This is a genomic window from Cupriavidus sp. F041 (assembly GCF_057814235.1).
In genome coordinates, this window is the sequence record NZ_JBVASY010000001.1 from 2,320,747 (window position 1) to 2,378,101 (window position 57,355).

General features: G+C 64.1%; 50 protein-coding genes, 1 pseudogene and 1 riboswitch (1 of these 52 cut by a window edge). Of the genes and pseudogenes, 28 read left to right on the forward strand and 23 right to left on the reverse strand.

Features of this window, described 5'->3' with window-relative positions; genetic code table 11:
* From ACZY0R_RS10620 to ACZY0R_RS10630, 3 genes are all read right to left on the reverse strand, one after another.
* A protein-coding gene (locus ACZY0R_RS10620) for a GcvT family protein (protein ID WP_488858308.1) crosses the window boundary here: on the reverse strand, nt 1–1,497 show its 5' portion. It extends 1,011 nt beyond the left edge of the window; only the first 1,497 of its 2,508 coding nucleotides appear in the window; it begins with the start codon at nt 1,495–1,497; its stop codon lies beyond the left edge, outside the window.
* A gap of 210 nt (nt 1,498–1,707) precedes the next feature.
* The gene (locus ACZY0R_RS10625) at nt 1,708–2,139 is read right to left on the reverse strand and encodes a VOC family protein (protein ID WP_488858309.1); all 432 of its coding nucleotides are present in this window, start codon (nt 2,137–2,139) and stop codon (nt 1,708–1,710) included.
* Nucleotides 2,140–2,160: 21 nt separating this feature from the next.
* Nucleotides 2,161–2,595, reverse strand: coding sequence for a YybH family protein (locus ACZY0R_RS10630; protein WP_488858311.1), 435 nt, complete (start codon nt 2,593–2,595; stop codon nt 2,161–2,163).
* A 134-nt stretch (nt 2,596–2,729) separates the two neighbouring features.
* On the opposite strand from ACZY0R_RS10630, the gene ACZY0R_RS10635 reads away from it, so the two are divergent.
* Nucleotides 2,730–3,434: a TetR/AcrR family transcriptional regulator gene (locus ACZY0R_RS10635; protein WP_488858312.1), complete on the forward strand. Its 705-nt coding sequence runs from the start codon at nt 2,730–2,732 to the stop codon at nt 3,432–3,434.
* Nucleotides 3,435–3,502: 68 nt separating this feature from the next.
* The gene (locus ACZY0R_RS10640) at nt 3,503–4,531 is read left to right on the forward strand and encodes a DUF3616 domain-containing protein (protein ID WP_488858313.1); all 1,029 of its coding nucleotides are present in this window, start codon (nt 3,503–3,505) and stop codon (nt 4,529–4,531) included.
* Nucleotides 4,532–4,618: 87 nt separating this feature from the next.
* Here ACZY0R_RS10640 and ACZY0R_RS10645 read toward each other — a convergent pair whose 3' ends face one another.
* Nucleotides 4,619–5,539, reverse strand: coding sequence for a LysR family transcriptional regulator (locus tag ACZY0R_RS10645; RefSeq protein ID WP_488858314.1), 921 nt, complete (start codon nt 5,537–5,539; stop codon nt 4,619–4,621).
* A 151-nt stretch (nt 5,540–5,690) separates the two neighbouring features.
* On the opposite strand from ACZY0R_RS10645, the gene ACZY0R_RS10650 reads away from it, so the two are divergent.
* The 3 genes from ACZY0R_RS10650 (at nt 5,691) to ACZY0R_RS10660 (ending at nt 7,973) form a co-directional block, all read left to right on the forward strand.
* Complete coding sequence (locus ACZY0R_RS10650; protein ID WP_488858315.1) at nt 5,691–6,893, forward strand: MFS transporter; 1,203 nt, start codon at nt 5,691–5,693, stop codon at nt 6,891–6,893.
* Nucleotides 6,894–7,045: 152 nt separating this feature from the next.
* On the forward strand, nt 7,046–7,585 hold the full coding sequence (locus ACZY0R_RS10655; protein WP_488858316.1) for a cysteine hydrolase family protein: 540 nt from the start codon (nt 7,046–7,048) through the stop codon (nt 7,583–7,585).
* A gap of 82 nt (nt 7,586–7,667) precedes the next feature.
* Nucleotides 7,668–7,973, forward strand: a complete 306-nt coding sequence (locus ACZY0R_RS10660; protein WP_488858318.1) for an NIPSNAP family protein — start codon at nt 7,668–7,670, stop codon at nt 7,971–7,973.
* Between the two features lie 87 nt (nt 7,974–8,060).
* Here ACZY0R_RS10660 and pdxR read toward each other — a convergent pair whose 3' ends face one another.
* From pdxR to xsc, 8 genes are all read right to left on the reverse strand, one after another.
* Nucleotides 8,061–9,575 (reverse strand): MocR-like pyridoxine biosynthesis transcription factor PdxR, encoded by a 1,515-nt coding sequence (gene pdxR / locus ACZY0R_RS10665; protein WP_488858319.1) that lies wholly within the window; start codon nt 9,573–9,575, stop codon nt 8,061–8,063.
* Between the two features lie 153 nt (nt 9,576–9,728).
* Nucleotides 9,729–10,388 carry a SorB family sulfite dehydrogenase c-type cytochrome subunit gene (gene sorB / locus ACZY0R_RS10670; RefSeq protein WP_488858320.1) on the reverse strand — a complete coding sequence of 220 codons (660 nt, stop codon included), beginning with the start codon at nt 10,386–10,388 and terminating at the stop codon, nt 9,729–9,731.
* Nucleotides 10,389–10,399: 11 nt separating this feature from the next.
* On the reverse strand, nt 10,400–11,653 hold the full coding sequence (gene sorA / locus ACZY0R_RS10675; RefSeq protein ID WP_488858321.1) for a SorA family sulfite dehydrogenase catalytic subunit: 1,254 nt from the start codon (nt 11,651–11,653) through the stop codon (nt 10,400–10,402).
* A gap of 67 nt (nt 11,654–11,720) precedes the next feature.
* Nucleotides 11,721–13,160: an NAD(P)/FAD-dependent oxidoreductase gene (locus ACZY0R_RS10680; protein ID WP_488858322.1), complete on the reverse strand. Its 1,440-nt coding sequence runs from the start codon at nt 13,158–13,160 to the stop codon at nt 11,721–11,723.
* 41 nt (nt 13,161–13,201) lie between these two features.
* Nucleotides 13,202–13,606 (reverse strand): nuclear transport factor 2 family protein, encoded by a 405-nt coding sequence (locus ACZY0R_RS10685; protein WP_045243053.1) that lies wholly within the window; start codon nt 13,604–13,606, stop codon nt 13,202–13,204.
* Nucleotides 13,607–13,739: 133 nt separating this feature from the next.
* Nucleotides 13,740–14,780, reverse strand: a complete 1,041-nt coding sequence (locus ACZY0R_RS10690; RefSeq protein WP_488858323.1) for a YeiH family protein — start codon at nt 14,778–14,780, stop codon at nt 13,740–13,742.
* A 162-nt stretch (nt 14,781–14,942) separates the two neighbouring features.
* Entirely contained in the window at nt 14,943–16,307 is a 1,365-nt protein-coding gene (locus ACZY0R_RS10695) for an amino acid permease (RefSeq protein ID WP_488859632.1), read from the reverse strand.
* A 272-nt stretch (nt 16,308–16,579) separates the two neighbouring features.
* Nucleotides 16,580–18,412 (reverse strand): sulfoacetaldehyde acetyltransferase, encoded by a 1,833-nt coding sequence (gene xsc, locus ACZY0R_RS10700; protein WP_488858324.1) that lies wholly within the window; start codon nt 18,410–18,412, stop codon nt 16,580–16,582.
* Between the two features lie 215 nt (nt 18,413–18,627).
* Here xsc and ACZY0R_RS10705 point away from each other — a divergent pair, with 215 nt between their 5' ends.
* The 4 genes from ACZY0R_RS10705 to ACZY0R_RS10720 all read left to right on the forward strand — a co-directional run bounded on the left by ACZY0R_RS10705 (nt 18,628) and on the right by ACZY0R_RS10720 (nt 22,690).
* Entirely contained in the window at nt 18,628–19,644 is a 1,017-nt protein-coding gene (locus ACZY0R_RS10705; RefSeq protein ID WP_488858326.1) for an AAA family ATPase, read from the forward strand.
* Nucleotides 19,644–21,362 (forward strand): cobaltochelatase CobT-related protein, encoded by a 1,719-nt coding sequence (locus ACZY0R_RS10710; protein ID WP_488858327.1) that lies wholly within the window; start codon nt 19,644–19,646, stop codon nt 21,360–21,362. Before ACZY0R_RS10705 ends, ACZY0R_RS10710 begins: the two co-directional genes overlap by 1 nt.
* 76 nt (nt 21,363–21,438) lie before the next feature.
* Nucleotides 21,439–21,732: a hypothetical protein gene (locus ACZY0R_RS10715; protein ID WP_488858328.1), complete on the forward strand. Its 294-nt coding sequence runs from the start codon at nt 21,439–21,441 to the stop codon at nt 21,730–21,732.
* Between the two features lie 4 nt (nt 21,733–21,736).
* Nucleotides 21,737–22,690 carry a serine hydrolase domain-containing protein gene (locus tag ACZY0R_RS10720; protein WP_488858329.1) on the forward strand — a complete coding sequence of 318 codons (954 nt, stop codon included), beginning with the start codon at nt 21,737–21,739 and terminating at the stop codon, nt 22,688–22,690.
* A 167-nt stretch (nt 22,691–22,857) separates the two neighbouring features.
* On the opposite strand, the gene ACZY0R_RS10725 is transcribed toward ACZY0R_RS10720, so the two are convergent.
* From ACZY0R_RS10725 to speB, 4 genes are all read right to left on the reverse strand, one after another.
* Nucleotides 22,858–24,111, reverse strand: coding sequence for a D-amino acid dehydrogenase (locus tag ACZY0R_RS10725; protein WP_488858330.1), 1,254 nt, complete (start codon nt 24,109–24,111; stop codon nt 22,858–22,860).
* A gap of 149 nt (nt 24,112–24,260) precedes the next feature.
* Nucleotides 24,261–24,361: riboswitch (glycine riboswitch) on the reverse strand.
* A gap of 71 nt (nt 24,362–24,432) precedes the next feature.
* Nucleotides 24,433–25,806 (reverse strand): MFS transporter, encoded by a 1,374-nt coding sequence (locus ACZY0R_RS10730; protein ID WP_488858331.1) that lies wholly within the window; start codon nt 25,804–25,806, stop codon nt 24,433–24,435.
* Between the two features lie 263 nt (nt 25,807–26,069).
* On the reverse strand, nt 26,070–27,218 hold the full coding sequence (locus ACZY0R_RS10735) for a branched-chain amino acid ABC transporter substrate-binding protein (RefSeq protein WP_488858332.1): 1,149 nt from the start codon (nt 27,216–27,218) through the stop codon (nt 26,070–26,072).
* A gap of 105 nt (nt 27,219–27,323) precedes the next feature.
* Nucleotides 27,324–28,301, reverse strand: a complete 978-nt coding sequence (gene speB / locus ACZY0R_RS10740) for an agmatinase (RefSeq protein ID WP_488858333.1) — start codon at nt 28,299–28,301, stop codon at nt 27,324–27,326.
* 125 nt (nt 28,302–28,426) lie between these two features.
* Here speB and ACZY0R_RS10745 point away from each other — a divergent pair, with 125 nt between their 5' ends.
* A complete protein-coding gene (locus ACZY0R_RS10745; RefSeq protein ID WP_488858335.1) occupies nt 28,427–29,335 on the forward strand; it encodes a LysR family transcriptional regulator in 909 nt (302 codons plus the stop codon).
* A gap of 64 nt (nt 29,336–29,399) precedes the next feature.
* On the opposite strand, the gene ACZY0R_RS10750 is transcribed toward ACZY0R_RS10745, so the two are convergent.
* A complete protein-coding gene (locus ACZY0R_RS10750; protein ID WP_488858336.1) occupies nt 29,400–29,927 on the reverse strand; it encodes a DUF1214 domain-containing protein in 528 nt (175 codons plus the stop codon).
* A gap of 29 nt (nt 29,928–29,956) precedes the next feature.
* Nucleotides 29,957–30,364, reverse strand: a pseudogene (locus tag ACZY0R_RS10755) (DUF1254 domain-containing protein); the annotation flags it as partial.
* Between the two features lie 285 nt (nt 30,365–30,649).
* Between ACZY0R_RS10755 and nthA the strand changes: the two are divergent.
* From nthA to ACZY0R_RS10775, 4 genes are all read left to right on the forward strand, one after another.
* Nucleotides 30,650–31,267 carry a nitrile hydratase subunit alpha gene (nthA, locus tag ACZY0R_RS10760; protein WP_488858337.1) on the forward strand — a complete coding sequence of 206 codons (618 nt, stop codon included), beginning with the start codon at nt 30,650–30,652 and terminating at the stop codon, nt 31,265–31,267.
* Nucleotides 31,264–31,920: a nitrile hydratase subunit beta gene (gene nthB / locus ACZY0R_RS10765; protein WP_488858338.1), complete on the forward strand. Its 657-nt coding sequence runs from the start codon at nt 31,264–31,266 to the stop codon at nt 31,918–31,920. Before nthA ends, nthB begins: the two co-directional genes overlap by 4 nt.
* Nucleotide 31,921: 1 nt before the next feature.
* Nucleotides 31,922–32,320, forward strand: a complete 399-nt coding sequence (locus ACZY0R_RS10770) for a nitrile hydratase accessory protein (RefSeq protein ID WP_441630482.1) — start codon at nt 31,922–31,924, stop codon at nt 32,318–32,320.
* Nucleotides 32,321–32,667: 347 nt separating this feature from the next.
* Entirely contained in the window at nt 32,668–33,462 is a 795-nt protein-coding gene (locus tag ACZY0R_RS10775) for an alpha/beta fold hydrolase (RefSeq protein ID WP_488858340.1), read from the forward strand.
* 288 nt (nt 33,463–33,750) lie between these two features.
* On the opposite strand, the gene ACZY0R_RS10780 is transcribed toward ACZY0R_RS10775, so the two are convergent.
* Nucleotides 33,751–34,665, reverse strand: coding sequence for a LysR family transcriptional regulator (locus ACZY0R_RS10780; RefSeq protein WP_488858341.1), 915 nt, complete (start codon nt 34,663–34,665; stop codon nt 33,751–33,753).
* Nucleotides 34,666–34,779: 114 nt separating this feature from the next.
* On the opposite strand from ACZY0R_RS10780, the gene ACZY0R_RS10785 reads away from it, so the two are divergent.
* The 8 genes from ACZY0R_RS10785 (at nt 34,780) to ACZY0R_RS10820 (ending at nt 43,753) form a co-directional block, all read left to right on the forward strand.
* The gene (locus tag ACZY0R_RS10785; protein WP_488858342.1) at nt 34,780–35,946 is read left to right on the forward strand and encodes a mandelate racemase/muconate lactonizing enzyme family protein; all 1,167 of its coding nucleotides are present in this window, start codon (nt 34,780–34,782) and stop codon (nt 35,944–35,946) included.
* Nucleotides 35,947–35,996: 50 nt separating this feature from the next.
* Complete coding sequence (locus ACZY0R_RS10790; RefSeq protein ID WP_488858343.1) at nt 35,997–36,992, forward strand: tripartite tricarboxylate transporter substrate-binding protein; 996 nt, start codon at nt 35,997–35,999, stop codon at nt 36,990–36,992.
* 408 nt (nt 36,993–37,400) lie between these two features.
* The gene (locus tag ACZY0R_RS10795; RefSeq protein WP_488858344.1) at nt 37,401–37,823 is read left to right on the forward strand and encodes a type IV pilin protein; all 423 of its coding nucleotides are present in this window, start codon (nt 37,401–37,403) and stop codon (nt 37,821–37,823) included.
* 3 nt (nt 37,824–37,826) lie between these two features.
* The gene (locus ACZY0R_RS10800; RefSeq protein ID WP_488858346.1) at nt 37,827–38,315 is read left to right on the forward strand and encodes a GspH/FimT family pseudopilin; all 489 of its coding nucleotides are present in this window, start codon (nt 37,827–37,829) and stop codon (nt 38,313–38,315) included.
* The gene (pilV, locus tag ACZY0R_RS10805) at nt 38,306–38,902 is read left to right on the forward strand and encodes a type IV pilus modification protein PilV (RefSeq protein ID WP_488858348.1); all 597 of its coding nucleotides are present in this window, start codon (nt 38,306–38,308) and stop codon (nt 38,900–38,902) included. Before ACZY0R_RS10800 ends, pilV begins: the two co-directional genes overlap by 10 nt.
* Before the next feature lie 38 nt (nt 38,903–38,940).
* Complete coding sequence (locus tag ACZY0R_RS10810; RefSeq protein ID WP_488859634.1) at nt 38,941–39,930, forward strand: PilW family protein; 990 nt, start codon at nt 38,941–38,943, stop codon at nt 39,928–39,930.
* Between the two features lie 3 nt (nt 39,931–39,933).
* Nucleotides 39,934–40,479, forward strand: a complete 546-nt coding sequence (locus ACZY0R_RS10815; protein ID WP_488858349.1) for a pilus assembly PilX family protein — start codon at nt 39,934–39,936, stop codon at nt 40,477–40,479.
* Between the two features lie 55 nt (nt 40,480–40,534).
* Nucleotides 40,535–43,753 carry a pilus assembly protein gene (locus ACZY0R_RS10820; RefSeq protein ID WP_488858350.1) on the forward strand — a complete coding sequence of 1,073 codons (3,219 nt, stop codon included), beginning with the start codon at nt 40,535–40,537 and terminating at the stop codon, nt 43,751–43,753.
* A gap of 197 nt (nt 43,754–43,950) precedes the next feature.
* Here the strand turns inward: ACZY0R_RS10820 and ACZY0R_RS10825 are convergent, their stop codons facing one another.
* The 4 genes from ACZY0R_RS10825 to ACZY0R_RS10840 all read right to left on the reverse strand — a co-directional run bounded on the left by ACZY0R_RS10825 (nt 43,951) and on the right by ACZY0R_RS10840 (nt 48,934).
* Nucleotides 43,951–44,448, reverse strand: a complete 498-nt coding sequence (locus ACZY0R_RS10825; RefSeq protein ID WP_488858351.1) for a VOC family protein — start codon at nt 44,446–44,448, stop codon at nt 43,951–43,953.
* Nucleotides 44,449–44,823: 375 nt separating this feature from the next.
* Nucleotides 44,824–45,747, reverse strand: a complete 924-nt coding sequence (locus tag ACZY0R_RS10830; protein ID WP_488858352.1) for a lysozyme inhibitor LprI family protein — start codon at nt 45,745–45,747, stop codon at nt 44,824–44,826.
* Between the two features lie 593 nt (nt 45,748–46,340).
* Nucleotides 46,341–47,902, reverse strand: a protein-coding gene (locus tag ACZY0R_RS10835; RefSeq protein WP_488859636.1) for an IS3 family transposase whose coding sequence is annotated in 2 segments (ribosomal slippage) — nt 46,341–47,464 and nt 47,464–47,902 — 1,563 coding nt in all. Because the reading frame shifts where the segments join, the coding sequence is not laid out codon by codon here.
* 312 nt (nt 47,903–48,214) lie between these two features.
* Complete coding sequence (locus tag ACZY0R_RS10840; RefSeq protein WP_488858353.1) at nt 48,215–48,934, reverse strand: GntR family transcriptional regulator; 720 nt, start codon at nt 48,932–48,934, stop codon at nt 48,215–48,217.
* Between the two features lie 177 nt (nt 48,935–49,111).
* On the opposite strand from ACZY0R_RS10840, the gene ACZY0R_RS10845 reads away from it, so the two are divergent.
* From ACZY0R_RS10845 to ACZY0R_RS10870, 6 genes are all read left to right on the forward strand, one after another.
* Nucleotides 49,112–50,332, forward strand: a complete 1,221-nt coding sequence (locus tag ACZY0R_RS10845; protein ID WP_488858355.1) for a pyridoxal-phosphate-dependent aminotransferase family protein — start codon at nt 49,112–49,114, stop codon at nt 50,330–50,332.
* Nucleotides 50,333–50,555: 223 nt separating this feature from the next.
* Nucleotides 50,556–51,860: an MFS transporter gene (locus ACZY0R_RS10850; protein WP_045240300.1), complete on the forward strand. Its 1,305-nt coding sequence runs from the start codon at nt 50,556–50,558 to the stop codon at nt 51,858–51,860.
* An 86-nt stretch (nt 51,861–51,946) separates the two neighbouring features.
* A complete protein-coding gene (locus ACZY0R_RS10855; protein ID WP_488858356.1) occupies nt 51,947–53,473 on the forward strand; it encodes an amidase family protein in 1,527 nt (508 codons plus the stop codon).
* Nucleotides 53,474–53,581: 108 nt separating this feature from the next.
* Entirely contained in the window at nt 53,582–55,030 is a 1,449-nt protein-coding gene (locus ACZY0R_RS10860; RefSeq protein ID WP_447431828.1) for an MFS transporter, read from the forward strand.
* 13 nt (nt 55,031–55,043) lie between these two features.
* Nucleotides 55,044–55,757, forward strand: coding sequence for an aspartate/glutamate racemase family protein (locus tag ACZY0R_RS10865; RefSeq protein ID WP_488858357.1), 714 nt, complete (start codon nt 55,044–55,046; stop codon nt 55,755–55,757).
* Nucleotides 55,754–56,518: a fumarylacetoacetate hydrolase family protein gene (locus ACZY0R_RS10870; protein ID WP_488858358.1), complete on the forward strand. Its 765-nt coding sequence runs from the start codon at nt 55,754–55,756 to the stop codon at nt 56,516–56,518. The genes ACZY0R_RS10865 and ACZY0R_RS10870 overlap by 4 nt, the downstream gene beginning before the upstream one ends.
* Nucleotides 56,519–57,355: the final 837 nt, after the last annotated feature.

A 57,355-nucleotide genomic window follows, 5' to 3' on the forward strand; every position in this document is an offset into this window, starting at 1 on the left:
GAAGGAGCTCATGTCGAACAGCGCCACGCCCTCGCGGCAGGCGCGATGCTCGGCGCCGCTCCATGGCAGCCAGTTTTGCTGGCCGAACGCGTACCGGATCTCCGGCGTCTCCCCGGCGGGCGCAAAGAAGTTCGGCCGCTCCCAGCCCACCTTGCTGCCGAAACTGGCGCCGGCTTCGCGCAGGTGGGCGTACAGCGGCGAGCGGCGGAAAGGCCGCGCGGTATCGAGTTCGCGATTGGGCCAGGGCATGGCGTAATGCAGGCCCAGGGTTTCCTTGACGCGGTCGTGCAGCCAGCTTTCGTTGCCGTTGAAGCCGGCAAAGCGGCGGATGTCGACCGGCCACAGGTCCATGGTGGGCTCGCCCGCCACGATCCATTCCGCCAGCGCCATGCCGGCGCCGCCGGCCGAAGCGATACCCATCGAGTTGAAGCCCGCGCCCACGTAGAAGTTACGCAGCTCGGGTGCTTCGCCCAGGATGAAGTTGTTGTCTGGCGTGAAGGACTCGGGGCCGTTGTAGAACTGCTTCACCTGCGCCGTTTCCAGCGCCGGCACGCGCTGCAGCGCGTTCTGCATCAGGATCTCGAACTGGTCCCAGTCGTCGGGCAGGAGCTGGAACTCGAACGGCTCGGGAATGCCTTGCATGCCCCAGGGTTTGGCGTTGGGTTCGAAGCCGCCCATCACCAGCCCGCCCACTTCCTCCTTGAAGTAGATAAACCCGTCCGGGTCGCGCATCACCGGCAGGTCCGGGTGCACGCGGGCAATGCGCTCGGTGACGATGTAGTAATGCTCGGCCGAATGCAGCGGCACCGTCACGCCGCACAGGCGGCCTACCTGCCTGGCCCACTGGCCCGCGCAGTTCACCACGATTTCCGCCTCGATACGGCCGCTCGCGCCCTGCTTGTCCTGCCAGCTCACGCCGCCGGCGCGGCCGTCACGCGTATGGATCGCCGTGACCTTGGTGTCCTGCACGATGACCGCGCCGCGGCTGCGGGCACCGCGCGCCAGCGCCTGGGTGAGATCGGTGGGATTCGCCTTGCCATCGCCAGGCAGCCACACCGCGCCGTGCAGGTCGTCGGTGCGCATCACTGGCCACAGCTCGCCGGCCTGGCGGGGGGAGATCACCTCGCAATCCACGCCGTAAGCGCGCGCCACCGCCGCCGTGCGCTTGAGCTGGGTCATGCGCTCGGCGGTGCGCGCCACCGAGAGCGAGCCGCACTGCTTCCAGCCGGTGCCCAGCCCGGTCTCCGCTTCCAGCTCGCTATAGAGGCGCGTCGAGTAGCGGATCAGTTTGGTCATGCTCTCCTGTGCGCGCAACTGCCCGACCAGGCCGGCCGCGTGCCAGGTGGTGCCGCAGGAGAGCTGGCCCTGTTCGAGCAGCACCACGTCTTTCCAGCCCAGCTTGGTGAGGTGATAGGCCACGCTGCAGCCAATGATGCCGCCGCCGATGATGACGACGCGGGCGTGCTCGGGAACGGGGCGGCGATAAGACGCGGACATAGGGGCACCTGTGGAGAAAGCGCGCCGGGAGGCGCTGTATCTGTTTGCCGTAGTTTGCCAATAAAAAACACAAAATGCAACAAAATGGCGCGTGCGCCGACAGGCCACTGAGTTGGCGCGGCGCAGGGGAGGAACAGATGGGAAGCCCGCCCGGCGGCGTCGGATGCCGTCAGGCGGGAAGCGGTGCAGCTACCGCTCGGTGAGTTGGACTCAGGACTCCAGGACGATGACCATCCACGACATGCCGAAGCGGTCCTTCGTCATGCCGAAGCGCGGCGAGTAGAACGTCTTGCCAAGCGGCATCAGTACCTCGCCGCCCTCGGCCAGGGCGTTGAACACGCGGTCCGCGGTGGCGATATCCGGCACGGTCACCGACAGCGAGAACCCCTGGAAGTCGGGCTTGCCCGTGCAGCGGCCATCGGACAGCATCACCGTGGTCTCGCCGATGCGCATGGACATGTGCATGATCTTTTCTTCGCTGCCGGCCGCGGGGCCGCAGGCGCCTTCTGGCGGGGGCGATTCCGGCGGGGGCGCTTCCTTGAAGCGCATCATCATGATCACTTCGGCGCCCAGCGTGCGCTTGTAGAACTCAGCCGCTTCCTCGCAGCGGCCTTCAAAGAACAGGTAGGGTTGGACTAGCATCTTGTCTCCTTTTTTGCGCTTTCACGCTGAGGGGTTGAAACTGATCGGCACCGATGCGTGCTCATGCACGACCAGCCATTGACCGCCGATCTTGCGAAAACAGACAGTGGCGCGCACCCACGCTTCCTGGGGAGCGCCGCCCCTGGGGGTGCTGCTTACCCGGCTGACGCTGTAGCAACAGGCCAGGTCTTCGCCGGCTATCAGGTGCATCCCGGTCATCTCGAAGCCCAGGGGGCCCTCCAGGCTGTCGAACCACTGCTGCCAGCGCTGGCGGTATGGCGCCACGCCGCGGGACTGCACCGGCGGCACGACGTCGAAGATGACCACGTCTTCAGCATAGTTGCGCATCATGGCAACCGCGTCCTTTGCGCGCACGGCGCTCACCCAGGCATCGACCAGGGCGCGGACTTCCGCTTCACTGCCCGGGTGAGATGCGAGCGGGGATGCGTTCACCATCGTGTGCTCCTTTGGGCCATTAGTCGATAGTATTGCCCACGCATGCGTGGCTGTGATCGCCTGAATCCGTTGTGTACACTGTCCACTAACACCAAGGTAGTCAAGAAAATGGACGATGTCCACATGGAGAAGAAATGACGGGCCCAAAGCGCACTTCGCGCATCCTGGATCCGGCGGATTTCGAAGCCCTTGCCAGCCCTGCCGATGGCCCTCCGGCCCGCAGCACCTATCGCCACGGCGACCTGCGGCGCGCATTGCTGGAAGCCGGCATGGAACTGGCGCGCGACGGCGGGCCGGACGCGGTGGTGCTGCGCGAGGCCACCCGGCGCGCCGGGGTTGTGCCCAATGCCGCGTACCGGCACTTCGCCAGCCGCCAGGACCTGCTGCAAGCCGTGCGCTCCGCCTCGCTGGCGTTGCTGGCAGTGGCGATGGAAACCGAACTTGCCGCGCTGGACACGGCGGCGCCGCCAGCGGATTACGCGCGCGCCAGCCTGCGCGCGGTGGGCACCGGCTATCTGCGGTTCGCCTTGTCCGAACCGGGCCTGTTCCGTACGGCATTCTCGGTGCCGGATGAGCAGGAAGGCGTGCCGGTTCCCGCCAAGGCGGGCGAGAGCGGCCTGAATCCGTTCCAGTTGCTGGGCGCGGCGCTGGACCGCATGACGGCTGCCGGCGTGCTGCCTGCCGCACGCCGCGCCGGTGCCGAATACCTGGCCTGGTCCGCCGTGCATGGCTTGTCCATGCTGGTCATCGACGGGCCGCTGCGCATGGTGGCGATGGTGCCGGGACAGGCGGACGCGATCGGGCAGCGTTTGCTGGAAATGGTGGAAAAGGGGTTGTAGCGATGCCGCTATAAACTGGCACGGCTTACCCATGTCCGCGCACCGGCGCGGACCGACGGAGAAATGGAATGCGGCTAGTCCTGCCAGTCAAAGTGCCCTGCCTGATCGCGTTGCTGCTAGCGCAATCCATCCCGGCCGCGCTCGCGCAGCAGCCGATGGTCTATCGCGGCATTTGCGACGCGTCGGCGGCGGTCGCGCTGGGCCAGAACCACTTTGTCGTTGCCGACGACGAGGCCGACGTACTCACCATCTACCGCCGTGGCATTGCCGAAAGCGTGGGCCGGGTCGACCTGACGCAGTATCTCGGCGGGCGCAAGCCAAACGGCAAGGCGATGGAAACGGACATCGAAGGCGCGGCGCGCATCGGCAACCGGATCTACTGGATTGCTTCACACAGCAGGGATAGCAAAGGCAGGATTGCGCCCGAGCGCTTCAGGTTGTTCGTGACCGATGTCATCGAGACCGGCGCGGTGCCCGGCGTCAGGGCATCCGCGTCGGCGCCCTACGCCGGACTGTTGAGCGCGATCGTGGCGGACAAGCGATTCGACATCCTGGCGCAGGCGTCGCAGTTCGCCGCGGAGGACCCACGCGGCTTGAATATCGAGGGGCTGGCGGCCTCGCCGGATGGCGGGCTGGTGATCGGATTTCGAAACCCGCGGCGGGCGGGCATGGCGCTGACGCTGAAGCTGCGCAATCCGGTCGACGTGCTGGAGCGCGGTTCGGCCCCGGAATTTGACGACCTGGTTGCGCTGGATCTTGGCGGGCGGGGAATACGCAGCCTGGAACAGGTGGGCAACGGCTACACCATCGTAGCCGGGCCATTCGATGACGGAAAGGGCGGCCCGGACGATTTCGCCTTGTACACCTGGTCCGGCAAGACGGCGAGTGCGCCCGCTCCCGTAGCAGACGTCAGTCTGGGAACGCTGCATCCGGAAGCCCTGTTCGAGGATCCGGGACTGGACCAGATGATCATCCTGAGCGACGACGGAGGCGAACTCGTCGATGGCGCGAAGTGCAAGAAGAAGTCGGTGCCAGGCTGGAAGAAGCGGTTTCGAGAGATCGGAATTCGGGTGCCCGCAGCTCTGGCACGCCCGTGAGTCTTCATCGCGGCTGGGGCAAGGGCGGCGTCGATTCCACGGAGCACGTTCCACAGAGCACGGCCGCCGCATTGCGGACATGTGCCACTACGCGCTGCTGGAATTCTTCATCTGCACGCGTTCCGCCAGAAAATCCAGCAGCGCGCGCACCCGTGCCGGCAGATGGCGGCCCTGGCCAAGGTACACCGCGTGCACCGCTTCCGTGTCGCCCGGATTGAACGCCTCGAGCAGCGGCACCAGACGCCCGGCGGCGATGTCTTCGCGTGCCTGGAATTCAGCCATCCTGGCCAGCCCCAGGCCGCCCACGACGATCCGCCGCAGTGCGTCGCCATTGCTCGTCATGGCATTGCCGATGGGCGCAACCATCCTGAGTTGCCCGTTCTCCAGCACAGGCCAGCCTTCGATCGCCCGCGCGTAGCCCAGTTTCAGGCAGTTGTGCCCGGCCAGGTCGGCGGGTGTGGCGGGGGTGCCCCGCCGCGCCAGGTAGGCCGGTGCGCCCACGATCAACATGCGGGTCTCGCCCAGCTTGCGGGCCACCAGTTGCGAGCTCTTCAGCTCGCCCGCGCGGATTGCCACATCGGTGCGCTCTTCCAGCAAGTCGATGACCTGGTCGGTCAGCACGATATCGAGCTGGATCTCCGGATACAGCGCCAGGAATTCCGGTACCAGCGGCAGCAGGAAATGGTCGCCGAAGGGCACGTTGGCGTTGATGCGCACGCGGCCATGGGGCGCGGCGCTGGCGGCGGCGCCGCGCTCTGCGTCGTCCAGGTCGGCGAGCACGCGCACGGCGCGTTCGTAGAAGGCGCTGCCTTCCGCCGTCAGCTCGATGCGGCGCGTGGAGCGGTTGACCAGCCGCGCGCCGAGCCGCGCTTCCAGCCGCGCCACCAGCTTGCTGACGGCCGACGGCGTCATGCGCAAGGCTCGCGCTGCAGCCGAGAAGCCACCCAGCTCCACCACCCGCACGAACACTTCCATCTCGCCGGAGCGATTGACATCAAGCCGCGACATTGTGAATTGAATTCATAAATGTTGTTCGTTCGGGCAGTCTACCGCACCAATGGCCGGATCCCCATACTCCGCTCCATGCATCGTCCGGACTTCGCCGGTCCGGCGGCAGCCGGACCGCGGGATCGCACCTAACCTGTTTCACACACTTCCAATGCCATTAGCTCTCTATGCCCTGACCGCCGGCGCCTTCGGCATCGGCGTCACCGAATTCATCATCATGGGTTTGCTGCTCGAGGTCGGGACCGACCTCGGCGTCTCCATCGCGGCGGCGGGCCTGCTGATCTCCGGCTACGCGCTCGGCGTGGTGGCCGGCGCGCCGGTCATGACGGCCCTCACCGCCCGCTGGCCGCGCAAGACCGCGCTGCTGGGCCTGATGGTGATCTTCACCATCGGCAACGCCGCCTGCGCGCTGGCGCCGAACTACGAGACGCTGATGGCCGCGCGCGTACTGACCGCGCTGGCGCATGGCACCTTCTTCGGCGTAGGCTCGGTGGTCGCCACCGGGCTGGTAGCGCCGCAGCGGCGCGCTTCGGCCATTGCCGTGATGTTCACCGGGCTGACCGTGGCCAGCGTGCTGGGTGTGCCGTTTGGTACCTGGCTCGGGCAGGCGTACGGCTGGCGTGCCAGCTTCTGGGCGGTGGCCGCCGTCGGCTTGCTGGCGGTGCTGGTGATCGCACTGCTGGTGCCGGCCGAACGCGACAAGCCGGAAGCCCCCGACCTGCGCCGCGACCTGCGCGCGCTGATGCGCCGGCCAGTGCTGCTGGGGCTGCTGACGACGGTGCTGGGCTATGCCGGCGTATTTGCAGTGTTCACCTATATCGCGCCGATCCTGACGCAGATCACCGGCTTTGCCGACAGCGCCGTCTCGCCCATCCTGCTGGTCTTCGGCGTCGGGCTGGTGGCGGGCAACCTGCTCGGCGGCAAGCTGGCCGACCGGTACCTGCAGGCCACGGTGCTCGGCAGCATGCTGGCGCTGGCCGTGGTGCTTGGCCTGATGAGTTTCGCCTTGCACAGCAAGGTGCTGAGCGTGGTCTTCGTCGGCCTGCTGGGCGTGGCCGCCTTTTCCACCGTGGCGCCGCTGCAGATGTGGGTGCTGGAACGCGCCAGCGGGGCCGGGCAGAGCCTGGCGGCGAGCTTCAATATCGCCGCTTTCAACCTGGGCAATGCGATTGGCGCGTGGCTGGGCGGGGTGGTCATCACCCGTGGCCCGGGACTTGGCGCCGTGACCTGGGTCGCCGCGCTGGTGCCGGTGGCCGCGGTGGCGGTGGCGCTGCTGGCCATCCGCCTGGAGCGCGATGCAGGCGGCAGGCAGCCGGGCGGGAGCGGCAAGCTGTCTTCGCAGCCGCTGCACTGATCGGGAGGTTGCTGTGGCAGGCCGCTGTGCCGCATTGCCGTGGCGCGGACAGTGGCTTATGCTGGCGGCTGCCTGCCGGCGCCACGGGATATGCTTTCATCAGGACCGATGCACGCCGGATACATCCAACCGACCGGACGCCATCCGCACCGATGCAAACCGCACTGATCGTCATCGACGTACAACGTGGGCTGTTCGACGACACACCCCGGCCAGCCGAAGCCGATGCCGTCCTCGGCCGCATCAATCGCCTGATCTCATGCGCGCGCGCCGCCGGGGCACCCGTGGTGTTCGTCCAGCATGAGCAGGCCGCCGGCGCGATGCCGTTCGGCTCGGCCGCGTGGGCGCTGGAGCGGAGCCTGTCCGCGCAGGCGGACGACCATCGCATACGCAAGAGCACGCCGGATTCCTTCCTGGATACCGGGCTTGCCGCGCTGCTGGATCGGCTGCAGGCGAATCAACTGGTGATCTGCGGCTATGCCACCGAATTCTGCGTGGACACCACCACGCGGCGCGCCGCCGGGCTGGGCTACGCGATCACGCTCGCCGCGGACGCGCACACCACGCACGACAAGCCGCACGCCAGCGCCGAGCTGATCCGTCGCCACCATAATGCGACGCTGTCGGCGATTACGAGCTTCGGGCGGCCTGTCCTGGCGCTGGCAACGGAAGACATCGTATTTGACGTTTGACGCCGGGCGGCGGACAAGGCCGGATCGTCAAGACAAGACCACAGCAAGCCACAGCAAGACCACCACGAGACCATTATCAAGAATGATCACCTGCTACCTGCGCTATATCATCGACCCGGCCAAGCTGAAGGAATTCGAACACTACGGGAAGCTGTGGATTCCGCTTGTGGAGAGGTTCGGCGGCCAGCATCACGGCTATTTCCTGCCGTCGGAAGGCGCCAGCAACGTGGCCCTCGCCCTGTTCTCCTTCCCCAGCCTGGCCTTGTATGAGGCGTATCGCAACAAGTCCTTCGACGATCCCGAGTGCCAGGCGGCCTTCCGCTACGCGCAGGAGACGCAATGCATCGTCAGCTACGAGCGCAGCTTCTTCCGGCCGGTGTTCGAGTAGGCGCTACGGTTCCTCTCGGTACCCTCAGGCAGCTGGGCGGGGTACCCGAAGCGCTCGACGAAGCCGCCCGGGTGCGAACACGCGCTTTCACTGCCTCATCGCCTGCCCGATCAACTGCCCCAGCAGCTTGACGCCTTCCTCGATCCGCTCATCCGCAATCGCCGTATAGCCCATGCGGAAATGCGGCGATGGCGCGTCGGTGGAAAAGAACACATCCCCCGGCTCGATGATGACCCCGTGCGCCAGCGCGATCCCGGCCAGCTTGCGCGCATCGAGCCCCGGTGGCCCTTCCACCCAGAACGAAGAGGCCCCCGGCGAGTTTTGCGCCCGGGCCTGCGGCAAGTGCCGCGCCAGCATATCGCGCAGGATTTCCGCGCGGCGCTGGAAGATCGGCGCCACGCGCCGCAGCAGCGCGTCGTGGTGGCCCAGCGAGATAAACAGCGCGGTAGCCCGCTGGTTGTTGGCCGGCGGATGGCGCAGCATGAAGCGGCGCAGCGCGCGCGCCTGCCGGATGACGGCCTTGGGCGCCACGATATAGCCAAGCCGGATGCCCGGCACGAAGGATTTGGACAGGCTGCCCACATAGATCACGCGGCCGTCGCGGTCCAGGCTCTTGAGCGCGGGGATCGGCTGGGTCAGCGCCGGGTTCTCCGTATCGTAATCGTCTTCGATCAGCACGACGTCATGGCGCCGCGCTTCGCGCAGCAGCGTCTCGCGCCGCTCCAGCGGCATGGTGACGGTGGTGGGGCACTGGTAGCTCGGCGTGATGAAGGCGTAGTCGCATTGCGCCAGCCCGTCGTCCGGGCACAAGCCGGACTCGTCCACCGCCAGCGGCACCACCTCGCGGGCGCGCATGCCGAAGATATGGCGGGCATCGTTATAGCCCGGTTCTTCCAGGCCCACGCGCGTACCCTGCATCAGCAGGTCGGCCAGCAGGTAGAGCGCATTCTGCGCGCCCATCGTGACCATGATCTCGTCCGGGTTGGCCCAGACGCCCCGGCGTGGCAGGATGTGCTTCTGCAACTGCTCGATCAGCAGCGGATCGTCCCGGTCGATCAGGTCGGAGGCCCAGCCGCGGATCTCCAGCACGGCCAGCGCCATGCGCGAGCATTCGCGCCAGTCGGCGGTGGGAAACAGGGCGGGATCGAACTGGCCGTAGATAAACGGGTAGGGATAGTTCTGCCACTCGGTGGGTTTGACGATGGCACGCTTGCCAGTCATGTCGGGCAGGCGCGCCTCCCAGTCCGGACCGCTTTGCGCGGCCTCTTCGGGGGCGGGGGCACCCACCGTGCGTGGCGGCGCCGAGCCCGGCCTGACCGCGCTGGGCAACTGCTCAACCACGAAGTAGCCGCGCCGCGGCCGGGTTTCCAGGAAGTGTTCCTCGACCAGTTGCTGGAAGGCCAGGATCACCGTATTGCGGGCGATGCCCAGCGTGGCCGCCAGCTCGCGGCTGGAGGGCAGGGCGCTGCCTTCGGGCAACTGCCGCGCCAGAATGGCTGACACCAGTTGCTGGCGCAGCTGCGCCTGCAGGCTGACGCCGGAATCGGAGGATAGCTGTAGCAGCCGGTTCCAGAAAGTGTTCGCCTTGCCCATGCTCGCCATGCCGCTCCCCGTGCTATGGCCGCTGTGGCGGCCGTGGTCTTGTGCGGCGGATTATGGGCGAAGTCCCGCACCGATGGAATGGGGATGCCAGCAGACCCGCGCGACGCCTCCGGCAAGGCGAAGGCGATGAGGCCGCGGGCGCTCCCCTTGCGGCTAGCGGCCGAGAATCCACCCCGCCAGGCTTTGCAGGTCTTCCGTCGTCATTGTTGCGTAGGCTGGCATCGGCACCTGGCCCCACTTGCCCGCGCCGCCGGCACGGATGTTCTGCGCTACCAGCGCCGCGGCGCCAGGCTGGTTCGCGTACTTTGCCGCCACGTCCTTGAACGCCGGCCCCACCACCTTCTTGTCGACGGCATGGCAGGCGGTGCAGCCATTGGCCGTGAGCAGGGCCTGCGGATCGTGGCCGCCCGCGGCCGGCGCGGCAGCCGGTGCGGGCGCGTTGGCTTGCGCCGCGGCCTTTCCTGCGTAGGCCGTGCGCTCCGCGCCGTAGGTCTTCGTCAGGTAGTCGACCATGGCCGGGATGTCTTCGTCCGGAAAGGGCGCGCCGAAGGGCTTCTTCATCTTCCTGACCGTGGCGTCCCAGTAGCCGCGTGGCGACGACGGCGGCTGCGTCAGCACGTACTGCGCCGAGTGGCAGGTCATGCAGTTCTGCTGCACCAGGCGATAGCCGGGCAGCTCGCTCGGCGTGTAGCGCGCGGTTTCCGGCGGGAGCGTGATTTCCAGCGCGCGCGCGGCGGGTGCGCCGCCGATGGCGGCAAGGGCTGCGAGAGCAAGGACGGCAGCGTGGGGGCGGGTCGGTTTGACGGGTTGCATGGCTGTCTCCTTCATGCCGCGACCACGCGCGTGGTTTCCACCACGTTGCGCATATAGCCGGCCGGGTTCCACAGCGCGGTGAGGGGCTGGCTCTGGCCGATGCGGTTGCCGGCACGCACCTTCAGTTCATACTCGCCCTTCTTCGGCGGGGTGAACGCCGCCGTCCACTCGCGGAAGGAGTAGCGGCCCAGGTCCTTGCCCAGTTGCGCCGCGCGCCAGGTGCGGCCGCCATCGGTCGACACGGCCACTTCGTCGACGCCATACCCCCCGTCGAAGGCGATGCCGCGCAGTACGGTCTGGTGTCCGGCACGCACCTTTGCGCCATCCGCCAGGCTGGTGATGAAGGAGCGCACGTTGAAGCGATTGATCGGCACCGTGCGCGCGGGCGCCGTGCCGGGCGCCACGCAGGCGCAGGGATTGTCCGGGATGCGGTAGGCCGCGTTCATCCAGAATCCGTCGAACGGCTTGTCCAGCACCTGGATGTCGGACAGGTGCTTGACCCAGTAGGTGCCGTAGTAGCCAGGCACGATCAGGCGCAGCGGAAAGCCGTTGAGCATGGGCAGGTCCGCGCCGTTCATGGCCCAGGCGAGCATGACCTCGCCATCGAGCGCATGGTCGATGGCCAGCGCCTTGACGAAGTCAGGGCCGCCTTCCAGCGGCGGGCGGTCCATGCCGTCGAAGCTCACCTGCAGCGCGCCGGCCTGCACGCCAGCCTTCTCCAGCAGCGCCTTCAGGGGCACGCCGGTCCAGCGCGCGTTGCCCATGGCGCCGTTGCCGAGCTGGCCGCCGTTGGCGCGCGGCGAAAAAAAGCCCCGGCTGTTGCCCGAGCACTGGTTGACCGCTACGAGGTCCACCGGGGGGGCCAGCCGCTTGATCTCGTCGAGCGAGAGCTCCAGCGGCGCATTGACCTTGCCGCCCACGCGCAGCCGGTAGGTTTGCGGGTCGATGCGGGTGGGAATCCCGCTCCAGTGGTAGCGCACGAAGAACGCATCGTTGGGCGTGATCGGGCCATCGTTGAACACGCCGAACGGGGTCTCCAGCTGCGGCGGCCGGCTGGTCAGCAGGATCAGCGGACGCTTCTGGGGAAAGGCCACCAGCTCGCGCTCGCCGTTCTCGAAGGGAAGTTCAATGCGCGCGTCGGCGGTGGCTGCCAGCGCCTGCAGCGCGGGGTGGGCCAGCGCCGCGCCGGCGCCTAGCGCACCGAGAGAGCGCAGCACGCCACGGCGGCCCGGCTGCGGTGGTACGGAATGATGGCCTCGGTCCATGCCTGGCTCCTCGTCTTTTGGTGGGATAGCGGTCTTGGACGGTGCCGCTTCGGTCGCACTTCCGGTTTCAGATGACTTCGTCCTTCATGTGATACCAGCGATACAGGAACCACTGCCCGAACCGGCGGAACGGCGCGAAAGCCTGCGCCTCGACCATCTCCCGCACATTCGGGAACGGCAGCGCCGAGCGGAAGATCGGCAGTTCCGGCCCGGCGCTCTTGCCCGCGATCAGCGCGGCCATGCGCTTGCCGGCCTGCGCGGAGTACATCACGCCGTTGCCGCCGTAGCCCATCGCGTAGTAAATGGTCTGGGCCGGGTCCGGCTGGAAGATGCGCGGCATCATGTCATGGCTCACATCGACCCAACCCCACCAAGAATAGTCGATCTGGATGCCTTGGAGCGCCGGGAACTTGCGGTGCAGGTCGCTGACCAGCTTGTCCTTGTATTTATGCTGCGGCGCATCGTTGCCGGTGATGGCGCTGCGGCTGCCGATCTGCAGGCGGCCATCCGGCATCAGGCGGTAGTAGTGCCGCAGGATGCGGGTATCGGTGATGACCTGCGTCGTGCGGAAATTGCACGCTTCCCGCTCGGCGGGCGTCAGCGGCCGGGTGACGATGGAGTTCGACAGGATGGGGAACAGGCGGTTCTTCAGTTGCGCATGGAGGTGCGGCGAGGTGTAGCCGCCGGTGGCCACGGCGACCGCGCGGGCGCGCACGATGCCGCCGGGCGTCTTCAGGTAATGCACGCCGCCACGCGTCTCCCAGCCCATCACGGGGCTGGATGGGTGGACCTTGGCGCCCAGCGCGCGCGCCTTGCGCAAGTAGCCGAAGGCCAGCTTGCCGGCATGGATGCCGATGCCTTCGGGTTCGTGCATGGCTCCGGCGGCTTCCTTGTCGTCGACGTACGCGCGCTTCACGGTATCGGCGTCGAGGATGCGCGCGTCGTACTTGAAGACGTCGCGCAGGATCCTGGCTTCCTTTTCCAGCGCGGGCATGACCTTGTCCCGGTGCGCGATGTACAGGTGGCCGCCCGGCTGCGGTTCGCAGTCGATGTCCTTGATCAGCCCCTTGAAGGTCTCCATGCCGTCGCACACTTCCTCATGCAGGCGCAGCGCGGTATCCAGGCCGTAGCGCTGGATCCACTGCGAACGCTTGAGCCGGCCCGAGGCGCACTGTGCCTGGCCGCCGTTGCGCGTGCTGCAACCCCAGCTCACGCGGTTGGCTTCCAGCACGGTGGCCTTGATGCCGTACTCCTGCGCGAGGAAGATCGCGCAGGTCAGGCCGGTGAAGCCCGAGCCGATGATGGCCACGTCCACGTCGATATCGTGGGTGATCGGGCCGTCGTCCGGCGGCGGCTCGCCGGCGGTGCCGATCCAGTAGGTGGGGGCGTACTCGCGGCCCTGCCCGGGCGTGGGCGCGACCAGCGGGTCGTAGGCCGGGTCGTATGGCTTCGAAGGCGCGGTGGCGTGGCCTTCGGGCAGGATCAGTCTTGCGGCGGTGGCATCCATGTCTGTCTTCCTCGTGTGCCCTCTGTGGGGGGGGGCTGGATTCAGTTGCCTGCGCCGTTGGCTACGACGGGCGGACGGTCCTTGCGGTACGCGTTCTTCACCGCGATCTTGCCGTCGCGGAAGGTGAACACGTCCACCATGCGCGCCTCGATGCGGGTGCCGTCCGCCTTGGTGCCGCGGAAAGTGGATTCGCTCACGCCGCGCTCGCCGGCCACGAAATGCTCGCCGTCGAGCCATGCCGCGTCGGGGAAAGCCTGCCATGCCAGCTGGAAGCCCTCGCGCACCGCCTCGCGGCCTGCGAAGCTGCGGCCGAACAGCTCGCTGCCGGCCACGGCGTGGAACACGCAGTCCTCGGCCATGAAGCTCATCAGCGCTTCGATATCGTGCCGGTTCCAGGCATCGCTGAACGCTTGCAGTGTGGCTTCGGTGACGGGGGTATTTGCCATTTGGGTCTCCTTGATGTTGTGTGTGATTCGCGCGTTGCGCGGACCTGTGCGCCTTATGACGTCAGCATAGTGAGGTGGCGCGCAATGCTGTAGGGCCAGATCCCGTAAATCGTTTGGGCCAGTGGCCACCGGCTCACCCGAAGCTGCGCATCAGGTACACCACGCCCAGCATGTACAGCGCCACGAACGCCGTCTCGGCGGACATCAGCACGATCGGCTTCCAGCCGAGTTCGGCCAGCTTCTGGAACGAGGTCTTCACCCCCAGCGCGGCGATCGAGATCACCAGGCACCAGCGCGAGACTTCGGAGCAGCCCGCCGCGACGGCCGGCGGAATGCCGCCCAGGCTGTTGACCAGCACCAGCGCGGCAAACACCTGCAGGAACACCGGTATCAGCGGCGCCCGCGCGCCGCCGGCCACGGCGCTCTTCTTGCGGCGCGCGTGGAAGACCAGCGCCAGCATCATCACCACCGGCATCAGCATGGCCACGCGGAACATCTTGGCCAGCGTGGCGGCATCCGCCACCTGTGGCGAGATGATGTAGCCCGCACCGACCACCTGCGACACATCGTGGATCGAGCCGCCGAGAAACAGGCCCGCCTCGTGCCGGCCGAGGCCAAGGTGGGTGACGATGAGCGGATACAGCACCATGGCCAGCGTGGAGAAAGCGGCGATGCCGATGGCGGTGAGCAGCGTGTAGCGCTCGTTCTCGGCGGTTTGCGGCAGCGTGGACGAGATCGCCAGCGTGGCGGAGATGCCGCAGATGCCGGTGCCGCCGCCGGAGAGCAGCCCGAGCATGGGCGGCAGCTTGAGCGCGCGGGCAAGCAGCACGCCGAAGGAAATGGTCAGCACCACCGCCCCGATCAGCGCGGCGACGCCGGACAGGCCAAGGTCGCCCACATCGCTGGCGGCAATGCGCACGCCCAGCAGCGCCACGCCGACCCGCACCAGCTTCTTGGCCGAGACCTCGATGCCGGGCAGGCATCTGGCGTTCTCGGTCAGGAAGTGGAAAGCGATGCCGATCAGCAGCGCATACAGGAACTGCGGGCCGCCGTAGTGCTCGGAGACAAAGGTGGCGGCCAGCCCGATCACGCCGCACAGCATGAAGCCGGGCAGCAGGGCGCGGGTCCGCGCGAAGGCGGACTGGGGAATGGCAGGTAGGGTGTTTGCGGTCATGGCGGCAGCCAGGTAATTTGAAAGCGGCCGGGCAGGCGCGGGCCTGCCGCTGCGGCAAAACGCGGCGGCAGGCAATGCGGACTTGCCGGGACTGAATCCGCGATGGCGCGCATCGCGGAAGCCGGATCAGGTGGATCGGGCGGATATCAGGCGATGGGCGTGTCAGTCAGCCCGCCGCACCTCGCCCATCGGTGCGGCGGCGGTCGCGTGCTTGCGGCACAACTGGCGCACGGCATAAGCGATCAGCAGGATGCCCAGGCTGGCCACGCCGAGCAGCAGCGGGGTGCGCTGGTCGGGGATAAAGGCCATGGCGACCACGATCCCGACCATGCCTGCGATAGCGACCCAGGTCAGGTAGGGGAAGGCCCACATCCGCACCTTGAGCCGCTCCGGCGCTTCGCGCTCAAGGCGGGCGCGCAGGCGCAGCTGCGAGAAGGCGATCAGGATGTAGACGAAGATGGCGACCGTGCCGTAGGAGTTGACCAGGAAGGCGAACACCTTGTCCGGCGACACATAGGACATCACCACCGCGCCGTAGCCGAACAGCGTGGCGAACAGGATGGCCCGGACCGGCACGCCGTTGCGGCTCAGCTTGGCCAGCCCCTTGGGCGCATCGCCACGCTTGGTCAGCGCGAACAGCATGCGCGACGAGGCGTACAGTCCGGAGTTCAGCGCCGAGAGCACCGCGGTCAGTACCACGGCGTTCATGATCTGCGCCGCCGCCGGGATGCCCATGGCCTTGAGTGCGCTGACGTACGGAGTGGCGATGCCGACGGAGTTCCACGGCACCAGGCATACCACCAGCAGTACCGAACCCACGTAGAACACCAGCACGCGGGTGATGACGGAGCTGGTGGCCTTGGCTACCGCTTTTTGCGGCTCGGAGGTTTCCGCCGCGGCGATGGTGACGATCTCGGCGCCGAAGTAGAACCCCGTGGCCGCTACCGCGCCGGTCAGCACCGGCATGATCCCGTTCGGTGCAAAGCCCCCGTGCACGGTGAGGTTGGCGACGCTGGCGGTGGTGGCGGGCCACATGCCGAGCACGAACAGGCCGGCCAGGAACAGGAACACCACGATGGCAGCCACCTTGATCGAGGCAAACCAGAACTCGAACTCGCCGAAGGACTTCACCGAGATCAGGTTGGTCAGCGTGAGCATCACCAGCAGCACCAGGCTGATGGTCCAGGCGGGCACGTCCGGTAGCCAGAACTGCACCAGGGTGGCCCCGGCCACGGCCTCCAGCGCAACCACGATCACCCAGAAATACCAGTACATCCAGCCGGTGAGGAAGCCGGCGAGTTCACCCATGGCCGGGCGGTCGCGCCAGGCTTCGCGGGCGTATTCGTAGAAGGAGCCCACGGTGGGCAGCGCGCACGCCATTTCGCCCAGCATGCGCATGACCAGCACCACCAGCAGGCCGGTGATGAGGAAGGAAATGACGGCGGCGGGGCCGGCGGACTTGATGACCACGCCGCTGCCGACGAAAAGGCCGGCGCCGATGACGCCGCCCAGCGCGATCATGGTCATGTGGCGCTGCTTCAGCCCGTGCTTCAGGCCGCTTGATTGCTGCTGTTCGGTAATCACTGTGTTGTCTCCTGCACTGCACAGGGTCGCGCGCCACGGTTTCTATAGTAGGTCGGCGATTGGCTCGCCGCCGGGTCCATGGTCGCGCCGGATGACGCCGGTGCGGGTTGCGGCAGGCGTTGCGTATCGCATGCGGCGCCTGCCGCGGGGGGGCGGAAACATCCGTTGCCCGGAAGGCCGGGCGACGGATGTTCACGCGCTTACAGACTTGGCGCTCAAACGTAGTCCTTGTACTTGTCGAGCATGCGCACGGGCTTGGCCAGCGCATCGCGGCGGAACGGGTCGCCCAGCTCGCGGGTGCACATGATCTCGATGATGGTGGTCTTGCCGTGGTTCATCTGCAGGTCGATGGCGCGCTTGAGCGCCGGGCCCACATCCTCCAGCTTGTCCACCACGATGCCTTCGGCGCCCATGGCGCGCGCGATCTCGGCAAAGCTCTGGTTGTCCAGTTCGCCGGCGACGAAGCGGCGGTTGTAGAAGTCCACCTGGTTCTTCTTCTCCGCGCCCCACTGGCGGTTGTGGAACACCACGGCCGTCACCGGGATGTTGTGGCGCACGCAGGTCATGGTCTCCATCAGGCTCATGCCCCAGGCGCCGTCGCCGGCATAGGACACGGCCGGGCGGTGGGGTGCCGCCACCTTGGCGCCGATGATGGTGGGGAAGGCATAGCCGCAGTTGCCCCAGCTCATGGCGGCGAAGAAGCTGCGCGGCTTGTTGAAGCGCAGGTAGCTGTTGGCCACCGAGTTGATGTTGCCGATGTCGGTGGAGACCATCACGTCTTCCGGCATGGCCTTCTCCAGTTCGCGCAGGACCTGGCGCGGATGCAGGTAGTGGCCGCCGCCGGGCGTGCGTTCCTGCTTCTGCTCCTCGATCATGTCCAGGCTGTAGGGGTCACGCTCGTGGGTCCACTCGTCGAGCTCCTTCTCCCACGCAGCCTTCTCGGCGGCGATCTGGCCGGCGCGGTCTTCGCGGGAGGCGTCGCACACCAGCGTGCGTCCGGCGAGACGCTCGGTCAGCGCCACGGCGGCGGCCTTGGCGTCGCCGCAGATGCCCACCGAGATCTTCTTCACCAGGCCAAGCATCTTATGGTCGGCATCGATCTGGATGATCTTGGCGTTCTTGGGCCAGTAGTCCATGCCGTGCTGGGGCAGGGTGCCGAACGGTCCGAGGCGCGAGCCGAGGGCGATGACGACGTCGGCGCGGGCGAGCAGCTTCATGGCCGCCTTGGAGCCCTGGTAGCCCAGCGGGCCGCACCACAGCGGGTGGCTGGCGGGGAAGGAGTCGTTGTGCAGGTAGCTGTTGACCACCGGCGCGCCCAGCCGCTCGGCCAGCGCCTGGCACTCCGCGATGGCATCGGCCATGACCACGCCGCCGCCGGAGATGATGACGGGGAATCTGGCCTGCGCGAGCAGTTCGGCGGCTTCGTTCAGGCGCTGGTCGCCGCCGGGGCCGCGGTCCAGGCGCTGGGGCTGGGGGATATCGGCCTTGATCTGTCCGTAGAAGTAGTCGCGGGGGATATTGAGCTGGGTGGGGCCCATCTCGGCCATGGCGCGGTCGAAGCAGCGGCCGGTGAATTCGGCCATGCGGGCCGGGTGGGTGACGTGGCCCTGGTACTTGGTGAATTCCTGGAACATCGGCAGCTGCTTGGCCTCCTGGAAGCCGCCCAGGCCGATGCCCATGGTGCCGGCCTCGGGGGTGACGATGACCACGGGGCTGTGGGCCCAGTAAGCGGCGGCGATGGCGGTGACGCAGTTGCTGATGCCGGGGCCGTTCTGGCCGATGACGACGCCGTGGCGGCCGGAGACGCGGGCATAGCCGTCGGCCATATGGCCGGCGCCCTGCTCGTGCACGACGGGGATCAGGCGGATGCCGGCGGGGGCGAAGATGTCCATGGCGTCCATGAAGGCCGACCCCATGATGCCGAACATGTCGGTCACGCCGTTGGCGGCGAGGGTCTCGACGAAGGCTTCCGAGGGGGTCATGGCCTGCGGGCCGGTGGCGGCGGGCGCAGCGCTCGCGTTGAGGGCTTCAGGAAGGTGTTCGCTCATGGTGTGTCTCCGGTCTAGGTATAAAAACGGAACTATTTGTCCCGAAAAGGTCTTGTTGGCTGAAATGTAGGGCGTGGTTCGTCGGAGGTCAATAGGTAATTACAATAAACGGGATGATTTGTACCTAAAAGCGAAACTGCTCTATGATGACTCAAAGGCAGCACCGCGCATGCGCATGCGCGGTGCTGCCGTGACATGGCGCAGAGGAGACAGATGTGACGGATTTCGCGACGGACCTGGTGACGGATAGACCGACGGATTTAGCGGTGGGCAAGCCGGACAGGATGGTCTCGGTACGCAGCCTGTTTGGCATCGATTCCGGCCTGATGGTGCCGGCCTTCAGCGAGCGCGACGATCACGTCCCGGAAATCGACCAGGCCTACCGCTTCAACCCGGAAGTGACGCTGGCGATCCTGGCGGGATTCACCCGCGACCGCCGCGTGATGGTGCAGGGCATGCACGGCACCGGCAAGTCGACCCATATCGAACAGGTGGCGGCCCGGCTCAACTGGCCGTGCGTGCGGGTGAATCTCGACGGCCACATCAGCCGGCTCGACCTGGTCGGCAAGGATGCCATCGTGGTGCGCGATGGCCGCCAGGTCACGGAATTCCAGGAAGGCATCGTGCCTTGGGCGCTGCAGCGTCCGGTGGCGCTGATCTTTGACGAATACGATGCGGGGCGCCCGGATGTGATGTTCGTGATCCAGCGCATGCTGGAACGCGACGGCAAGTTCACACTGCTGGACCAGAACCGCGTGATCCACCCCCATCCCGCCTTCCGCCTGTTCGCCACCACCAACACCGTGGGACTGGGCAACCTGAACGGCCTGTATCACGGTACCCAGATGCTGAACCATGCGCAGATGGACCGCTGGAACGTGGTGGCCACGCTCAACTACCTGCCGCGCGCGGAAGAGGCCGGCATCGTACTCGCCCGCGTGCCGGAACTGGCCGGCGATGCCGGGCGCGCGCTGATCGAATCGATGGTCAGCGTGGCCGAACTCACGCGCAAGGGCTTTGCCACCGGCGACCTGTCCACGCTGATGTCGCCGCGCACGGTGATCAGTTGGGCGGAGAACTGCCAGATCTTCCGCGACCCGGCGCTGGCCTTCCGGCTGAGTTTCCTGAACAAATGCGATGACGCCGAACGCCCCATCGTGGCCGAGTACTTCCAGCGCTGCTTTGGCCGGGAGCTGGAGGCGGCGCCTGACGGTGCGCCGGAGCCGCGCTGATGATCACGGACCGGCGGGCTGCCCGCCGCAGCCAGCAGCGCGAGGCGCTATGCGCGGCGGCTGTGCGCGCCCTCACCGGCGATGCCGCGCTGCATTATCGCGACGGCCGCCTGTGCCGCCACCTGCGGCCGCTGCCGCTGCATGCGCCGCATCTGCGCACCCGGCCGGAGGACGATTTCATCTCCCAGCGCGGTGCGGCGGACGGCGCTGCCTTGCGCATCGCGCACTCCGATACCGATCTGCACCGGCATTCATGTCCCGCCGATCCCATCGAGCGGCTGGTGTTCGAGCTGCTGGAACAGTTGCGCTGCGAATCGCTGGTGCCCGCCGGTATGCCCGGCCTGGCGCAGAACCTGCGCCACGGTTTCGAGGACTGGTCCCGCGCTTTCTACCGCGCGGGCCTGGCCGAAAGCCATCTGGGCATCCTGCTATACACGGTGGCGCAGATCGCGTGGTCGCGCCTGTCCGGCTGGCCCGTGCTGGAAGACACCGAGGACCTGATCGAAGCCACGCGCGCGGCCATCGTGCCGGTGCTGGGGGTGTCGCTTGCCGGTTTGCGCCGGCATCGCGCGGAGCAGGGCGCATTCGCCGAGCATGCGCTGGAAATGGCGCGGCTGGTTGGCGAGATGCTGCAGGCAGAGCGCGCCGCGCGGGCACGGGACGATGCCGGCGATCAGGAGGACGAGGAAGCCGCGCGCGTGGCGTTCTCGCTGGCGCTCGGTTTCGAGGACGACGAGTATGAGGCAATGGCGGTCGCGGCCACCGGCAACAGCCGCGTGCTGCATGGTTCGGAGCAGGGCTACCGCGCCTACACCACGCGTTATGACCGCGAGATATCGCCGGGATCGCTGGTCCGCAAGGCGCTGCTGGCCGAGTACCGCGAACGCCTCGACCGGCGCATCGCCGAACAGGGTATCAACGTGGCGCGGCTGGCGCGCGCGCTGGCGGCATCGCTTGCCGTGCCGCAGCGCGACGGCTGGTCCTTCGGCGAAGAGGAAGGCCGCATCGACGGCCGCCGGCTCGCGCAACTGGTCAGTTCGCCGGCCGAGCGCCGGCTGTTCCGGCAGGAGCGGCACAAGCTGCAGGCGGACTGCGCGGTGAGCTTCCTGATCGATTGCTCGGGCTCGATGAAAGCGCACATCGAACGGGTCGCGATGATGGTCGACATTCTCGCGCGCGCGCTCGACCAGGCCGGCGTGGCCAGCGAGGTGCTGGGCTTCACCACCGGGGCGTGGAACGGCGGCCGCGCCCGGCTCGACTGGCTGGCCCGAGGCCGGCCCGCGCATCCCGGCCGGCTGAACGAAACCTGCCATATGGTGTTCAAGGATGCCGCCACAAACTGGCGGCGCGCACGCACCGATATCGCCGCGCTGCTCAAGGCGGATCTGTTCCGCGAAGGCGTGGACGGCGAGGCCGTCGACTGGGCCTGCGCGCGGCTGCTCGCCCGGGCGGAGTCCCGGCGGATACTGATCGTGATATCCGACGGCAGCCCGATGGACACGGCCACGGGGCAGGCCAACGATGCCTATTACCTGGACAACCACCTGAAGGAAGTGGTGGCGCGGCATGAGACGCTGCGGGATGTGGAAGTACTGGGGCTCGGGGTGGGGCTGGACCTGAGTCCTTACTACCGGCGCTGCCTGGCGCTGGACTTGTCGGCGCCGCCGGATATGCCGGTGTTCGCGGAGATTGTGCGGTGGATCGGGGGGAGGCGGTGAGCAGCCCTCTCACCGCCGCCGGACCATTGTATTCATCGCATATGAGAATATGCAGCCATCGCAATGACATCTTGCAATGATGACACTCGCTCGCCGGCTCTTCTTTCCTCTGATTGCCTTGCTCGCCGCCAGCGCAAACGCTGCCGCCCCCGATGAAGAATCCCTGGGCAGAGCCGAGGGTTATCCAGCGGCTCGCAGCCTGAAGCAAGCCTACACGGAACCCTATCTCGTCGGTTCGTTCAGCGCTATGGACAGCTTCAATCCGTCCTGTGCGCTCGCCCCGGCAGACGATCCGCTGGTGCTGAAGAAGGCTGCCATCGAGACGCCGTTCAATTACCGCTTTCATGGCCGCCAGCTGACCCCTGGATGACTAAATGCAGCGACAGCGTGCAACCGGACTTCTGGTCGTGAAGGACGGCGAGATTGTCGCGGAACGCTACAACTACATGCGCAGCGCTGACATGCGGATGCTCTCCAACTCGATGGCCAAGACGATTACCGCGCTGGCCATCGTCAAGGCGCAGGAAGAAGGCTTCATCCGCTCCCTTGATGACACCGCCGAGACCTACGTACCCCAACTCAAGGACACGCTGTACGGACAGACCCGGATCGTGAATCTGATGCGCATGTCCTCAGGCGCCCGGTATATCGAGGACTACTCGGGGCAGGACGATCGGGCCAGGTTCAACGAAGCCGTGCGCCGGGTCGGTGTTGCCCAGGCCGCTCGACTGATCACGGCACGCAGCGAACCCGAAGGGCAGCGCTTCAACTATGCCGGGGCCCAGACCCAAATCCTGGGGCTGGTGGTGCGCGGTGCCACGAACCGCACGCTCTGCGACTACGTCGATGAGAAGCTATGGAAGCCGATAGGGGCCCAAGCGCTGGCGACCTGGCTGGTGAACCCGGTCGACCAGGAGGAATTCGCGCAAGGCGCCTTCAATGCCACGCTGCACGACTACGCTCGCCTGGGCCTGATGATGGCGACGGATGGCCTGGTGAGGGGCACCGCCGTGGTATCACGCGACCACCTGCTCGCGATGACGGATGCGGCACGGCAACCCGAAGCATTTCGGCCAGGGAACATGCGGTACCACGGCAGCACCTACTACGGTTATGGCCTGCAAACCTGGATCCTGCCCGGCAGTCACCGCCGGTTTGCCCTCTTGGGTGTCTACGGGCAGGCCATCTTCGTAGATCCCGCATTGAACCTGGTGGTGGTGCATACCGCCGTCGGCAAGGATGCCTCGGGCGACGCGAGCGGCGCCCACCTTGGTGCGGAACGCGACGCGCTGCCGCGTGGCATCGTATCGACCTATGGCGACTGGTAGGAGCATGTAGCTCACTCACGGATCCGGGGAACAGGCGGCGGCGCCAGGGCGGGATACCTGCCTTGGCGCGACCCTACTCAGGGCGTTCCCGATCCCGCGCGCCAGGTCTGCGCGATATTCAGAGGGCCTACGAACGCGCGCGTCACTTGTCTTGCAGTACCGGCCTCCTACCCAACGGGATAGCTCTCGAAGATGGTCGTGCCGATCGCCGCCGCCGTTGCAGCAGACAACGTCCATCCAAGATGGCCGTGGCCCGTGTTGTAGAACACCCGTGGCGCCCGCCCCTTTGCCACGCGCGGCATCATGTCCGGCATCATCGGGCGAAGTCCCGCCCACGGCACTACGCGGGAGGTATCGATGCGGAAATTGCGCCGCGTCCATGACACGAGAGGCTCGATGCGATCGGCTCGGATGTCGCGATTTTGGCCATTGAATTCCGCGGTGCCTGCCACGCGGAACCTGTCCTTGCCGAGCCGGCTCGTCACGATCTTTGCGCTTTCGTCGAGCAGGCTGACCCACGGTGCGTTCGCCACGCTGTCGGCATCGTCCAGATGCACCGTGATGGAGTAGCCCTTGACCGGATAGACATTGATCCTGTCACCCAGCATGCCGGCAATATGCCGGCTGCCCACGCCGGCACAAACCACCAGCGCATCGCCGGCGATATCGAACGCTGCGCTCGCGTTTGCCGATGGCGACGCCGCGCCGTCCACCGCCTGCAGGCCGATACGCACGCCGCTGGCGGATAAGTCGATAGTTCGCACGTCCGTGCCTTGCAGGAAGCGCACGCCGCGCCGCTCGCAAGCGAGCGCCAGGCCGCGCGTGAACTTATGGATATCTCCGGTCGAATCGGATGGCGTGAAGAATCCGCCGAAGTAATCGCCTTGCAACGTTGGCTCGATTGCCCTGATCTCCTGCGGTGACACTGCAAAGCGTTCCAGTCCGCCTGCCACGAGTAGCGCGTTCGTCCTGCCCGCGGCCTCGAAAGCGGCCTTGTCGTGATAGAAGTGCAGGATGCCGCGGCGCTCCAGGTCGAACTGGATATTCTCCTGCTCGGCCATGGCAAAGAGATGCTGGCGGGCGGCAATGGCCAGCTTCGCCGTTTCGATGGTGTTCTCCCGATAATGCGCGATGTTCGATGCAAACTCGCCCATCCACGAGTATTTGTGCCACGACGGCTTCGGGTTCACCAGCAGCGGCGCGTTGCGTTTCAGCATCCACTTCAGGCCTTTGAGAATCGTTCCCGCGCTGTTCCAGACTTCCGCGTTGCAGGCGGAGAGCTGGCCGCCGTTGGCGAACGACGTCTCCATGGCGGGATAGAGATGGCGGTCGGCGACGGTCACCTCGTAACCGAGTTTCGACAGTGTGTAGGCGGTGGTGACGCCGGTAATGCCGGCGCCGATGACAATGATCTGAGACATGGCAGGGTCCTCTGTCAGGCAAAGCGATGGCCGAATCCTCGGCTTCCTACCCCATCTGTCCCGGTACCTGAGAGCTTTGGCATCGGCCGGTGACCGGTGCCGTCCCCTTCGGTGGGCATTCCTTGGAACGCCACTCTCCAGATTTTTAAATCGACGCCACAGTCCTTTTGCCTGAGAGTTTCCGGGGTGGTTGCTCCGTCGGCGCCGGTGATGGCACGCAGCCACCGCCGGTCTCTCCTGCGTCGTCTTGCAGCCGGCTTGCGTCCGCGCTGCCCGGGATCTCCGCTTATGCTTCAAGCTGCGATCCCTTGGCTTGCTTGCTCAGTCCGGTAACGCACCGCCCGAGGGCGTGCGGCTGGCCAGGATGGCAATCAGCGACACCACCGCGGCCCCGACCAGGTACCAGGCTGGCGCGAGCTTATTGCCCGTGGCGCTGATCAGCCAGGTCGCAACCAGGGGGGCGGTGCCGCCGAACAGGGCGTTCGCGCTGTTAAAACAGAGTGCAAATCCGCTATATCGCACACGGGTCGGGAAACTCTCCGACAGGAAGCACGGCAGCGTGCCGTCGTTGATGGTGAGAAAGGCGCCCAGCGCCACCTGGATCAGCAAGATGCCGACAATGCCGGCGCTCGACAATGAATGGAACAGCGGCACCGTGAAGAGCGCAAACAGGATACAGGCGGAAACCAGCATCGTCTTCCGCCCGAACCGGTCGGAAAGCAAGCCCATCACGAAAATCATCAGCACATAGCTGGCCAGCGATACGGTAGACACCAGGAAGGAAACCGAGTCGCTCATGCCGAGTTCCTTTGACAGGTACACAGGCATATAGCTGAGCAACAGGTAAAAGCCGACGGCGTTAAGGCAGGTCACGCCGAAGCCGACCAGCATGGTGCGGCGATGCGAGGTGAGCAGCTCGCGCAGCGGCGCCTGCGGTGCGTGATTGGCTTGCTCCATCGCGACGAACTTCGGCGTGTCCTCTAGTTGAAGACGGATGTAACGGCCAACCAGCCCAAAGGGGGCGGCCAGCAGGAACGGCACGCGCCAGCCCCATTCGAGCAACTGCCCGGAGGTCAGCACCGTATGCAGCCCGGCGACGAACAGCGATGCGAAGAGCAGGCCGGCGGCTTCAGCGGCGGGAATGACACTGGTGTAGAGCCCGCGCTTGCGGTTTGGGGCATATTCGGCAAGAAACGCCGAGGCGCCGGCGTATTCGCCAGAAGCCGAGAAACCCTGGACGAGCCGGATGACAAGCAGCAGTACCGGCGCCCACAGGCCCACCTGCCCATAAGTCGGCAGGAAGGCGATCAGGAAGGTAGAGCAGGACATGATCATGATCGACAGCGACAGCGTATTGCGCCGGCCGAACTTGTCGCCGAAATGCCCCCAGATCACCCCTCCGATCGGACGCACGACGAAGGACAGCGCGAATACGGCATAGGTAGCCATCAGGCTGGTGGTCGGGTCGCTCTTGGGAAAGAACACTACCGCGATGACCGTTGCAAGAAAGCCGTAGGCGGCGTAGTCGAACCATTCGATGAAGGTGCCGATAAAGCCCGCCGCGGTAGCGCGGCGCAGTACCTGCCTGGTGTCGGCATCCACAGGGCCGCTGCGGGCCTGGCTCGCTGGGTGTCCCGGGCGGTGCCTGCCGCTTGGTAACGGCTCCATGCCGCGCAAGGATTTTGTGTTGCTCATACGCTGTCTCCGAATTTTTTTGTCCTGGTCGCGCTACGTCTGTCCGGGCATGGGCCTTTGCCGCGTGCAACGGGGAAACCAGTCTTGTGATGTGTCTTGTGGTGTGTTTTGTGGGTCTGCTCTGTGAGTAATACAGGGGTGTTGAACTCCTTATGCAGGGCAAGAAGGCGCAGCGGTACGGCGGATCGCCGATCCTTCGACAAAAAAAGAATCCCGAGGCGGCTATGTCGTGCCTGCCAACGAGGCAGGCTAGCCAACTGGCGCTACCTGTCCTGCGGCAGTGGCACCTGGGCGCCGTTGCGGTAGGTGTAGATGGTGATCGGCGAATCCCGCAGGTCACGGCTGGGGTCGAAGCGATATCGGCCGGCCACTCCCTGCATATCGATGCCCGCCAGCGCGGCACGGTATTGCGCCGGCTCGACCGAGTTGGCTGCCTTCATCGCCTGGGCTACCAGCCTGAGGCCGTCATAGAGGGAGGCGCTGTAGGTGAGCGGATCTGTGTTGTAGCGCTTCCTGTAGTCGGTCTTGAATTGACGCCCCGGGCCGGTGTTCTCGAGCACGGGGCCACCCTGCGGGCAGTACACATGCTCGTCCACGGCATCGCCCCCCAGCCTGGCCAGTTCGATATTGCACATCGCATCGCCACCGAGCAGATAGGCGTTGGTCATGGCGAGCCGTTTCATCTGGCTGCGCAGCGGTCCGGCCTGCGAGTAGTAGCCACCATAGAAGATGCCGTCCACCTTCATGCCGCGTATCCGGGTCAGGATCGGGACGAAGTCCACGGCCTTGTCCGAGGTGAATTCGCGCGCAACGATCTCGATGCCTTCCGCCCTGGCCGCCTTGACGAACTCGTCCGCCACGCCCTGGCCATAGGCTGTCCGGTCGTCGATGACCGCGAAACGCCTGGCGCGCAGTTTGGCTGAAGCAAACTCGCCCATGCGCTTGCCAAGCTGGCTGTCATTGGCCGAGATCCGGAAGATATAGGTGTACCCGGACTGGGTGATTGCGGGGTTCGAAGCCACCGTCGCCATCACTATCCCGGCCTGGTCCAGCAAGCGGGAGATCGGGATGGCGACGCCCGAATTGAACGGCCCGAACACCACCTTCACTTCCCCGTCCACCAGGCGCTGGGCAACCGACATGCCGGTGCGCGGATCTGCCGCGTCGTCCTCGGAGACCAGGCTAAAGCGCACGGCTTTGCCGTTGACGACAACGCCTTGTGCATTCAGTTGATCGATGGCCATGCGCAGGCCGTTTTCATTGTCCTTGCCAATTGCGGCTTGCGGGCCGGACAGTGGGCCGGTCAGGCCGACCTTGACGACCTGCTGCTCCGCAGCCATGACGAAGGACGGCAACTGGCACGCCAGCACGCCGGCGGCCAGGCCAGTCCAGAAACGAGATTGACGAAACATTGCGGCTCCCCATTTTTGCCATTTCGCGCGACGCCGGTGAACAGCGCGCTGCGTGGCCATGTAACGACGACGGCATGCTTGATGATGGCGCGGCCCGTTTCGCGCTCAGCGCGCAGCGGCGCGCTTGACCTTGCGCTGATGCATCACCCGGCCGATCGTGTTAAGCAAAAGCTGCGCGGCGAGGATGGCGGTGGATCCCGTATGGTCGTAGTCGGGAGCGACTTCTACCAGGTCAATACCCACCACGTCGCCCTGCTCGGCCAGGCCAGCGAACAATTCAAGACCCTCGTAGTAAGTCAGCCCGCCATGGCTCGGGGTACCCGTGCCCGGCGCGATGGAGACGTCGAACCCGTCGATGTCGATAGTCAGGTAATAGCGTACGCCCTTCGGGATGCGGTCCAGCACACCCTGGATACCGAGCTTGCGAAGCTGGCGCACCGAGATGATGTCCGACCCCATCTCGCGCGCCTGGGCATATCCCTCGCGTGCGGTAGAGGACACATTGCGGATGCCGATCTGGGTCATGCCGCTGACCACGCTCTTCTCCGCGGCGCGGCGCAAGGGGTTGCCGTGACCGTGACGCACGCCATGCCGCTCGTCGACAAAGTCCAGATGGGCGTCGATATGGACCACGTGGAACGGCTCCTGGCCTTCGAAGGCCGCGATGCACGGGATATTGATCGAATGATCGCCGCCCAGCACCACGGGCAGCGCGCCGGCCTTCAGGATCTTGCGCACCCCGTATTCGATGTTGGCATGGCACTTCTCGGTATTGGTGTGCACCATATCGGCGTCGCCAATGTCGACCATCCTGACCTCGTTGGCCGGCATATACACGACATCGTCCTCGAAGTCATAGGCGCCGCTGTGGCCAAAAGAGAACAGCGTGGATGCCTCGCGGATCGAGCGCGGCCCAAAGCGCGCGCCGGCACGCCACTGGGTGCCGCAGTCGAACGGCGCGCCGATGACGGCCACGTCGGCGTCGATGGCGTCCCAGTCGAGGCAGAGCGGCGATTTGCCGAACGTGCAGATGCCGACGAACGGGAGGTCGAGCCGGCCCTTCTCATATTGATTTTCAGACATTGTGTTCACCAATCCTTTCTTCGTTGATGCGGTAGGGACGAGTCCATTCTGGACAACGGAATGGTCCGGTACAATCAGAATGTTAAGAACTTCATTTCGGATAAATCCGAAGTAAAGGCCGAAGCGTGAAACTCCGGGATGTGGACCTCAAGCTACTGAGAATCTTCGAAACCATCGTGGGATGTGGCGGATTTGCCGCGGCGCAATCGCTGCTGGGGATTGGCGCGTCCAGCATCAGCGAGCACATGACGCAACTCGAGGCACGACTGGGCGTGCGCTTGTGCGAGCGCGGGCGCAGCGGGTTTCGCCTGACGGAGGAGGGGCAGCAAATGCACGCCGCGGCACAACGGCTGCTCGCGGCGGTGGATACCTTCCAGATGGAAGCCGGGACCATCCGCAAGGAACTCCACGGCGTGCTTCGCCTGGGGCTGATCGAGGCCACGCTGACCGACCGCGGGGCGCCTCAACTGGCGGCGATCCGCAGCTTCGGCCAGGCCGCGCCGAAAGTGCAGTTACATATCGAGATCGACTCGCCCAACCGCCTCGAACAGCGGGTGCTGGATGGCAGCCTCCACCTGGCGGTCGGGCCGTTTCCGGACCCGGTAGCCGGCTTGGACTACCGCCTGCTCTATCGGGAGGAGCAAGGACTTTACTGCGCATCGCCGCATCCGCTCTTTTCCCATATCGGTCAGAAGGGCCTGGCGGAGCAGGTTGCCGGTGCGAACCTGGCGACGCGCGGCTACCTCGGGCGGCAGGAGCTTGACCTGCTCGGCATGCAGGAGGCTGCAGCGATGGTGGACAACGTGGAAGGGCGCGCTATGCTCATCCTGTCCGGGAACTACATTGGCTTTCTGCCGCCGCACTATGCGGATGCATGGGTGGCGCCCGGCCTGTTGCGCCGTCTCGCGCCAGAGCGCTACAGCACGCATCTCGATTTCAAGATCATCACGCGGCGGGGCGCGCGCGAAACGCGGACCGTGCTGGCGCTGATCGATCACCTTGCAGAGGCGGCAAAGAAAGGAGGTAACGGGTAACGTCTGGGCTCGCATCGATAGCCAAGCCCGGCTCTGTACTCTGTACGCTGGCGGGAGGGTCCCCTCAGTTCGATTTCACAGCTGGCGGCGGCGTCCATTTGCCGTTCAGCGCGGCCGCCTCCGGCCAATAGGCCCGCACGTACAACGAAAAATCCTCGCTTTTCGGTGCCGGCAACCAGTTGCTCTGCTTGTCGGCGCCCGGCGAATCAGCCTGGACATAGAGCGTCAGAGAGCCGTCGGCGTTGTACTTCAGGTTCTTGTTCTTCGTACCGATGGAGTAGCGCTTCAGTGCATTCTCGGAGAAGAAATGATGCTGATTGTAGAGGGTGAGCGACCAGAAGCCCTTTACCGGTGGCTCGGCACCTTTGGCGAAGGTAACGGTGTACTTGTTGGCACCGTTCAGGCGACCGCCGGCGGCATCGAGATCCTGATAGAAGTACTTGGTCTCGTTCTGCTTATTGACGAAGATATTGGACTTGGCCGCCGCGATGCGGCTGAAATAGTCCGTACCGAAGCCTGCGCCATTGCTGATGGTGCTCCAGTGATCGGGCAGTTGCAGGCTGTAGTTGCGGAACTGGAAGAGCGGATCCACGATCTCGCTGTCCGCCTGTGCTCGTTGATATTGGCAATGACTTCGCCCCATCCGTCGAGTAATTCGGCCGTGTAATAGCGCCCCTTGACCTGTGGCACGTTCAGGATGACGGCATGATCCTTGTCCGCGGCGAGCCAGGCCTCCAGATAGGCTACATCCATGTTTGGATTCACAAATGCGGCGGAGCCGAGGGGGTTGTACTTAATCTTGTTGTAGCCAACCTTCTCGACGTTGATATCGTAGTTCTCCTGCTGCAGCACCAGATAGCGCCCGTACAAGTAGGTCCATGCCGCAACGATCTGGTCACCGGAGGGGGCTGATACGCTCGCCGTCGTGCTGTTCGCGGCAGCGCTCTTGCCAGGCGAACTGCAGGCCGTCATGCCCAGGCTTATGAAGCCTGCTGCGATTGAGGTAAAAATCCAATTGGGAGCGCGCATGGTGTTTGTTCTTCCGTTCCGGTTCTTTTGAGTTGCTTTGTGGCATATCCGCAGCGAAGACGCGGGCCTCCCACTATGGCCGCGGACGGAGGCGGGGAGAACTAAGATTTTTCGCGGGCGATTTAAGTCTTTTCGTTTGCGGGTCGGTCACCCCATCCGCTGCACGCTTGCGCGCGCTCGTGATATTTCCAGCTTTCTATAGCCGGAGATGGAAGTTCAAGGTTCACGATCCCAAACCAGCGGGTCTACACTACAAAAAACAGTTAGCCTGATGCGGGTACATCCATGAGCGCCGACGCGCATGACCACTCCGAGCTGTCGCCGATCCAACTGCGGGTGCGCGCGCTCGAGACGATTCTGACCGAGAAGGGCTACGTCGACCCTGCTGTCCTCGACCTTATCGTCGAGCGATACCAGACCAAGATTGGCCCTCACATCGGAGCTCGAGTGATCGCCCGGGCCTGGCTCGATCCAGAGTTCAAGGCCGTGCTGCTGGCGGATGCGACAAGAGCGATCGCCGCGCTCGGCGTCGTCAGCCAAGTGGGCGACCATCTGATCGCGGTGGAGAACACGCCCGGGCATCACAACATGGTCGTCTGCACGCTGTGCTCGTGCTACCCATGGGACGTGCTCGGGCTGCCTCCGGTCTGGTACAAGTCGGCCGCCTATCGCTCGCGGGCTGTGTCAGATCCGCGCGGCGTGCTGGCCGACTTCGGTGTCATACTGCCGGAAGACACGCAGATCCGTGTCTGGGACTCGACCGCGGAGACCCGCTTCCTCGTGGTACCACCCCGCCCCGCCGGCACCGAAGGCTGGCCCGAGGAGCGCCTGATGCGGCTCATCACTCGTGACTGCATGATAGGCACCGGCCTGCCCCTGCGCCCCGAGGAGATATCGCCATGAACGGCATTCACGACATGGGCGGCATGCACGGCTTCGGCAAAGTGCATCCCGAGGCTGACGAACCTCCGTTCCACGCACAGTGGGAGGAGCGGGTACTGGCCATGCAGCGGGCCATGCGTTTCACGCGCGCCTGGAACATCGACATGTCTCGCGACGCGCAGGAGCGGCTGCCTGCCGCGGTCTACTTGTCCGTGTCCTACTACGAAAGATGGGCATTGGGAATCGAGCGCAACGCGGTCGAGCGAGGACTGATCGGCGCCGATGAAATCGCCGCAGGGCATGCCCTGCATCCGGGCAAGCCCCTCGAACGGGTCATGACGACGAACGACATCGGGCACGCATTCACCCGAGGCACTTTCTGTCGCCCGCCCAAGTGGCCGGCCAGGTTCAAACCGGGCGAGCGAGTGCGCACGAAGAACATCAACCCGCCCACGCACACGCGCTTGCCGCGGTACGTGCGCGGCCGTGAAGGAACAATCGAGGCAATCCGGGGTTGCCACGTCTTTCCGGACTCCGTCGTGGCCGGTGCGGGAGAAGACCCACAGTGGCTCTACACCGTCGTCTTCGAAGGCCGCGAGCTCTGGGGAGCGGAGACCGACGCCACGCTCACCGTCTCGATCGAGGCATTCGAGCCCTACCTCGAACCAGCATGAAATGAAGGTCGATCCAGTCGCAGTGCGTGATGCCGCCGAGGCCCTACCGGGCGTTCCCCGTGACAACGAAGGCCCGGTGTTCCGCGAACCGTGGGAGGCGCAGGTTTTTTCTCTGGCATTGGTCTTGCACCAGCGGGGCCTCTACACCTGGCGTGAATGGGCTGCAGCGCTGGCAGAAGAGATCAGGCGCGCACAGCTTGCCGGCGATCCGGATACAGGCGAGACCTACTACCTGCACTGGCTCGCCACGCTCGAGCGCCTGGTGGCAAGCAAGGGCGTCGCGAGCCTAGAGACGCAGGCGCGCTATCGCAAAGCCTGGCACTACGCGGCGCGTCGCACGCCTCACGGCAAGCCTGTTGAACTCTCGCTTGGCGATTTTCCGGAAAACGGGGATTTGTGAGTCGATGTCCATTGAGCGCCGGCTCTCCGGCAGTGGATCCGTATTGTCGATCTACAGTTTGGGGTCGACTACAGCCATCCGGGAGGGTGGCCGACAAGGGTCTCGCGCCAGCCAGTTTCGGCCGCTCATGGTGCAGGGCCCGGATGGCCGGTCGCCGGTCAAACGTGACGCGAATCCTGAGTCGGGCGGCCCGCTTCCGCTACTGTCCGATCGAAGGTGGAGGGGGGTTGCCCGCCCCGGCTCCAGCGCTCGTCCGGCACGCATGGCGGCGCTAATATTAATCTCAACGGCGCGATCTTCGACGCGTTCGACTTCTCTTTCGCGTCGCTCTGAACCGGAGAAGCAAAGTGCCAAACGTAACGTCCGACGGTGTTTCGATCCACTACGAGGTCAAGGGCCAAGGTTCGCCCGTGCTTCTTCTGGCGGGGCTTGCGGGAGTGGGCGCATCTTGGGGCCCACAGATCGATCTTTTCGCCGAGCACCACCAAGTGATCGTACCCGATCACCGCGGCACCGGCGCGTCCGAGCACACCGCATGCGCCATGACGATTACACAACACGCGCTGGACATGGCGCGGGTCATCGAGGCGGTCGGGTGCGGGCCGGTCCACGCGGTCGGTTCCTCGACCGGCGGCGCCATCGCGCAATTGCTGGCGATCCATCACCGCGAACTATTACGCAGCGCGACAATTGTCTCTTCAATTGCACGCGCAGACGCGTTCTACCGTCGTCAGTTCGACATGCGGCGACGCATGTTGACCGATTCCGGCTTGCGCGCGTGCACCGAGGCCAACGCACTATTCCTCTTCGATCCGAGATTCATGCGCGAGCACCCGGCGCAGGTGCAGGCGTGGGTGAACGCTACAGCGGCCGGCACATTCGAACGGGAGATCAGCTTTGCCCGGATCGACATGATCGTGGGGCACGACGCCTTCGATGATCTTCCGTCGATAGCGACGCCGACGCTGGTGCTGGTGGGCGAGCGCGACTTCTGCGCCCCGCCGTACTTCTCCGCGGAGCTTGCAGAGCGGATTCCGGGAGCCGAGTTTGCCATCCTGGACGGTGGTCATTTCATCTTCCTGGAGAAGCCTGAACTACTGCACGACATTGTTGAGGCCTTCATCGCCAGGCACGAACGATGATCAGCTCGGCACTCTGACGGAAGGCGGGCGCCTCCCGTTAGAGTGCCGGTGCGAGCTGGCCGTAATCCGGCCGCGACCTGCGACCGGCCGGTTCGGCCGGACTTCGGTCGTCCGCAGATGGGGGCGCGAATGACCGAGAAGGGTTGCGGATTACACGCCCCAGCGATAGCGCCATCCGCGATTGTCCCTTCGTGCGGGCGCTCCGCCCATAGCAGACATTCGCTGTGCATTGCCCATGCTACGCACAGCGCTGCGGAATCCTGGCGCAGAAGTCAGAAAACATCTGGGCTATGCCGCACTTGGAGCATTTGACTCGTGGAATTGATCGACCAAAAAATCAATGAACGCTCTGGCACGCGCCGTTTGATTGCGCCGATTCGAGTAGTAGACAAACAGGTCCGCCGACGGGAGGACAAAGTCCGGCAGCACAACCCTCAGCCTGCCACTCTCGAGATACTTCGCCAGATCCCACTCCGAACGGATAAGGATGCCGTGGCCATCGAGAGCCCAGCCGAGGACGATATCGCCATCGTTGCTCGACAGCACCCCATCAACTTTGACGATCTCGGTTTGCTCATGGTGCGTAAACCGCCAGATACCGTATGCATCATCATTCTGCCGATGGATGATGCAGCGATGGTCGGCGAGATCGGCAAGGCTAGCCGGGGTGCCATATCTATCGAGATAGACCGGTGAGGCGCACAGATACCGTCGGTTCGACATGATGCGTCGCGCGTTGAGCCGTTTGTCAGGCAGCGAGCCGAAACGAATGGCCAGATCAAAGCTACTCTCGACGAGGTCGATTGGCCTGTCGGTGACGTCCAGTTGCACTGTGACAAGGGGATAACGCCTGGCGAACTCGGAGACGAGCGGTGCAATGGTCGTGCGGCCGAAGCCAAGGGTTGCATTCACGCGGAGTATCCCGCGCGGCATGGCACCGCTGCTCGACACCTCATCTTCCATCTCTCGGACCTGGGCAAGTATCCGCGTCGCATGGAGGAGGTAGGTCTCGCCTTCATTTGTCAGGCTGATGCTGCGGGTTGTGCGGTTGACTAGCCGTACACCCAGCCGGTCTTCCATCTGGGCAAGCCGCTTGGTGGCCGCCGGCGGCGTCAGGTCAAGCGCCCGCGCGGCAGCCGAAAGATTGCCATGGCGGGCGATAAGCACGAAGAACTCCAGTTCGGAAGCGAGATTGGTCTTCACTCAAAGTGAATAATCAAATGACTTGTGGTGAATTTTAAGACACCTTCCCGCACCTATGCTAGTGGCTCACATAGCTTATGCATCCGCCGAACCGGATGCCTTAGGAGACACATCATGAAAATCGTCGACATTCGCGAAAAAACGTTGCCGATCAGCTCGCCGATTCGTAACGCTTACATCGACTTCAGCAAGATGACCCTCAGTCTGGTCGCCGTCATCACCGACGTCATCCGCGACGGCAAGCCGGTGGTGGGCTACGGCTTCAACTCCAACGGCCGCTATGGCCAGGGGAAGCTGATGCGCGAGCGCTTCATCCCGCGCGTGCTGGAGGCGGCAACCGAATCCCTGCTTGACGCAAGCGGCAACAACTTCGATCCGCACAAGATCTGGGACACCATGTTCACCAATGAGAAGCCGGGCGGGCACGGCGAACGCTCGGTCGCCATCGGCACCATCGACATGGCCGTCTGGGACGCGGTAGCCAAGATCGAGGGCAAGCCCTTGTTTCAATTGCTGGCCGACCGCTATGGCAACGGTACGCCCGATCGCAAGGTGTTCGTCTACGCCGCGGGCGGCTACTACTACCCCGGCCAGGACCACAACAAGCTCAAGGACGAAATGCGCAGCTACATCGACCGCGGCTATACCGTGGTCAAGAAGAAGATTGGCGGCGCGACGCTTGACGAGGACCTGCGGCGAATCGACTCGATCCTGAGCGTGCTTCAGGATGGTCAAAAGCTCGCGGTGGATGCCAACGGCCGCTTCGACCTGGACACTGCCGTTCAATATGCCAAGGCGCTGTCACAGTACGACCTGTTCTGGTACGAGGAACCGGGCGACCCTCTGGATTTCGAGTTGCAGGCGACGCTGCGCAATTACTACGCCAATCCGATGGCCACCGGCGAGGACCTGTTCTCGATGCAGGATGCCCGCAACCTGATTCGCTATGGCGGCATGCGCCCCGACCGCGACTGGTTGCAGTTCGACTGCGCGCTGAGCTACGGCTTGGTCGAATACCTGCGGACCCTCGACATGCTCAAGGAACACGGCTGGTCGGCGAGCCGTTGCATTCCGCATGGCGGTCACCAGATGTCGCTGAATATAGCCGCCGGCCTTGGCCTGGGCGGCAACGAGAGCTACCCGGATCTGTTCCAGCCTTTCGGTGGCTTCCCCGATGGGGTCAAGGTCGACAAGGGTTACGTCACGATGCCCGATCTGCCTGGTATCGGCTTCGAAGGCAAGTCCGACCTCTATAGCGTCATGCAGGAGCTGTCGTCTTGAGCGCATAGTTGCAACGGCCATACGGCCATACGGCCATACAAGAGGAGACAATGATGCTAAAACAGCGCGCGGTTGCCTGCGGTGCAGTATTGATACTAGTCTGCGGCGCTATTGCCGCCCCTACGTCCGCGCTCGCGGAGTATCCGGAGAAGCCCGTCACACTAGTCGTACCATTCGTAGCCGGTGGTCCCAGCGACAAGATTGCGCGCGATGTCGCGGAAGCCTTGCGCAAGTCATTGGGCCAACCGGTGTTGGTGGAGAACACAGCTGGCGCGGGCGGAACCATAGGCACCGCACGCGTGGCGCGCGCCAACCCCGACGGCTACACCCTTCTGGTGCACCACATCGGGCTGGCGACCGCGCCGTCCTTGTACAAGAAACTGGGCTACAAGACGGCGGATCTGGAGTTCCTGGGCCTGATCAACGAAGCGCCCTCAACGCTCATCGGCAAACCCGGGCTGGCCCCGAACACGCTTGCCGAGCTTCGCAAAACCATTGCGGACAGTGGGGGCAAGCTCAACCTCGCCAATGCCGGCGTTGGATCGGCGTCGCATTTGTGTGGCCTTATGCTGCAGAATGCCCTGAAGAGCAACATGACATTTGTGCCATATAAGGGCACAGCGCCGGCTATGTCCGACCTGATGGGCGGACAGGTCGACCTGATGTGCGAGCAAGCGACCAGCAGCACGCCGCAGATCGAGGCAAAGAAAGTCAAGGCTTACGGCGTAAGTAGTCTGCAGCGCTCCACGGTACCTGCCTTGGCAAACATCCCGATACTCAGCGAAAGTGGCTTGCCGGGTTTCAATTTCACGGTGTGGCACGGCCTCTATGCTCCACACGGAACGCCGCCCGCGGTGCTGAACAAAATTAACGCAGCTCTGCGCACTGCGCTGAAGGATCCGGCCCTCATCAAGCGGGAGGAGGGGCTAGGCATCACAGTGATCAGCGACGCGCGGCTATCCCCGTCCGGGCACAAGAAGTTCTTCGACAGCGAGGTCAATCGCTGGTCGAAGATCATCAAGGATGCGGGCATTCAGCCGGAGTGAGAAAACCTCAATGTCGTACAGGCCTCTTAACGTGGTGGTGGGTAACAATATCGCAATCGATCCGGGGCAGTAAAAATCCCGCGACTCATAAATTGTGATTCGTTAGGCGCATGATGCTTTTCGTCCCTCGAAAGTCGCCAAAGATGCAAGGTGATTTAGGGCACGCAAGGGCAAGCGGCGCCCTGCAGAGTGGATCCTGTGCAACGGTCGCCGAACCAATCAAGCGAGGGCCCTTTGACCGTGAGTGGATTCGCGACTACACTCGCCGCGTAGTGTTTCCGGAACTGGGTCATCCGGGGAAAAAAAAAGAAAAGGAGCGCGAGCATGGGCCACAGAAGCCCGGCGGTGCGATATAGCCGAAAACATTGGCTATTTCGGGAGTTGGGGGTAGCCACGCGGTGCGGTGGCTTGGGTCGACACGCTCGGCTCGGGGGCGGCTTTACGCTCATCGAGTTAATGATCGCCGTGGCAATCATCGGCATCCTCGCAGCCATTGCCTATCCCTCCTATATCCAATTCGTAGTGCGCTCCAATCGCGCAGCGGCGGAGTCGTTCCTGCTGGAAGTCGCCAGCATGCAGGAGCGCTTCCTGGTGGACAACCGGGTCTATGCCACCAGTCTGGCCGCACTCGGCTATGCGAGTCCTCCCGGCACAGTTTCCCCCAATTACCAGATTACCGTCACTGCGGTCGCAGGTCCGCCACTGGGATATGTCCTGACGGCGACGCCGCAGGGTACCCAGGCCACGAACGACGCGGCATGTGGAACGTTGACGCTGTCGAATACTGGGGACAAGAACGTCTCCGGCACGGGTTCGAATTGCTGGAAGTAGCCAATGCAAAATACTCATGCATCGAATATATCCGGCGCCGCAGCGGAACGCGGATTCACGCTAATAGAATTGCTGGTAACGCTGACAGTGCTTTCCATCATCGCGTTTGCTGCGGCCCCGTCGTTCTCAAGCCTGATCGCGACACAACGCGCACGCAATGCCTCGCTGGATCTTTCCGCCGCGCTGACATTGGCGCGTAGCGAGGCCGTCAAGCGCAACAGCAGTGTCACCATGGCCGCCTCCGGCGCTTGGGCCGGGGGGTGGGCCGTAACCGCTGGCACCGAAAAGGTGCGCAGTTTCGGTCCATATGATGGTATTTCGATCACTGCCAGCGCGGGCAACTCCCTGGCGGTCGGTAACGACGGCAGGCCCACTGCCGGCAGCCTGACGTTCCAGGTGGCGCCGTCGGTATCACCTCAGGCGACCACGACGATCTGCGTACAGGTGAGCGGAACCGGCCGCGTCGCACTGGTATCCGGAGCATGTACGTGAACTCGCGCCCCTCCCATGCGCGCAATCGCTTGCGCCAGTCCGCGCAGCGTGGCGCCACGCTGATCGAGGTCTTGATATCGGTCGTGATCCTGCTGGTGGCGCTGCTGGGCACCGCGGGTCTGATTGCCCGCTCCGGCCAATCGGAAATGGAAGCCTATCAGCGTGTGCAGGCGCTGACATTGCTGCAGGACATGGCCGCCCGGCTCAACGCTAACCGTCAGGCCGCAGCCTGCTATGCCAGTGGCGCCACCATTACCACGGCGGGCAGCACTACGGTTCCCGCTCCAGCTTGCACCGTCGGTACCGCCGCGCAGCAATCCATCGCGAATGCCGACCTGGCAGCCTGGGGGGCAACATTGCTTGGCAGTGCGGAGAACAATGGCGGAACGACGGTAGGCGCCATGATTGGTGCGCTCGGTTGTATCGAAGCCCTCGATGCCACAAACCAGATCTACCGTATCACGGTAGCCTGGCAGGGCCTCGCAAAGACGACCGCGCCGGCGCTGCCATGCGGCAGCGGACAATTCGGCAATGACAGCTATCGCCGCGCGGTAAGCATTCAGGTACGCATTGGAGTTCTCTCGTGAATCGGCAGCGCATTGCGAAGCGCCACTGGCAGGGCGGCATGTCCCTGGTCGAGTTGATGGTCGGGATGACGCTTGGGCTACTGCTCTTGACTGCCCTGGGGAGTCTGTATTTTTCCACCACGCGGTCGCGCTCAGAGTTTTCCAATAGTGCAGAGCAGGTGGAAAACGGGCGTTATGTGGTAGACACGGTAGGTCGTGAAATCGAGCTTGCCGGCTTTTTCGGTGCCACCAGCGTAGCCAGCGGCGCAACCGTGGCAAGCCCCGCACTGTGCGCTACAGCGCCGAACGCACTGGGTTTCGTCAACTCACCGGCGACGATGCCTCTCGGCCTTCAGGGCTACGCTCCGGGTACGGTGGCCCCATGCCTGCCGAACCTGGCTCCGGCATCGGAAATACTTGTGATAAGGCGTGTGTCGACGACGCCGGTGGCGGCGGCGACCGTCGGGCAGTCCTATATGCAGGTATCGTACTGTTCCACCGACGCCACATCGTTCGTGTTTGGCGCCAGCGCTCCGGCCTTCACCATGCGCACCAAGGCATGCGACCCGGCCGTTACCGCGGAGTTGCGCCCGGCTGTAGTCCGCATTTTTTATCTTGCAGCTTGCGATGTGTGTTCCGGCGCTGGCGACGGCGTGCCGACGCTGAAGATGGCGGAGTTGTCCGGCGGTGCCTTCCAGGTCAACTCGGTGGCGCAAGGCATTCAGGATATGCACTTGTCCTACGGTGTGGATCTCGACAACAACGGCTCCGCAGACTGCTACGTCAGCGACCCCGGTGTGAACAACAGCGCCATTTGCACCTCGGTACCCGCATACGACTGGACGACTGCCCTCACCAACTGGCGGAACGTCACTTCTGTCAGCATTAGCGTCCTTGCCCGCACGCAGCGGACCTCACTCGGCTGGACAGACAGCCGCACCTATAATCTCGGACGGGCCACTGTCAGTGGCCCGTTCAACGACGGCTACAAACGTCATGTCTACGCCCGCGTGGCAAGGCTGGCCAATGTGGCGGGCCGCCGGGAGTAAGTCATGCTAATCGCACAGCGCCGGCAGTCCGGCGCCACCCTGATTGTTACGCTAATTTTCCTGGTGATCTTCCTGCTGATGACGATATCGCTGGTCGGCTCCAGTGTCGTCAATGTGAAGGTCGCCGCTAATCAGCAGCACGGGGTGGAGGCGCAGAATGCCGCGCAGCAAGGCATCGAGCAAGTCATTAGCAAGGACTTCACCGCCAACCCTGCGGCAGCTGCGGCTAGCGTCCCGGTCGATGTGAACGGCGACGGTAGCGCTGACTATACGGCGCAGGTCGCGGCGCCGGTGTGCCAGACCAGCAAACCGATATTGAATACGGACCTGGATACGTCCAATACCGACGACGTCTCCTGTTTCATTGGAAATGGTAACCAGGACACCGGCATCTTGACGGCATCCGGAGGCGGCGGCGGAAATTCACTGTGCAATGCCACGCAATGGGACGTAAAGGCCAGCGTCAGCGATAGCGCCGCCACTGCGACCAACATCACCTTGCACCAGGGCATCTCAATACGCGTGCCGGTCGGCACGGCATGCCCGTAAGTTTGCGGTCACGACTCAGTTTCCGATTGCCTTACCTCCGAACTCAGGACTCACAATGCGTCAATTCGCTGAACGCGCTGCCTCGCGCATTGCCATCGCCACGTTACTCGCGCTTTCCGCCTTGCATCCGGCAATGGCGGAGGACATCGATCTGTACACTGGCTTGCAGCCCCAGTCCGGCAAGCCCAATGTGCTGATCCTGTTCGACAATGCATCGACCTGGGATGCGTCGGCCAGCTTCACCTGCTCCACATCGGGGGTTGTCTCCAGCAATAACGCAGGCAAGGATGTTGGTGCCGAGCAGTGCGCGCTCTACAACGCGGTGTCGTCGATCAAGACCAGCCCCACACTGCTGGGCAACCTCAATCTCGGCGTGATGATGTTCGGCGCCGGGGACAACGTCGGCGGCCGGTTCAGGTTCCCGTCAGCGGCACCCTACAAGTTGCCGCTGATGGACAACAGCGGGGTCGACAGCTTCCTTAGCTATGTGAAAACAATCGACCGTCAGGCCGACAACTCGAACAACTCGCAGGTTGGTGGCGGTATGCAGGAATCGTGGGCCTACTATGCCGGCCAGACTGGCTTGTCCGGCACCAAGTACACCTCACCGATCGACAACCCCTGTCAGCGCAATTTTGTCATCTATATCGCCAACGCCGTGAACAACGGCAAGCCGCAAGACACAGGCCAGAATGTCATCAATGCCCTGGCCGCCGCAGGCGCGACTGCAACTCAGCAACAGCAGATTGTCATTCCCGCACCCGACAACAAATACCAGAGCAACTGGGGCGACGAATGGGCTCGCTTCATGTACCAGACCGACGTCCAGGGCAACATGGCCAACCGTCAGAACATCGTGACCTACACGATCGCGGTGACCGATAGCAAAAATCCTGACTATGTCCAGCTCGCGAGCAGCATGGCGACCAATGGCGGCGGCAAGACATATGTGGTACAGCTCGGTGACGTCAATGGACTGACGTCGGCCTTGCTGCAAATCTTCAACGAGGTGCAGGCCATCAACAGCGTGTTTGCCTCGGTCAGCCTTCCGGCGTCCGTCAATGCCCAGGGTCAGTTCCTCAACCAGGTCTATGTGGGTATGTTCCGCCCGGATGCCACCGCGGCACCGCGGTGGCAAGGCAATCTCAAGCAGTATCAGATCGGCTATGACGCCAGCGGCAACATCGTGCTGCAGGATGCCAAGGGCAACGCTGCCATCAGCAACGCGGCGACGGGCTTCATTTCTCCGAACGCTGTCAGTTTCTGGACGACGGAGCCGCCGCTTTCCTTTGGCGCGACCGGCTATGGGGCCAGCGCGGTCAGTAGCTGGCCGGCCACGGGATACTGGAAGAACAGCCCGTCGAGTGTCGGATGGGGCCTTGATTCCCCCGATGGGGAGGTTGTGGAGAAGGGTGGTGCGGGCGAGATGCTGCGCGCACAGTTGCTGACCAGCCAGACCGGCCGGCAACTGATAACCTGCAACGGCGCGGGTAGTTGCCCAACTAGCGCGGCGATGCCGTCATTCGATAGTTCCAACACATGGCTGAAGGACACGAGTTCGACCGGCGGCCTTGCCGTCATCAACTCGGGGACCAGCGGCGCGGCCACCATCACCGCCACCGAATTGCCCAAGCTTATCGCCTGGGTACGCGGCCAGGACGTCGCCGCTTCGGATAACCTGGCCGGCACCGAAGCGGAGCCAGGTCCCGGCGCGCCGGTGACCGTGCGCAGTTCGATCCACGCAGACGTACTGCATTCCCGGCCGGCTGTCGTCAACTATGGCGGCAGCAAGGGAGTCGTGGTGTTCTATGGCACCAACGATGGCGTGTACCACGCGATCAACGGTAACCAGACGCAGGGCATCGGCGGTGTGAGGCCGGGCGGCGAGCTATGGGGCTTCATCGCACCGGAGTTCCTTGGCAAGCTCAGCCGCCTCTACACCAACTCTCCGGAGGTGAAGCTCTCGACCACGCCTGGCGGTATCACCCCAGCTCCGGCGCCGCGGGATTACTTCTTCGACGGAAGTACCACCGTGATGCAGGACTTGCGCGACGCGGCGAATCCTCGCGTGGTCATTTACCTGACGGCACGCCGCGGCGGGCGGCTGATCTATGCAATCGATGTGACCGATCCCGTCAATCCGCGCTTCCTGTGGAAACGCTCCAACGCTGATATCCCTGAACTCGGCCAGACTTGGTCCCAGCCGCGCATCATGCGCGTGCGCGGCTACGCCAACCCGTTGGTGGTGATGGGCGCGGGCTATGACTCGGCCGAGGATAGCGATCCGTCGCCGGGAGTCAATAGCATGGGGCGCGGCATCGTGGCATTCGATGCCGTCAGCGGCGCCGTTGTGTGGAGCGCGCTGCCCGACTGTAGCGGTATGAGCGGCACATGCCTGGCGGTTGCCGGCCTGACCCGGGCCATCCCGTCGGATGTCACGGGGCTTGACCGCAATGGCGACGGTTATATCGAACGCCTGTACGTTGGCGACGTCGGCGGCAATATCTGGAGAGCCGACTTTGAAACCACCGCGGGCAATGCGCCTGCCAACTGGACGCTTAACAAGCTCGCCGCACTCGGCGGTGGAGCTAACACAAATGACGCGCGCAAGTTCTTCTATGCACCCGACGTCATTTCCACTGCTACCTTCGATGCCATTACGGCCGGTACGGGTGACCGCGAGCATCCTCTGTACTCGGCCTCGACCACGCAGGGGACCGCCTACAACGTGGTCAATCGCCTCTACATGTTGAAGGACACCAACATACTCGGCATGCCGGCCACCTGGACACCCATCACAGAGGCTCTTCTCGTCAACAACACCAGCACCACGGCCAAATACGACGGCACTGGTTCGGGCTTCTACATTACGCTCACCAATCCCGGCGAGAAGGCAGTGAATGCGCCGCTCACCGTCGCCGGAAATACCATCATCGGCACAAATACGCCGGCAGTGCCCCAGGCGGGCATGTGCTACCCCAATCTTGGCATCGCCCGGAGTTATTCCTTCAGCTTCCTTACGGCATCAGGCCAAAACCCGCAACGTTCGATCATCCTGGATGGAGGCGGCTTTCCGCCTTCCCCGGTATTCGGCATGGTATCGATTGGCAGCGGCGCGACCGCTACCGTTGTGCCGGTTTTGCTCGGTGGTGGCAACCAGACCGGTGCCGGAGGAGGCGACGCTACTTCGGCACTGGGTGCTCAGAAGATCAAGATCGCGGGCGTTGGCAAGCGCAAACGCATCTACTGGTTTCCGGAGAGCGATAAGCACTAGAACCCTGCATCAAGCATTGGTTGAAAGCGGCGAGGCAAACGGCGCAAGCCCATCCGCCTCGCCAGCGACGAACGGCGGAAATGGCACTGATTTGCGGACGCTCGCGGGGCAACGACGAACGTCCACTCCCAACCCGAACCGTTCGGTCAGCCATCCCCTCGGATCGGATCAGGAGAGAACGTCCGGGACCCGCTCCATCAACTTGAGGATAGGTTTCGGCCCAGCCGTGCCGCCTCTATCGCGGCGATGTCGATCTTTTTCATGGTCATCATCGCGTCGAATGCGCGCTTGGCCGCCGCGCGATCGGGGTCGGATATCGCCGCGATGAGGGCGCGCGGGGTGATCTGCCATGACAATCCCCATCGGTCCTTGCACCAGCCGCATGCGCTTTCCTGGCCACCATTGCCGACGATCGCGTTCCACAAACGGTCGGTTTCGGCCTGGTCGTCCGTCGCGATCTGAAAAGAGAAGGCCTCGTTGTGCTTGAAATGCGGGCCGCCGTTCAGCCCGAGGCAGGGGATGCGAACGACGGTGAACTCAACCGTCAGGACATCGCCCTGCCTGCCGTCGGGATAGTCGCCCGGTGCGCGGAGGACGGCGCCGACAGAGCTGTCGGGGAATGTTTCGGCATAGAAGTTCGCGGCGTCAACGGCGCCGCCTTCGTACCACAAACAGATCGTGTTCTTGCTGGTCATTTCGTGTCTCCTGAGGAGTTGAGCACCGGCATTCGCCACCGTCAAGATAACGCCAATCGTCCACTTCGCGGGACCTTGCCTCACATCTGATGTCCCAAATGACCGCTGAGGGTTGCGACAAGAGCCGGCTGGCGAGCGGCTGACGGAGTTCTCTTTCCGGGCGTCCACAGCCGCTTGCGCGCGCCTTCCCTGGGGCATTCAGGCGACGACTACGCGCAGATAGCGGACCTCCGTGTGTGAATTTCTGTCGTGCGAAGGCGCGGTGGGCGGTTTGGATCACTTCGTGTCGCGCGCCCCCGAGGAACACGGTTTTGCTGCGGCGCCGGGTGACGCTCACGCTATGGCGGTTGAGCATGGCCAACGTCAATCAACACGTCATTGCGACCGCATGCGCTTTAGTTCATCGATGCGGAGATGATAACTTCGCAGTAGACAAACTTTATCGCCACACGCGTTGCGAGAATTGCGAAGCCATGCTCGTTGATCCTCTCGTAACCGTGCCTTGTTAACCGATGTTTTTATCTTTTGATCATAGATTTCTGCCAGTGTTTTATCGACACGGGTAAGTTCCGCATCCCCGCAAATAAGCTGCGCTTGAACAGATATGAGCTTGCTGCAATCAAAACTACGCATCAACGCATCCTTCGTCTCGTATTTAGTTTCCAGTTGCCCAGGCTTGCAAAGCCCTTGCAGCGACTTACAAGCGACGTCGCGCCCGACCCACGCCATGTCTCGCGCACCATATTGCTTAACGAAACGATTGATGCCTGCGTGGCTGACGCCCCTTTGCATTGCGTTTGCCGCGATTATTTCGTTGCAAAGCGAGTCCCCGGTGTAAGTTCGCCCATCGCGCCTGTAGCAACTGTGAAAACCGAGCAGCCCCGTACCAACAACACTTCGGCGTTCCCCTGAAGCGAACAAGACTGAAGCGCAAGCGGACGCGCACCTGGCATTATTTGGAACTGTTGTATAGACGCGTACTCTATCCATAGCATCGACGACTCGGAAAGCGGCCTCAACATTTCCTCCCGGACTATTTAAAACAAGGGTAACGAGTCCTTCGTCATCACGGTCAGCCATTTTTGCGGACGCCAGAAATTTCTTTGCATCGCCTTCCTGAATCCTCCCCTCCCCGATAACCATTTTCATCTTAATCTGTGGTTGGTAATAGATCCTGAAGTCCATCCCTGGCGCCACACCGGGAAACATAAGCACAGTGAAACAAAGCCCGGAAAGCAACCGTTGGATCAAGCTTTGCGCCGCCGCGTTCTTGGCTTTTGGGTGCTCATTGCTGCGCATACACTCCTCCTCGGAATGTGAAAAGCATAGCCTCGAATCTGTGATGAACGGTGTAATGACCCAGTGAAAATGTGCTCGGGGGGGTACCCTTGAAAGGAATTACATATGAGCATGTTGATGGACGACGATATCAGGCGCTGGACGGCCAGGCGCGAGGGCTTCGGTGATGGAGATACTCCAAGACAAGACGGCGGCGGCGGAGGCCACCGATCGTTCGATCTGGCGCACCCTCGGAGATCGAGGACTGGGTAAATGAAGCTGGTTTTTCGAGACTAATGGCGATGCCTCGGTCGAGCGGTGCCTCCGCAGACGAGGCAAATGACCGGCGGGCGGCGGCGTGCCAGAGCATTGGATGGCTGATCAGGCCGAGGGGAGGCTGTTGACAGGCTGCGGATAGCACGACTGTCTTCGGCCGGGCCAACGCCGGTCGCAGCGCCTCGTCCTCCAAAGCGGCCAGTCGTGCCGCACGTGCGTGTGCGTAACTGAGCCGGCAAGCTGGGAGATGACGCCGCATCCCCGCCTTGCATCCGAGTTCCACATGTCGTGGATGGCCTTCCAGGTCCCGGCGCGCGTCAAGGCAGATGTCGCCTCATTCATGCAGCCAAACGCTGTTTTTTGGCGCCTGGCTTGATACCGCTGGGCACGGCAATCTCGCGCTCCGGGTTGAGCGTGACCGTGCCGATTGGCGTCCAGTTTCGCGTGTGGCGTGACCAGCGACGTGGGTTGCGCTCGCGGGCCTCGGCATAGAGCACATGACGAGCGGCGAGAATCCTATCGTCGTGCCCGGCGTGGCGCTGTGCCGGGCTCACGTAGCGGATGCCGCTGTGCCGATGCTCGTGGTTGTACCAGTGCACGAAGTGCGCCGCCCAGGCGCGCGCCTTGCTCAGATCGGCGAAGCCGCTGGACGGGAACTCCGGCCGGTACTTGGCCGTGCGAAACAGGCTCTCCACAAAGGCGTTATCGTCGCTCACGCGTGGACGCGAATACGAGGGCTTGACACCCAACCAGTGCAACATCGCCAGCACCGTGGTGGCCTTGAGTGTGGCGCCGTTGTCCCCGTGCAGCACCGGCTTGGCCGCCATGGCGTGGATGCCCTCGGCCAGCGCCGTGCGCTTGACCAGATGCGCCGCGTGGTCGGCGTCGTCGCGGTCGTGGACTTCGAAGCCCACGATCTTGCGGTACACGTCCAGGATCAGGTACAGATAAAACCAGCGCCCGGTGATCTCGGCAGGCAGGTACGTCATGTCCCAGCACCATAGCTGGCGCGGTGCGGTAGCCACGTGCGTGGTGGGCGGGCGGCTTTGACGGGGCGCCTTGGCGCGGCCTCGATGCCGGCTCTGGCCATGCGCGCGCAGCACGCGGCCAAAGCTCGATTCGCTGGCCAGGTACACGCCTTCGTCGGCCAGCATGGGCACGATGCGCGCCGGCGGCATATCGGCGAAGCGCGGCTCGTTGGCCACGCGCAGGATCTGCTCGCGCTCAGCCTCGGTGAGGGCATGAGCGGGCATTGGCCGCACCGCCTGGGGCCTGCCGTCACCCGATATGAGACCTTGGCCGTCCGTCCAACGCTGCAGCGTGCGCGCGCTGATGCCAGCGGTCTCGCAGGCCGCGTGCAGCCTTGCCCCAGCAGCGTGCGCCACTTCGATGTCGCGGGCCAGAGTCTGGCGATCTTCGAGGCCGATCATTCGTCCTCGCCCTTGTTGAAGATCGCCGCGACTTTTTTTGAAAGTACCAGCAATGCAGCAGTCTCGGCCAACGCCTTCTCCTTGCGCCGCAACTCGCGTTCGAGCTCCTTGATGCGGCGGCGATCATGCTGGGTCTGCTTCGGACTGGCGCGCACCTCCTCCGGTTCAGCCAGCGCCTGCGTGGCGGCTTGGCGCCACTGTTCAAGCTGTTGGGGGTACACACCGTGCTCGCGACACCAAGCACTGCGCGCAGTCTCGTCCATGGCCGCCGTGGCGATTACAGCCTCCAGCCGGGCAGGCGCTGTCCATGCCCGCTCGCGAGCGGGCATGGACAGCGCATCCGCACGCCACCGCTCCAACGTGGCCACTGCCACACCCAGTTCCCTTGAAACCACTTCCACCGCCACACTCTCCGGCGGCAACAACCGCGCTACTGCACGGTCCTTAAACACTTGTCCGTATCGAGCCACTTCCATCTCTTATCGCCCCCAAGGTTCAGATTCTATCTGGGCGACATCTATTCTGACGCGGGGGGGTCCCGTCTTTCTGTTTCTTCCAGGCGGTCACATACTTTCCCTTCTCGCTGACCAGCTTGCCGTCGGGTTGCCGGCCAGCGGGGGAGGGAGCGAATGGCGGCTTCGGCCTGAGCGGGCATCCAGGCTCTGCCTGCGGAAGGTCCGGTAAGCCCATGAGCGGTCATCCAAGGGGGCTGGCTCTGGCCAAACTGAACAGCCTCGCCCTAGTCAAGCCGCAGTGGGATGTGGGTGCTTCGGCCCGCTGCGCTATGTGCCTGACGTGTCGCCGGCCTCGCTCAACTGGATGAGTAGCACGGCGTCGCGCTTGTCCAGCAGATGCTGGCGCAGGATCGCGGCAAGCCGCTTGCCATCGCGTGCCTCGAGCGCCGTCAGCATTTCCTCGTGGTCATGGATGGCGCTGTCCCATTTCGGCTTCTGATAGTTCGACCGGTAGCGCAGCGCCTGCAACCTCCGATTCACCGATAGATAGGTCTGACGCAGCGCGACATTCCGGGCCGCTTCGTTTATACGGTCATGAATCTGATGGTTGAAGCTGTAATAACCGGACAAATCGTCCTTGGCCCGGCATGCCAGCATCGCGTAGTGTAATGCCTTGATCTCCGCCAACTCGATGGCCGTGATGCGCTCGCAGGCCAGTTCCCCGGATAATGCTTCCAGACCGCTCATCAATTCGAACGTGTCCTGTATCTCCGTCGGCGACAGGCGCGATACCGTCGCGCCCCTGTTGGGCGTGCTTTCGATCAGCCCCTCCGCCGCCAGCACCTTCATGGCCTCGCGCAGGGGCGTGCGGGAGATGCCCAGCGTCTCGCACAACTCACGTTCGTTGAGTTTCGTACCCGCCTTCAAGACCCCCTCGACGATGAACGTCCGCAGATGATCCACCACCGTGTCATGCAAGCGCCGTCGCTCAACCTTGGGTAGCACGGATACGGAAGAATCCGTGCCGGTCAAAATAGAATTTTGCATTCAAATTCCAGAAAACGTTGCTGCATACATTTTAGCAGACACTTAACATTGCTCCAAAAAGGCGCAGAATCCCTTTCCTATGGGGTAAACACTGCGAAATTTTAGCAACATCCGCCCTGTCCCTATGTAGCTCTTCTGCTAGAGTATTTTGTATTCAAAACTCAACTGGAGGAGACCATGCAGAAACTCAACTTCCACCCAGCCGGCCGCCACTTCCTTCAAATCCCCGGGCCGAGCCCCGTTCCTGATCGCATCCTGCGAGCCATCAGCTATCCGACCATCGACCATCGCGGCCCCGAATTCGGGGTGCTTGGCCTCAAGGTGCTGGCCGGGATCCGGCAGATATTCAAGACTGAGCACCCGGTCGTGATCTATCCAGCTTCCGGGACAGGCGCATGGGAAGCCGCGCTGACCAACACGCTGAGTCCCGGCGACACGGTTTTGATGTTCGAGACGGGTCACTTCGCCACGCTCTGGAAGAAGATGGCCGAGAATCTTGGCATCCGGCCAGAGTTTCTCGGCTTGCCGGGCATTGAAGGCTGGCGCCGCGGCGTGCAGGCCGACATGATCGAGGCACGCTTGCGCACGGACTCCCAGCATGCCATCAAGGCGGTGTGCGTGGTGCATAACGAAACTTCGACCGGCGTTACCTCGGACATCGCGGCCGTGCGCAAGGCGATCGACGCCGCGCGGCACCCCGCGCTCCTGCTTGTCGACACGATTTCCGGCCTGGCGTCTGCTGATTACCGGCACGACGAATGGGGCGTGGATGTGACCGTTTCCGGCTCGCAGAAAGGGCTCATGCTGCCGCCGGGCATCAGTTTCAACGCGGTGTCTCCCAAGGCCATCGAAGCCGCCAGGACGGCAGGACTGCCGCGCAGCTTCTGGAGCTGGGACGAGATCATCGAGATGAACCGCACCGGCTACTGGCCCTATACCCCCAGCACAAATCTGCTCTATGGCCTGTCCGAGGCTCTCGACATGATCCTCGGCGAGGGGCTGGACAATGTGTTCGCGCGCCACCAGCGGCTGGCGGAGGCATGCCGCCGGGCAGTGCGCGCCTGGGGGCTGGAGATCCAGTGCGCCGACCCTTCCGCGTACAGCCCGGTTCTCACCGGCGTGATGATGCCCGAGGGGATCGATGCGGACGTTGTGCGCGGGAACATCTATGACCGCTTCAATATGTCGCTGGGCGCGGCGCTCGGCAAGATGAAAGGCCGCATGTTCCGCATCGGCCATCTCGGCGACTGCAACGACCTGACGCTGATGGCGACGCTCGCCGGCTGCGAAATGGGCTTGAAGATCTCGGGCGTGCCGGCCGCGGCAAGCGGGACATCCGCGGCGATGGACTACCTGGCCGCCCATGCCACGCCCTTGCCGCTCAAAGCCGCGGCCTGACGCCGTCCGACGCAACTGTAGTTCCGAAGCGAGGAATTCCGCGCGGCTGCGCCGCGGCGGCCAGCGCCTGGACTGGCCTCCAGCCTTGTGATGCCTGGGAGGGCATCGCGGCGGGAGCCAGTCCGTCACCGGTACGCGGTGGCGCCAATTCCCCGCACCGTACCGATCGCGTGAGGATCGGTGCAGCAGCACAGACATACCTGAGAAAAACTGAGGAGACGCTGTGGATACCACCCTGCAGGCCGGGACAAAAGTGAGGACGTTCGAGGACGCCGTTTATCGCAAGGTAAGCTGGCGGCTGATACCGTTCCTGATGCTGTGCTTCCTGATCGCTTATCTCGATCGTGTCAACGTTGGTTTCGCCAAGCTTCAGATGTCGCAGCAGTTGGGCTTCAGCGAAACTGTTTACGGCCTGGGCGCCGGCATCTTCTTCATCGGCTACTTCCTGTTCGAAGTGCCAAGCAACCTGGCCTTGCACCGGTTCGGCGCCAAGGTGTGGATCGGGCGCATCATGGTCACATGGGGTGTGCTCTCCGCGTGTTTCGTGTTCGTGGAGACGCCAACCGCCTTCTACACGCTGCGCTTTCTGCTCGGCCTGGCCGAAGCCGGCTTTACGCCAGGCATCGTGTACTACCTGTCCTGCTGGTATCCGGCACACCGGCGCGCCAAGATCATGGCGATCTACTGCATGGGCTCGCCGCTGTCCGGCATCATTGGTAACCCGTTGTCCGGCTTCCTGATGGGCAGCATGGGCGGCATCGCAGGCTGGGCCGGATGGCAATGGATGTTCTTCATCGAGGCCGTTCCCGCAGTCCTGCTGGGCCTCTTCTGCTTCTACTATCTGGACAACTCGATTGCCAAGGCCAAATGGCTGTCCAGCGAGGAGAAGCGCGTGCTGGAGTTGGCCAAGGCGGAGGACGTCAGGTCGGCGGACCCGCAGGCGCGCGTCGGCAACGTCTTCACCGACCCACGCGTCTGGCTCATCAGCCTGATTTGTTTCTGCTATGTCACCGGCCAGTACGGCATTACCCTGTGGCTGCCGACCTTCATCAAGTCCACAGGCGTCACCGACCCCATCCATATCGGCTTGCTGAGCGCGATTCCCTATGTGGCGGCGATTGTCACGATGTACTTCTTCGCAAAGAGCGCCGACAAGCATCGCGAACGGCGCTGGCACCTGATCGTGCCCTGCATGATGGGGGCGATCGGCTTCCTGGCGCTGCCCTGGGTCATGCACAGTACCGCGCTGTCGCTGGTGTTCCTGTCAATTGCCGCGGCCGGCATCCTGACCTGCACGCCGCTGTTCTGGTCGCTGCCGACTGCATTTCTGAGCGGTGCCGCGGCGGCCACGGCAATCGCCATGAGCAACTCGATCGGCAATCTCGCGGGCTTCACCAGCGGCTACATGATCGGCTATCTCAGGGACGTGACGCAGAGTGGCACTAGCGCCTATTACATGATCGCGGCAATGCTGATCATTGGCGCCTTTGCCATCTGGACCTTGCCTGCCAAGCTGGTCAACCGATAACAACGGGAAGCGGTGCGCCGGCGCCGCACCGCTTCCCCGCACCCCCAACGCCTCGGGCGCCCGTAGCGGGCGCATGGAAGACTCTCATGAACAGTGCATTCGAATCGAAAACGGACGGACGAGATACTCAAGCGCCGTTCAACCTGATGGAGGCCACCGTTGCCACCGCGCATGCCGCGATGCGTGACGGCCGGCTGACGGCACGGCAACTGGTGCGCGGCTACCTGGACCGGATCTCAGCCTACGATCAAAGCGGCCCCCGCATCAACAGCATCCTCCGGCTCAACCCGGAGGCGCTGGCAGAGGCAGAACGCATGGACGCCTGGGCCGCCGGGAAGCCGGCGCAGGCCCTGGCTCCTCTCCACGGCATCCCGGTGCTGATCAAGGACAATATCGAATGCGGTGGCATCGAAACCACCGCAGGCTCGCCTTGCCTTAGGGGCAATATGGCCACGCAGGATGCCTTTATTGTCCAGCGGCTGCGCCGGGCAGGCGCCATCGTCCTGGCAAAAACCAACCTGCACGAGCTTGCCTCCGGGGGGGAGACCGTCAGTACGGAGCTTGGCCAGACCTTGAACCCATATGACCTGACGCGAACGCCCGGCGGCTCCAGCGGGGGCACCGGCGCCGGCATCGCAGCCAACTTCGGCTTGCTTGGGATCGGAACTGATGGGGTCAACTCGATCAGGTCGCCGGCCTCGGCTAACAATCTCGTCGGCCTGCGCCCAACCATGGGCCTTGTCAGCCGAACGGGGCTCGTTCCCTGCGGTCTGACGCAGGACACCATCGGGCCGATCACACGGACCGTTGCGGATGCCGCTGCGCTGCTCGACGCAATTGCCGGGCACGACCCGGCCGATCCTGTCTCAAGCCAAGGGGCCTCCCACATCCCCGCGAGCTATACGGCCTTTCTCGATCCCGACGGGCTCAAGGGGGCGCGCATCGGCGTACTGCGCCATTTCTTCGGCGATGGGCCAGAGCATCGGCCCGTCAACGCCGTCATGCAGCAAGCACTGGCCGTCATCGAAACACAGGGCGCGGAACTGGTCGCGGTGGATGACGCCATCAGCCCTGATGAACTCCTGGCGTCTACGCTCGTGCATCACTACGAGATGGAGCACGACCTCGATGCCTACCTGGCCCGGCTCGCACCGGGCGTGGGGGTGCGGTCGCTGAAAGACATCATCGCATCAGGGCAAGTGCACGCAAGCGTCGCGGGAACGCTGACCACGGCAGCGGCGCTCGCGGGCAAGGACGCGGAATACCGCGAGCGCTTGCAACGCCAGCAGGCATTGCGCCAGCGGCTACTGGATCTGATGGAAGCGCAGCGGATCGACGTGCTGGCCTTTCCGCATCAGCGCCGCCTGGTGGCGCCGATCGGCGAGCCCCAAGCCGATCGCAACGGCGTACTCGCATCTGCCACCGGCTTCCCGGCGATCGTGATTCCAGCGGGGTTTTCCGCCGCGGATCGCAATGCGCCGCAGGGCGTGCCGGTTGGATTGGAGCTCTTCGGCCGTCCGTTTTCGGAGCCCGTGCTGATAAGGCTGGCCTATGCGGCCGAGCAGGCTCTGCGCGCGCGCCGGGCGCCGCACGCGGCACCGGCGCTCGAATAGGCGAGTATCGGAACGAATCTTCATTGCTGCTCTACAAACGCCAGCCGATCCAGGCGGCGAGAAGTTTGCGGATACACCGTGACGACCTCAAACGAGGAGGAGACAAAGATGGGCGCAGAAGTGGTAGTTCAATCGTCGAGTTCCCCACAGCAGCACGAGCTCGACCGGGCAATGGATGGCATCGGCGTGACGGCTTCGCACAAGAAGATCATCTTCATGATCATGCTGGGTGTGATGTTCGACGTCTTCGAGCAGAATGCGGTTGGCCTGGTTGGCCCCATGCTGCGGGAGCAATGGGGCATCTCAGTGGCGCAGATCGGTTTTCTGAACACACTGACCTTCAGCGCCGCCGCGCTCGGACGCATCGGATCGGGCTATATCGCGGATCGCTACGGCCGGCGCACCATGCTGAGCGCAAACCTGCTGCTGTTCACGCTGGGCGCCATCATCTGCGCGCTGGCGCCGAACTATGCGGTGTTGGCTGCGGGCCGCTTTATCGTCGGCATCGGCCTGGGCGGGGAGATATCCATTGCTGTGACGATGCTGGCCGAGTTGTGCTCGACCCGCTTCCGGGGTACGGCGGTAGGCATGGTTAGCGTGGGCAGCGGTGGTCTTGGCAATATGCTGGCGCCCGCCTTTGGCCTGGCCGTGTTCGCCATGTTCCCGGGACCGGACAACTGGCGCTGGCTGTTCGCCTGCCTGGTTGTCCCCGCGTTCTTTGTCGTGTTCTATCGACGTTTTATTCCGGAGACACCGCGGTTCCTGTTGTCCAAGGGACGGGTAGACGAGGCCAACCGCGTGCTGTCGATCCTGGCGTCGGGCCGGCTGGGCAAGCTCGCCGGCGAGCCGACGCCGTACATCAAGGCATCGATGCAGGATGAGGCGCCGCGCGCCAAGGTGCGGCTGAGCGACGTATTCAAAGGCCGTCTGGGCCGACGCACGATCGCGCTCGGGATTGCGGTTTCCATGACATACGGGGCGCAGATTTCCGTGCTGACGCTGATGCCGACGATTCTGATGTCACAGGGCTACACCATCTCCAAGAGCTTGCTCTTCACCATGGTGATGCAGAGCGGCAGCCTGTTCGGCGCGCTCGCGGCTTCGTACTGCGGCTATCACATACCGCGCAAGCGCGTACTGACGGTAGGCGCCGGGCTGGCTTGCACGGCCGGACTATGCTTCGGCTTCCTGACGTATAACGTCGCCCTGGTACTGCTGTTCGGCGCGGCCTTTACGTTCTGTGTCGTGTTGCTCAACACCTCGATCTGGATCTTCGCGCCGGAACAATATCCCACGCACGTTCGCGCGTTCGGCACTTCCCTGATCCTGGCGCTCGGCACGCTGGCCGGGGCACTGACACCGCTGATCAGCGGCCGCGTGTTCGAAACCTACGGCGTCGGCGGCATGTTCAGCATGCTGGCAGCGATGTACGCTGTCTTCGCACTGAGTGTCCAGTTTGCGCCGGAAACCTTCGGCCGTGCCATGGGCGAGACAGCCGCCGACGACGAAGCCGAACTCGCGGTCGCTGGTGGTGCGACCAGCGCAAGCGGCTCCTGATCGGCGCATCGCGATGAACCACATCTTGCTGATCAATCCGAATACGTCGCAGTCGACCACGCAGATGATGGTTGACATCGCGCGTGCCACACTTGCCGGCGGCCTGGAGATCCGCGGCCTGACGATGGCATGCGGTGTGCCGATGATCGTCGACGAGGCAGATCTGCGCGCCGCCGCGGACGCGGTCGGCGCCATGGATCTGCCCGGCGCCGGTCCGGAGCGCTCAGGCGTGCGCGCTGTCATCGTCGCCGCTTTCGGCGATCCCGGCGCGGACGCGCTTCGGCGCAGGCTAGCCGTGCCGGTGGTGGGGATCGGCGAAGCCGCCATGCGAGAAGCAGCGCAGCATGGGCGTCGATTCGGTATCGCCACGACGACGCCGTTCCTGGCGTCCTCGATTGAAGCCAATGTACGGCGCTACGGACTCGATGCCAGCTTCACGGGTGTGCGTTTCACCCGCGGCGACCCTCGCATGCTTGGCCTTGACGCGGCGGCGCTGGAAGCCGCACTGGCAGAAGCGGTCCGGGCCTGCGTGGAAGCTGACGGAGCACAAGCGGTGGTGATAGGAGGTGGCCCGCTGGGCCAGGCGGCCCAGGCCTTGAGCGCGCGTTTTTCCATTCCCGTGATCGGTCCGGTGCCAGCAGCGTGCCGCAGCCTGCTGCGTGCGCTTGCCGCGAGCGAGTCGCGGAGTAATTTAAATCCTTCATTCAAGGACTTGCCCGAAGCATGACATCAACCAACATCGATACGGTCGCGCAGGCCCTGCTTTGCGCACGGCGCGAGCACCGTTGCGCCGACGCGGAGCGCTTCGCCACGGCGCTTGACAATCCGGAGCAGGCCTACGCCGTGCAGTCGGTCGTGGCTCGCTCGCTTGGCTGGCAAAAGACAGGCGCCGGGTACTGGAAATCCGGCGGGCCTTCACGCGAGGCGCAACTGACACACGCCGAACTTCCGTCCGCCGGGGTGTGGACCAGCCCCGCGCATGCCGGCGACTGGCCCTTCACGTGGCGCGGCATTGAGGCCGAGATCGCGCTGCGGCTCAGGCGCGGGGTGGACGCCGCGCAGGCGGCCGCCCTCGATGGTCCGGGCGCGGCCGCGCTGATCGACGCGATGGCGGTCTCGATTGAGGTCGTCGACTCGCGCTGGCAGCAGTACGTCGCCGCGCCTGCGCTACTGAAGCTGGCTGACCTGCAGGCTCACGGGGCGCTTGTGCTTGGCGAGTGGCGTGACTATGAAGCGCGAGACTGGGCGGCACAGCGTTGCCGGGTGCAGATTGGAATGGAATCGATCGAGCGCCGCGGCACCCATGCCCTGGGCGATCCGGCCTACGGACTGGTGGCCTGGCTGCGCCACGCCACGCGCGCGGGCCGAAGCGTGGAAGCCGGCACCGTCGTCACCACTGGCACCTGGGTCGGAATTCTGGCGGCGTCGGCTGGCGACCTTGTGACAGCGGAATTCGAAGGCATTGGCCGGGCCTCGATCCAGTTCTGAGGATGGCGCTGATCGCCGGCGAACTTTCTCATTTGCAGAGTAGTGACCGGCCGCTACGGTCAGATAGTGTTGAAAAACTCGTCTGTGGGACGGATGTCGTGTAGATTTTTTTGTTGGGGGACGGCCCTCAACCGATCGACGATCGTTCACTACAGGCCGTTCTGAGAGGCCGAGTTTCGATCGTCCCGGTCGGAGCACCTGTCATATTGAGCTTTTCAACACTATCGCCGATGAGGGGGCGATCGCCAATCTCGACTTGCATGACCGCTTGAATCCGCACGTGGAAGCTGCCGTTAAGGCCACGCCGGGTCGAAGGGCAGAAGTGGGTCGATCAGGGACGACCGAGCCTGGCGGCTGGCATCCGACCGAGATCGGCAAACAGCGCACCGGATAGAAAGCTTCCCCAAGGTAGAAGCGATAGGTCCAATCGCAGACGGGATCTCGCCGTCGACGTGGATGATGTCGATCGCGTCGTCCGAAGTAGCAGGGGCCAGTCGCGTGATCGCTTGCACCCGATGGCCACCCCCTCAGGTCCCGGTCGGCAAGGCCGGCGTACACAAGGCGCCGGTTGGCCAGCAGGCGCCCCATCACTTGCGCCAGCAGGAGGCCGCTGAAATTGTGGCGGTCGAAGGCGCCGAACAGGATGGCGGGACAATCGGGATTCATCGAGGCGTAACCGGTGGTCGGCACGCCTTCTTTATAGGGCAGAACCGTTTCTTCGCGAACGCCGGCAGCATCCATGGGCTTGGGAGGCTCAGAAGGAAATCGCGGTACTACGCCGCTTCGCCGCCTACGCGGCCGTCCGCCACTTCAGCACACCGTTCGCCGCAGTCGGTC

Excerpts from the sequence above, each read along its gene's own strand:
- ACZY0R_RS10715 (WP_488858328.1), top strand. The coding sequence starts at position 21,439 with ATGATGACACTCGCTCGCCGGCTCTTCTTTCCTCTGATTGCCTTGCTC.
- sorA (WP_488858321.1), bottom strand. The coding sequence starts at position 11,653 with ATGGACCGAGGCCATCATTCCGTACCACCGCAGCCGGGCCGCCGTGGC.
- nthB (WP_488858338.1), top strand. The coding sequence starts at position 31,264 with ATGAACGGCATTCACGACATGGGCGGCATGCACGGCTTCGGCAAAGTG.
- ACZY0R_RS10870 (WP_488858358.1), top strand. The coding sequence starts at position 55,754 with ATGACATCAACCAACATCGATACGGTCGCGCAGGCCCTGCTTTGCGCA.
- ACZY0R_RS10790 (WP_488858343.1), top strand. The coding sequence starts at position 35,997 with ATGATGCTAAAACAGCGCGCGGTTGCCTGCGGTGCAGTATTGATACTA.
- ACZY0R_RS10820 (WP_488858350.1), top strand. The coding sequence starts at position 40,535 with ATGCGTCAATTCGCTGAACGCGCTGCCTCGCGCATTGCCATCGCCACG.
- sorB (WP_488858320.1), bottom strand. The coding sequence starts at position 10,388 with ATGCAACCCGTCAAACCGACCCGCCCCCACGCTGCCGTCCTTGCTCTC.
- speB (WP_488858333.1), bottom strand. The coding sequence starts at position 28,301 with ATGTCTGAAAATCAATATGAGAAGGGCCGGCTCGACCTCCCGTTCGTC.
- ACZY0R_RS10770 (WP_441630482.1), top strand. The coding sequence starts at position 31,922 with ATGAAGGTCGATCCAGTCGCAGTGCGTGATGCCGCCGAGGCCCTACCG.
- ACZY0R_RS10825 (WP_488858351.1), bottom strand. The coding sequence starts at position 44,448 with ATGACCAGCAAGAACACGATCTGTTTGTGGTACGAAGGCGGCGCCGTT.
- ACZY0R_RS10860 (WP_447431828.1), top strand. The coding sequence starts at position 53,582 with ATGGGCGCAGAAGTGGTAGTTCAATCGTCGAGTTCCCCACAGCAGCAC.
- ACZY0R_RS10625 (WP_488858309.1), bottom strand. The coding sequence starts at position 2,139 with ATGCTAGTCCAACCCTACCTGTTCTTTGAAGGCCGCTGCGAGGAAGCG.
- ACZY0R_RS10720 (WP_488858329.1), top strand. The coding sequence starts at position 21,737 with ATGCAGCGACAGCGTGCAACCGGACTTCTGGTCGTGAAGGACGGCGAG.
- pilV (WP_488858348.1), top strand. The coding sequence starts at position 38,306 with ATGTACGTGAACTCGCGCCCCTCCCATGCGCGCAATCGCTTGCGCCAG.
- ACZY0R_RS10685 (WP_045243053.1), bottom strand. The coding sequence starts at position 13,606 with ATGGCAAATACCCCCGTCACCGAAGCCACACTGCAAGCGTTCAGCGAT.
- ACZY0R_RS10695 (WP_488859632.1), bottom strand. The coding sequence starts at position 16,307 with ATGACCATGATCGCGCTGGGCGGCGTCATCGGCGCCGGCCTTTTCGTC.
- pdxR (WP_488858319.1), bottom strand. The coding sequence starts at position 9,575 with ATGGCGAGCATGGGCAAGGCGAACACTTTCTGGAACCGGCTGCTACAG.
- ACZY0R_RS10630 (WP_488858311.1), bottom strand. The coding sequence starts at position 2,595 with ATGGTGAACGCATCCCCGCTCGCATCTCACCCGGGCAGTGAAGCGGAA.
- ACZY0R_RS10785 (WP_488858342.1), top strand. The coding sequence starts at position 34,780 with ATGAAAATCGTCGACATTCGCGAAAAAACGTTGCCGATCAGCTCGCCG.
- ACZY0R_RS10810 (WP_488859634.1), top strand. The coding sequence starts at position 38,941 with ATGTCCCTGGTCGAGTTGATGGTCGGGATGACGCTTGGGCTACTGCTC.
- ACZY0R_RS10815 (WP_488858349.1), top strand. The coding sequence starts at position 39,934 with ATGCTAATCGCACAGCGCCGGCAGTCCGGCGCCACCCTGATTGTTACG.
- ACZY0R_RS10655 (WP_488858316.1), top strand. The coding sequence starts at position 7,046 with ATGCAAACCGCACTGATCGTCATCGACGTACAACGTGGGCTGTTCGAC.
- ACZY0R_RS10680 (WP_488858322.1), bottom strand. The coding sequence starts at position 13,160 with ATGGATGCCACCGCCGCAAGACTGATCCTGCCCGAAGGCCACGCCACC.
- ACZY0R_RS10735 (WP_488858332.1), bottom strand. The coding sequence starts at position 27,218 with ATGTTTCGTCAATCTCGTTTCTGGACTGGCCTGGCCGCCGGCGTGCTG.
- ACZY0R_RS10640 (WP_488858313.1), top strand. The coding sequence starts at position 3,503 with ATGCGGCTAGTCCTGCCAGTCAAAGTGCCCTGCCTGATCGCGTTGCTG.
- xsc (WP_488858324.1), bottom strand. The coding sequence starts at position 18,412 with ATGAGCGAACACCTTCCTGAAGCCCTCAACGCGAGCGCTGCGCCCGCC.
- ACZY0R_RS10830 (WP_488858352.1), bottom strand. The coding sequence starts at position 45,747 with ATGCGCAGCAATGAGCACCCAAAAGCCAAGAACGCGGCGGCGCAAAGC.
- ACZY0R_RS10845 (WP_488858355.1), top strand. The coding sequence starts at position 49,112 with ATGCAGAAACTCAACTTCCACCCAGCCGGCCGCCACTTCCTTCAAATC.
- ACZY0R_RS10730 (WP_488858331.1), bottom strand. The coding sequence starts at position 25,806 with ATGAGCAACACAAAATCCTTGCGCGGCATGGAGCCGTTACCAAGCGGC.
- ACZY0R_RS10800 (WP_488858346.1), top strand. The coding sequence starts at position 37,827 with ATGCAAAATACTCATGCATCGAATATATCCGGCGCCGCAGCGGAACGC.
- ACZY0R_RS10690 (WP_488858323.1), bottom strand. The coding sequence starts at position 14,780 with ATGACCGCAAACACCCTACCTGCCATTCCCCAGTCCGCCTTCGCGCGG.
- ACZY0R_RS10635 (WP_488858312.1), top strand. The coding sequence starts at position 2,730 with ATGACGGGCCCAAAGCGCACTTCGCGCATCCTGGATCCGGCGGATTTC.
- ACZY0R_RS10650 (WP_488858315.1), top strand. The coding sequence starts at position 5,691 with ATGCCATTAGCTCTCTATGCCCTGACCGCCGGCGCCTTCGGCATCGGC.
- ACZY0R_RS10855 (WP_488858356.1), top strand. The coding sequence starts at position 51,947 with ATGAACAGTGCATTCGAATCGAAAACGGACGGACGAGATACTCAAGCG.
- ACZY0R_RS10725 (WP_488858330.1), bottom strand. The coding sequence starts at position 24,111 with ATGTCTCAGATCATTGTCATCGGCGCCGGCATTACCGGCGTCACCACC.
- ACZY0R_RS10865 (WP_488858357.1), top strand. The coding sequence starts at position 55,044 with ATGAACCACATCTTGCTGATCAATCCGAATACGTCGCAGTCGACCACG.
- ACZY0R_RS10840 (WP_488858353.1), bottom strand. The coding sequence starts at position 48,934 with ATGCAAAATTCTATTTTGACCGGCACGGATTCTTCCGTATCCGTGCTA.
- ACZY0R_RS10710 (WP_488858327.1), top strand. The coding sequence starts at position 19,644 with ATGATCACGGACCGGCGGGCTGCCCGCCGCAGCCAGCAGCGCGAGGCG.
- ACZY0R_RS10645 (WP_488858314.1), bottom strand. The coding sequence starts at position 5,539 with ATGTCGCGGCTTGATGTCAATCGCTCCGGCGAGATGGAAGTGTTCGTG.
- nthA (WP_488858337.1), top strand. The coding sequence starts at position 30,650 with ATGAGCGCCGACGCGCATGACCACTCCGAGCTGTCGCCGATCCAACTG.
- ACZY0R_RS10660 (WP_488858318.1), top strand. The coding sequence starts at position 7,668 with ATGATCACCTGCTACCTGCGCTATATCATCGACCCGGCCAAGCTGAAG.